The sequence below is a fragment of the Stenotrophomonas sp. MH181796 genome (assembly GCF_009659995.1).
In the GTDB taxonomy this organism is placed as follows: Bacteria; Pseudomonadota; Gammaproteobacteria; order Xanthomonadales; family Xanthomonadaceae; genus Stenotrophomonas; species Stenotrophomonas riyadhensis.
This window is the reverse complement of sequence record NZ_RAHU01000011.1, coordinates 1-57,671: the sequence shown is the minus strand read 5'-3', so window position 1 is coordinate 57,671 and position 57,671 is coordinate 1. Positions and strand designations below refer to the sequence as shown.

Genomic DNA, 57,671 nt, shown 5'->3' with positions numbered 1-57,671 from the left:
CCTGAATTTCTGCTTCCGGGCCCCTGCCATGACCATCCTGCTTACCGGCGCTGCCGGCTTCATCGGTGCCTACACCGCCCGCGCGCTGCTGGAGGCGGGCCAGCCGGTGGTCGGCCTGGACAACTTCAACGACTACTACGACCCGCAGATCAAGCGCGACCGCGTGGCCGCGCTGTGCCCGGCGCTGGACCTGCGCACGCTCGACCTGACCGATCGCGAAGGCCTGGCCGCACTATTCGATGAAGTGCAGCCGACTGCGGTGATCCACCTGGCCGCGCAGGCCGGCGTGCGCTATTCGCTGGAAAACCCGCACGCCTACGTCGACAGCAACCTGGTCGGCTTCGTCAACATGCTCGAACTGTGCCGCCACCGTGGCGTGCAGCACTTCGTGTATGCCTCCAGCAGCTCGGTCTACGGTGATTCGGCTACGCCGCCGTTCTCCGAGGACCAGCGCGTGGACCAGCCGCGCTCGCTGTACGCGGCGACCAAGGCCGCCAACGAGCTGATGGCCTACACCTACGCGCAGCTGTACGGCCTGCACGCCACCGGCCTGCGTTTCTTCACCGTGTATGGCCCGTGGGGCCGGCCGGACATGGCGCCGCTGCTGTTCTCGCGTGCGGTGCTGGCCGGGCGGCCGATCGACGTGTTCAACGAAGGCCGCATGCAACGCGACTTCACACATGTTTCCGACATCGTGTCGGGTATCCTCGGCGCCCTCGCGCATCCGGCCGACGGTCCGGTGCCGCACCGGGTGTTCAACCTCGGCAACCATACGCCGGTCGAGCTGGAGCGCTTCATCAGCGTGATCGAGCAGGCTGCCGGCCGCCCTGCGCAGAAGGTCTACAAGCCGATGCAGCCGGGCGACATGGTGCGCACGATGGCCGATACCCGGCGCGCCCATGACGCATTCGGCTTCGACGCGGTGACCCCGATCGAAGCAGGGTTGCCCCCCGTCGTGCAGTGGTGCCGCGAGTATTTTGGCGACCGCGCCTGAGGAGGGATCCTCACACAGCCGGATTCATCTTCGGATAACCTCGGCTTCGGAGAATGCGCGGTCTTTGTCCCCCTTTGGCCGAGTGCCTTATGAGCCAACCCGAGCTTTCCGTTGTCGTCCCGGTGTTCAACGAACGCGACAATGTCGCCCCGCTGGTTGCCGAAATCACCGCCGCACTGCGTGGACGGCTTCCGTTCGAGATCGTCTACATCGACGACCACTCGCGCGATGACACCCTGGCGGTGCTGCAGGGCCTGAAGGCGACCACCCCGGAACTGCGGGTGCTGCACCATGTGAACCAGAGCGGGCAGAGCACCGCCGTGCGCACCGGCGTCAAGCACGCACGTGCGCCGTGGATCGCGACCCTGGATGGTGACGGGCAGAACGATCCGGCCGACATTCCCAAGCTGCTGGCGGCGCGCGATGCGGCCGAGGCGCAGGTGAAGCTGTTTGCCGGGTGGCGCGTCAACCGCCAGGACAGCGGCAGCAAGCGCTGGGCCAGCAAGTGGGCCAACGCCATCCGTGCACGCATGCTGCGCGACGATACGCCCGATACCGGCTGCGGCATCAAGCTGTTCGAGCGCAGCGCGTTCCTCGACCTGCCGTATTTCGACCACATGCACCGCTACCTGCCGGCGCTGATGCAGCGCGCCGGCTGGAAGACCACCAGCGTGCCGGTCAACCACCGCCACCGTACCGCCGGTGTCTCCAAGTACAACAACCTCGGCCGCGCGCTGGTCGGTATCCGTGACCTGCGCGGCGTGGCCTGGCTGATCACCCGCAGCAAGCGCACCGCGGTGGAAGAGCGGTGATGGGCCTGGAGCTGCACTGGCTCGACCAGCCGCTGACCTGGCTGTACTGGACCGGCCTGCATGTGACCGGCTGGAAGCTGATCGGCTATACCGGCGCGCTGATGTTTGGTGGCCGCTGGCTGGTCCAGTTCATCGCCTCCAAGCGCGCCGGCAAGCCGGTGATCCCGCGCCTGTTCTGGTACATGAGCGTGGTCGGCAGCCTGATGACGCTGAGCTACTTCCTGTTCTCGGCCAAGCAGGACTCGGTGGGCGTGCTGCAGAACCTGTTCCCGGCGTTCACCGCGCTGTACAGCCTGCAGCTGGACATCAAGCACCGGGGCTGGAAGCGCGACAAGGCCAGCCACTGAGGCTGCGGGGTCGGATCCCTTTCCGCAGGAAAGGGCTCTGACCCCGTCCGGATCGCCGGCGCATCCACGCATGGCGTGGCTCTGTTGCATGTCCGGCGGCCGTGCCGGGTCCTGCCTGCTGTGGGTAGAGTCGACTTTCGCGCGAAGCGCGGGGTTTGCTACATCTGGCGGAAGAGCAGCCGACTGACAGTCGGCTCTACCACGCGTCTTCGGCGCTGGGGCCCCGGCCTGCGGCCGGTTCCCGGTCCTGCCTGCGTTGCAGGCAGGACCTTCGTCCCATGCCATGGGCCGTGGGCGGTGCCATGATCGGGGTCTGCCTTCCCGGGAACCTGTGCTCGTGAAAACCCGTCTTGCCGTTGCCCTGCTGATCGCCCTGTCCGCCCCCGCCGTGGCCCTGGCCGCGCCGCCCGCCACCGCCGCACCGGCCAGCGTGGCCACCGAATCGCCTGCCGACGCCGCCTTCCGTGCGGTGTACGAGAAGGAATGGAAGTGGCGCCAGGATGGCGGCGGCGAGGCCAGCGAGGACGAGGATGCCCCGGCCAATGCCACCCGCATGCCCGACGTCGGCCCGGCGGCGCAGCAGGCACGCCTGAAGGTGTGGGACGAGACCCTGGCCGCGCTGAAGAAGATCGACCCGAAGACCCTGTCGCCCGACAACCAGGTCAACTACGCGATTTACCGCGACCAGGTGTTCAACCTGGCCGAAGACGTGCGCCTGCGCGGCTACGAGATGCCGTTCAACGCCGACTCCTCGTTCTGGTCCAACCTGTCCTTCATGGCTCGGCGCGAGATGAAGACCGCGCAGGACTACCAGAACTACATCGCTCGCCTGAACGATGTGCCGCGCTACTTCGGCCAGCAGACCGAGAACATGCGCGCCGGCCTGAAGCGTGGCTTCAGCGTGCCGCGTGCCGTGCTCGATGGCCGCGAGGTGTCCATCGCCACCGTCGCCGAGCTGATGGATCCCACCGAGTCGCCGCTGTACGCACCGTTCAAGAAGCTGCCCAACAGCATCCCGGCCGCCGAGCAGGCCAGGCTGCAGGCGCAGGCGCGCGAAGCAATCAGTGGCAAGGTAGTGCCTGCGTTCCAGCAGCTGCGCACCTTCTTCGTCAGCGAGTACGTGCCGCAGGCGCGCACCACCCTGGCCGCCGAAGCGATGCCGGGCGGCAAGGCGTACTACAAGCAGCAGATCCACGAATACACCACGCTGGACCTGTCGCCGGACGAGATCCACCGCATCGGCCTGGGTGAAGTCGCGCGTATCCAGAAGGAAATGAACGACATCATCAAGCAGGTGAAGTTCAAGGGCAGCTTCGCCGAGTTCCTGACCTTCCTGCGCACCGATCCGCAGTTCTATGCCAAGACGCCGGAGGAACTGCTGTCGCGTGCCGCGTGGATCTCCAAGCGGGCCGATGGCCAGCTCGGCAAGTACATGACGCTGCCGCGCGCGCGCTTCACCATTGTGCCGGTGCCGCCGGACATCGCGCCGTTCTGGACCGCCGGCCGTGGTGGCATGGGCACCTACTGGCTCAACACCTACAACCTGCCGTCGCGCCCGCTGTACAACCTGCCGGCGCTGACCCTGCATGAATCCGATCCGGGCCACGCGCTGCAGGGTGCCATTGCCGCCGAGCAGAAGAACCTGCCCGAGTTCCGCCGCAACGCCTACATCTCCGCCTACGGCGAAGGCTGGGCGCTGTACTGCGAGAAGCTGGGCGTGGAGATGGGCATCTACGAAACCCCGTACGAGGATTTCGGCCGCCTGACCTACGAAATGTGGCGCGCTGCACGCCTGGTGATCGATACCGGCGTGCACAGCAAGGGCTGGAGCCGCGAGCAGGCGCTGGCCTACCTGCGTGACCACACCGCGCTGAGCGAGCATGAAGTGACCACCGAAGTGGACCGCTACATTTCCTGGCCGGGCCAGGCGCTGAGCTACAAGCTGGGCGAAATCGCCATCGTGCGCCTGCGCGCGCAGGCCGAGAAGGAGCTGGGCGACAAGTTCGACATCAAGGGCTTCCACGACACCCTGCTCAAGCAGGGCTCGGTGCCGCTGCCGGTGCTGGAACAGCAGATCCAGGCCTACATCGCCGAACGCAAGAAGGCCTGACCGTGCAAGGGTAGTGCCGGCCGCTGGCCGGCAATCCGGCCCGGTCATGGGGTCGGATCCCTTTCCCACGGAAAGGGCTCCGACCCCGGCATCACATCACCCCACCGCCCGCGGCTTGGCCACCCGTGCCGCGAAGGTCGGCAGCACCAGCAGGGTCAGCACGGTGGCGGTGATCAGGCCACCGATCACCACCGTCGCCAGCGGCTTCTGCACCTCGGCACCGGAACCGCTGGCGATCGCCATCGGAATGAAGCCGACGATCGCCACCAGCGCCGTGGTCAGCACCGCGCGGATGCGGCTCGACGCACCGTTGATCGCCGCCTGCAGCGGCAGGTCACCGGCATCCAGGCGCTCGCGGATCGCCTGCATCAGTACCAGACCGTTCAAGGTGGCCACGCCGGAGACGGCGATGAAGCCGACCGCCGCCGACACCGAGAACGGCATGCCACGCAGCAGCAGCGCGAGGATGCCGCCGACCAGCGCCAACGGCACGCAGCTGAACACCAGAATGGCTTCCTTGCCGCTGCGCAGGGCCATGAACAGCAGGCTGCCGATCAGCAGGAATACCACCGGTACCACCGTCGCCAGCCGCTTTTCCGCGCGCTGCAGGTTCTCGAACTGGCCACCCCAGGTCAGGTAGGCACCCGGCGGCAGTGCCACGTCGGCCACTGCGGCCTGCGCTTCGCCGACGAAACCGCCCAGGTCGCGGCCGCGCACGTTGGCCTGCACCACCACGCGGCGGCTGCCGTTGTTGCGGCTGATCTGGTTCGGCCCTTCGCTGACCGTGATGCGCGCGACCGACGACAGCGGAATCACCAGCCCCGATGGCGTAGCAATCGGCAACGACGCCAACTGGTCCGGATCGTTGCGCGAGGCATCGTCCAGGCGCACCACCACGTTGAAGCGGCGGTCGCCCTCGAAGATCTTGCCGGCCGCCGTGCCACCAATGCCGGTGGACAGTGCATCGCTCACGTCCGCCGCGGTCAGCCCATACTGCGCCGCCGCCACGTGGTCGATGGCCACGTTGAGCGTGGGCAGGCCGGAGATCTGTTCCACCCGCACGTCGGCCGCGCCGTTCACCGCACGCAGCTTCAGCGCTACCTGATCGGCCACCTTCTGCAGCTGGCTGAAGTCATCGCCGAAGATCATCACCGCAAGGTCGGTACGCACGCCGGAGATCAGTTCGTTGAAGCGCAGTTCGATCGGCTGGCTGAACTCGAAGCTGTTGCCCAGCTGCTGCCCGGCCAGCGTTTCGAAGCGTGCCACCAGCGCGTCCTTGCCCAGCTTCGGATCCGGCCAGTCCTTGCGTGGCTTGAGCACGATCACGCTGTCGGAGATGTTGGTCGGCATCGGGTCGATCGCCGCCTCGGCGGTACCGGTGCGCGAGAACACGGTTTCTACTTCCGGCTGCTTGGCAATTGCCTTTTCCAGTGCCAGCTGCATCGCCAGCGACTGCTCCAGCGAGGTCGACGGCACGCGCAGGGCCTGCATCGCCACGTTGCCTTCGTCCAGCGTCGGCATGAACTCGCGGCCCAGCAGCGAGAACGAACCGATGCCCACCACCACCATCATCACCGCACCGGCCAGCACCGTGCGCGGATGCGCCACGGCCTTGCGCACCACCGGCTCGATGCGCGCACGCAGCACGCGGATCAGCTTCGTCTCGTGCTCGCCATCGTCAGCATGTGTATCGCCGTCCTTCACCTTGGGCTCGCGCACCAGCAGTGCGGCCATCGCCGGCACGAAGGTGAAGGAGAAGATGAAGGCACCGACCAGGGCCAGCATGAAGGTGGCCGCCATCGGGTGGAACGTCTTGCCCTCCACGCCTTCCAGGGTAAGGATCGGCGCGAACACCAGCAGGATGATCAGCTGGCCGAAGGCCGCAGGGCGGGCCATCTTCATCGCCGAATCGGCGGCCACGCGCAGGCGTTCCATCGCGGTCAACGCACGGCCCAGTTCGGCACGGCGCTGGCCCAGCATCAGCAGCGTCGACTCGACCACGATCACCGCACCGTCCACCAGGATGCCGAAGTCCAGCGCACCCAGGCTCATCAGGTTGCCGCTGATGCCGAAGCGGTTCATGCCGATGACTGCGAACAGGAACGACAGCGGAATCACCAGCGCGGTGATCGTCGCCGCACGCAGGTTGCCCAGCAGCAGGAACAGCACCACCACCACCAGCAGCGCGCCCTCGGTGAGGTTCTTGGCCACGGTCTTGATGGTGGAATTGACCAGTACGCTGCGGTCCAGCACCGGTGCCGCCACGATGTCGGCCGGCAGCGACTTGTTCACCTGTTCCAGGCGCGCGGCGGCGGCCTGGGCCACGGTGCGGCTGTTGCCGCCGGCGATCATCAGCGCGGTGCCCAGCACGGCTTCATGGCCGTTGCGGCTGGCCGCACCCAGGCGTGGCGCGCGGCTCAGCTCGACCTCGGCCACATCGGCCACGCGCACCACTACGCCATTGCGGGTGGCCACCGGGGCCTGTGCCAGGTCGTCGGTGGTCAGCGCCAGGCCATCGGCACGCACCACCAGGCCTTCGCCGGCACGCTGCACGAAACCGGCACCGGCCTGCACGTTGGAACGCTGCAGGGCAGTGACCAGATCGGCCAGGCCGAGGCCGTGCGCGGCCAGTCGGGCGCTGTCCGGATGCACGCCGTATTCCTTGACGTAGCCGCCGACCGTATCGACGCCGGCCAGCCCCGGGCTGGAACGCATCTGCGGCGCAATGATCCAGTCCTGCACGGTGCGCAGGTAGGTGGCACGTTCTTCCGGCGTGCGCAGCAGGTTGCCTTCCGGCGTGCGGTAGACCTCGCCGGCCTGCCAGCCGGCTTCACCGGGCTTGGCCAGCCTGGCCGGATCGAACGCGGTGAAGTCCACGGTCCACATCAGCACTTCGCCGAGGCCGGTGGTGACCGGCGACAGCATCGGCGACGCGCCATCGGGCAGGTCTTCGGATGCCTCGCGCATGCGTTCGGCCACCTGCTGGCGGGCGAAGTAGATGTCGGTCGCATCGGTGAAGATCGCGGTGACCTGCGAGAAGCCATTGCGCGACAGCGAACGCGTGGTGGTCAGGCCGGGAATGCCGGCCAGCGCGGTTTCCAGCGGATAGGTCACCTGCCGCTCGATCTGCTCCGGGGTCAGTGCCGGTGCCACCGTGTTGATCTGCACCTGGCGGTTGGTGATGTCCGGCACCGCGTCGATCGGCAGCTTGCCCAGCTGGAACAGGCCCACGGCAGCGATCAGCGCCGCCATGAACACCACCAGCCAGCGGTGGCGCACCGCTGTTTCAATGATCAGCTTGAACATGGTCGCCTCCTCAGTGGCCGTGCTCGGCTTCGCCCTTGGCCAGTTCGGCCTTGAGCAGGAAGGCGTTGGCACCGACGATGCGCTCGTTGCCGGTCAGCCCACCGAGGATCTCGATGCGGTCGCCGGCACGGCGCCCGGCCAGCACCGGCTGAGCCTTGAAGCCGCCGTCGACGGCAACGAACACCGCGCTGCCGCCATCGACGTTCTGCACCGCATCGGCGGGCACGCTGAGCGAACCGTCCTGGCCTTCGGTGACCACCACCGCCGATACCGGCGAACCGGCCGGCGGCAGCGAAGCGTCCACCGGCGTGGCGCGGATCACCGCGACGCCGCCCTGCTGGCGCACATCAGCGGCCGAACCGGTGACGGTGGCGGTGAAGCTGCCACCCGGCACGCTCACTTCCAGCTTCATGCCGGGCGTGACCTGTGCGGCCAGCGCGGGCGGCGCGGTGAACACCAGTTCGTTCATCGCCGGATCGGCGACATCGGCCACCGCGCTGCCGGCAGCGACCACGCCGCCCGGGGTGACCTGCACGTTGCCGACGATGCCGGCCACCGGGCTGGTGATGCGCACGCGGCCACTGGCATCGGGCGCACCGTTGGCGGCGGCCTGGGCCTGCGCGGCAGCGGCCTGGGCCTGTGCCGCCAGCGAGCGGGCGCGCGAGGCCTCCAGTTCCTGGCGGGCGACCACACCCTGGTCGACCAGCGCCTTGTCGCGGCCATAGGCCAGGCGCGCGGCCTCGGCTTCGGCCGATGCAGCCAGCGCATTGGCGCGGAACACCGCAGCCTCACCGCTGACCACGATCGCCAGCGCCTGGTTCTGCTTCACCGCCGTGCCTGGCGCGACCAGCACGCGTTCGACGCGGCCGGTCACCGTGGAGGCAACCGAAGCGCGGGCGCCCACGGTGGGCTCGACCCTGCCGGACAGCCGGGTCGAGCCACCGCCACCGCGACCGATCGCGACCACTTCGATACCGGAGGCCTTGATCTGTTCCTGGGTCAGCTGCACCACGCCTTCATCGGCGTCGGCGGGGGCCTTGGCGGTTTCCGCCTTGGCCTCCTTGCTGTCGGCGGCATGGCCGTGGCCATCGTCGGTGCCGGCCTTGGCCGCAGCGGGGTCTTCATTGGCAGGCGTCTGCGCGTTGCCAGCGCAGCCGGCCAGCAGCATGGTCAGCAGCACGCCGCCGATCAGCGGGAAAGTACGGGAGAGAGTCATTTGGCCTCCACAAAAGGTGCGCGCCCCTCAAGGCGGGCAAGATCGATTTCCGCGCCGACGCGCGACAGGCGCGCATCCACGGCGGTGCCGCGGGCGGCGATGAGGGCGCTGCGCGTGCTGCGCAGTTCCAGCTGCGAGATGCGTCCGGCGTCGAAGCCGACGCGTGCGAGGCGATACGCCTCTTCGGCGGCGACCACGCTTTCATCGGCGGCGCGGGTACGGCTGCCGGCCGCCTTCAGCCCGGCCACGGCAGACAGGCGCTCGGCCTCGCTGTCGCGGCGCTGCTGGTCCAGGCGGGCCTCGGCCGCGCGCTGGTCGGCATTGGCGGCGCGGATGCCCCCGCGGTTGCGGTCGAACAGCGGGATGCTGAGGCTGACCCCGAGGTTGTAGGCACGCTCGCCGCCTTCGCGGAAGCGGGTCTGTGCGGCGGTGACACTGAGGTCGGGCAGGGCGCGCTTGCGCTCCACGTCGACCAGCTTGCCGGCCGCATCGGCTTCGGCTTCGGCGATGCGCACCGCCAGTGCCACGTCGGTGGCGCCACGCGGCAGCGGCGGGGCCCGGTCGAGCAGGCTGTCGTCGATCGACTGCACCGGCGCATCCAGCAGCGCGGCACCGGCCAGGCGGGCCAGCGCGGCATCGCGGAAGGCCTGCGCTTCATCCAGCGCAGCGCTGGCATTGGCCACTTCGCTCTGCGCCTGCACCGCGCGCAGCTGTGGCTCGCGGCCCTGCTTGACCATCGCGTTGACCGCGTTGGCGTCATCGCGGGTGAGGGTCAGCGCCTCTTCGGCCAGGGAGTAGCGGCGCAGTGCACTTTCCGCCTGTGCGTAGACCACCGCCAGCTGGCTGGCCACGTCGCTGCGGCTTTGGGCACCACGCAGGTTGGCAGCCTGTGCCTCGGCACGGGCGGCACGGACACGCGCGCCACGCTGGCCCCAGACCTCCAGCGGCTGGGACAGGGTGAGCACGGTATCGGCCTTGCCCATGCCGCCATAGGAGCCGGTGCCCCAGGCGTTCTCGGCGGAGTAGGAGAGGGAAGGGTTGGGCAACGCACGGGCCTGGTCGGCGCGCGCGTCGGCGGCCTCGGCCAGCGCCGTACCGACGCGGGTACCGGGCAGCTGGTCCAGGCGTTCAAGCAGGGTGTCGTAGGAAGGGGCGGCTTGCGCCATCACCGATGTCGCCGGGGCCAGGCCCAGCAACACGGCGACGACCAGCCCGGCCGCGCGCGGCGACCGAGGTGTCAGGATCGACATAGGGGGATTCCGGTTGTGAGTGAAACGGGAGCCCGCAATCGCGGGACGCGCTCAACTCACGCCCGGGGGGGACGCGTCAATTCATCCTGGGCGACCGCATAGGTCGCCGCGTCGCCGGCATTCATCCAGCGCGCCGGCAGTGGCGCACCGAAGGCGGCGAGGGTACTGGCCGGCAGGCTCAGGTTGGAGTGGTGGCAGTGGTTGTGGCCACAGGCACCGACGTGCTTGCCGTCGGCATCGCCATCGGCATCCGGAGCGGACTCCACATGCACCGTGCTGGCGTGCGGTTCCACCGTGCAGGCCAGCGCGTCGGCCACCGGCACGACCACGAATGCCGCCATCAGCAGCATCAGCAGGTACGAGCGAAGGTGGCGGGAGATCCGGCGCATGAAGGGAGGCTAGCAAGCGGTTTTCGCCGGATACAATATCAATGGACGCTTCGGGAATTCGTCGGAATCTCCCGTTCAGGTGGCGTCCTGCACTGCGGATTGCCCTTGCACGGGCGGTCCATTGCACCTTGCAACGCCTTCGGTGACGATCGGGATTCGTCACCAGGGAGGGAACGATGAACGCACGCGTCGCTGCTGTTGGGCTGCTGATGGTGTTGGTCAGCCCCGCTGTCCAGGCTTCGGATGACGTCTACGTCGAGTTACTGTGGTCGCCGACACCCGCGGACGCCATCGCGCGATCAGTGGCCTACCAGTTCGTTGCCGATGGACTGCACGACCACCGCATCTGCGTTGCCGCCGGTGGAGAAGACGCCGATGTGGGCGGATTGGAACTCACCATTCGCGACGCCAATGGCGTTCGCATCTCGCAGGTCCGGCATGACGGTTTCCGTGGCCGCAAGACCTGTTTCCCAGCGGACCTTGGCACTGCGGGGACGGCCGGCACGTGGACGGTGGATGCCGTTCTTGGCGACGGCCGGACCGGCAAAGCCGCCGTTCGTGTCGATCACCGCTTGGAGGAGTCTCCGCTGTATCTAGGGCACGACGGCCCCTACGTTGCTGGCCGCCCGAACTACGACCCGTCCGTCCCGGCGGCCGAATGGGTGGGCAAGCTGGTCTGGGTGCTGGACGTGGATGCCGAAGGCAAGGTAACCCGCGTTGAAGTGGAAGTCGCCGAAGGCGTTGGCGAACGCTTGCGTGCCCGTGCAATGGCCGCTGGCTGGTTGAGCCAGTTCGGCCCTGACCCGGCGCGTGCGACCAAGCCATTGCGTTGGCGTCGGACACTGGAATTTGCTGCGGAATGATGGCCGCGCGGGGGCAGTGCCCTTCGTCTGGGTAGTGCCGGCCGCTGGCCGGCAACCTCACGAGCGCAGGCAATCGCCTGCCATTGCCGGCCAGCGGCCGGCACTACCGGTCTGCAGGCAGCTTCGCGATCACCTTGATCTCGAACTGGAACCCATACAGCCAGGTCACGCCGATACCGGTCAGGGTCGGATGCGGCGCTTCGCCCCAGTACTCGGGCACGATCGCCCAGGCCTTCTCGAAGTTCTTCTCGGGGTCGACCAGGAACACGGTCACGTCGATCACGTCATCGAAGGTGCAGCCGGCGGCAGCCAGCACCGCGTTGAGATTCTCGAAGGCGCGGCGCACCTGGGTTTCGAAATCCGGCTCGGGCGAGCCGTCTTCGCGGCTGCCGACCTGGCCGGAGACGAACAGGAAGCCGTTGGATCGGATCGCCGGCGAGTAGCGGTTGCGCTCGTACAGGGCCTGGCGGCCGGCGGGGAAAACGACATCACGCTGTGACATGGGGGAGATCCCATAAGAGAGAACGCCATCCTCCGCGCAACCGCTGTCTGGATAAACCGCGATGATCGGCCTAGATTGATTGCCAATCCCAAACAATCATGGCCAGCCATGGACCGTTTCGAGGCGATGCGGGCGTTTGCCCGGGTAGTGGAAACCGGCAGCTTCACCCGCGCCGCGCAGACCCTGCAGATCAGCCGCACCACGGCCACCCAGCTGGTGCAGCAACTGGAGGCGCACCTGCGGCTGCGGTTGCTCAACCGCACCACGCGCCGGGTCAGCGTCACCGCCGATGGCGCGGCCTATTACCCGCGCATCGCCCGCCTGCTGGCCGAGCTGGAAGAGGTGGAGGGCGGGCTGGGCGACGCGGCCACCCAGCCGCGCGGGCGCCTGCGCGTGGATGTGCCCGGGCCGTACGCGCGCTTGCGGCTGGTGCCGGCGCTGCCGGATTTCCAGGCGCGCTACCCGGAGATCCAGCTAGACATTGGCGTGAGTGACCGCGAGGTCGACGTCATCGCCGACAACGTCGACTGCGTGATCCGCGGCGGCACCCCGGGCAATCCGGCGCTAGTGGCGCGGCCGTTGGCTGCACTGCCGATCGGTTTCCACGCCAGCCCGGGCTATGTGCAGCGTTTCGGGTTGCCGGCCGATCCGCGTGCGCTGGAAGGGCCGGACCACCACATGGTCGGTTTCCTCAGCCCGCGCAGTGGCCGGGCGCGGGTGTTCAGCGCCCAGCGCGGCGATGAGCGCATCGAGGTGCAGGGCCGCTACACGGTCGGCTTCGACGACGGCAACGCCTATCTGGCCGCGGCGTTGGCGGGTCTGGGCGTGGTCGCGTTGCCCAGCTACATGGCCGAACCGCACGTGGCGCGTGGTGAGCTGCTGCCGGTGCTGCAGGACTGGCAGCTGCCGCCCATGCCGATGCATGTGATGTTCCCGCCGAACCGGCACATGAGCCAGCGTCTGCGGGTATTCATTGATTGGGTGGTGGAAGCGTTGGGGTGAGTGCATCGGTCGCGTGCGAAAATCCGGCTGCACGTACTGGAGAACGCATACCCTGATGAGCCGCATCGTCGCACTGGATACCGAAACCACCGGCATTTCCCACCGCCTGGGGCACCGGGTGATCGAAATCGGTGCCGTCGAACTGATCGATGGCCAGCTGACCGGCCGCCAGTTCCACACCTACCTGCAGCCGCAGCGTAAGGTCGATTGGGGCGCACAGCGCGTGCATGGCATCAGCGATGCGATGCTGGTGGGCAAGCCACTGTTCTCCAGCAAGGCCGCCGAACTGCTGGACTTCCTGCGCGGCAGCGAAATGATCGCGCACAACGCCACCTTCGATGTGGGCTTCCTGGACAACGAGCTGCGCCTGGCGGGCATCCCCGGCACGCTGGCCCAGCATTGCCGCATCACCTGCAGCCTGAAGCTGGCGCGCGGGCGCTGGCCCGGCCAGGGCAACAAGCTGGATGATGTGCTGCAGCGCCTGCGCATTCCCGGCAACCGCGGCCTGCATGGCGCGTTGAAGGATGCCCATCTGCTGGCCCAGGTGATTCCGCACCTGCGTTGAGCCGGCCCGGCCGCTTGTGTAGAGCCGAGCCCACGCTCGGCTCGGTCTTGCGGGCCGAAGCAGCCGAGCATGGGCTATGCCGGTCGTCCTGACCGTCACCCTACGGGCCGTCGCAAGCGACGTTGGCAGCGGCTCCTGCCGCTACCTTCGGCTCTACAGGAAGGTGGCCGTCGCGTTCAGCCCCAGCCTGTGGGTAACTTGCGAAAGTGCTTAAACCCGTGCATAATGCGCGGCTCGCTGTGTCCGGTTTTCTACCGGGCGGCGCCCTCGGGAACACGTCCCCGGCCGCCCAACGCCAGCGTAACCCTTTGATTCTCTTGACGTGTGGTGGGCAACCATCGAGGCCGCCGTCTCCCGGGCTACGGGCTGACAACTACTACTATCGAGGTGCGCAATGTCCCGCGTATGCCAGGTTTCCGGCAAGCGAGTGCAGACGGGTAACAACGTCTCGCACGCCAACAACAAGACCCGTCGTCGTTTCCTGCCGAATCTGCACGAGCGCCGTTTCTGGGTGGCCAGCGAGAACCGCTGGGTCAAGCTTCGTGTTTCCGCGCATGCACTGCGCACCATCGACAAGAACGGCATTGATTCCGTTCTGGCTGAGCTGCGTGCGCGCGGCGAAAAGGTCTGAGGAGTAAAGCATCATGGCAGGCAAGCGCGATAAGGTCCGTATGATTTCCTCGGCCGGTACCGGCCACTTCTACACGACCGACAAGAACAAGAAGAACACCCCGGGGAAGATGGAATTCCTGAAGTACGATCCGGTCGTGCGCAAGCACGTCCTGTACAAGGAAGGCAAGATCAAGTAATCCGCAAGGATTGCTGGTCCCCGCGAAGAAACCCGCCCTTGTGGCGGGTTTTTTCATGCCTGGCATCCAGAGGGTGGGGGCCGACCGTTGGTCGGCCCACTCCCTCGACCCCCGGTAGGTGCCAACCTTGGTTGGCACACTTATCCCGCCCCCGGTAGGTGTCGACCTTGGTCGACACGCTGGTTCAAGGCCGTCGAGCGCGGCTCGACTCTACAAGGGCCGGTGGGCAGAATGGCCCATCACCTCCCGACGGGCGACGCGATGCTGTTCGAGTGGTTGCTGGGTTCCTACCTGCTGCTGATCGACTGGCTGATCCGGCTGGTCGCGCTGTGCTGGATTCCCACCCGCACCACGCCGGGGGCGGCGCGCAGCTGGCTGCTGCTGGTCGGCTTCGTGCCGCTGCTGGGCCTGCCGCTGTACCTGCTGTTCGGCCACCCGTGGCTGTCGCGTGAGCGCATCCGCCGCCAGGCCGAGGCCTCGCAGGTGATCCGCGAGGAACAGGCGCTGCAGCATCGCCTGCGCTGGGCCCCGCAGCCGGACACCGCCAGCGCCGAGATCGTGCCGCTGGTGCAGCGCCAGGGCGACTTCATGCCGGTGCACGGCAACGCGGTGGACCTGCTGACCGACTACGACGAATCGCTGCACACGCTGATCGCCGACATCGACCAGGCCGAAGACCGCGTGCACCTGCTGTACTACCTGATGTTCGATGACGCGGTGGGCGAGGCGGTGGTCGAGGCGCTGCAGCGTGCCGCCGCGCGTGGCGTGCAGTGCCGCGTGCTGCTCGACGCGGTGGGTGCCAAGCGCGGCCTGCGCGCCTATCGCAAGCGCCTGGAAGCGCGCGACATCGAAGTGCGCGCGATGCTGCCCGGTGGCCTGCGCTGGCGGCGCAGCGGGCGCATGGACCTGCGCAACCACCGCAAGATCGCGGTGATCGACAACGAAGTGGCGTATGTCGGTTCACAGAACCTGGCCGGCCCCGGGTTCGTGCCCGGCCACCCGAACCGCGAACTGGTGGCGCGCGTGCGTGGCCCGGCGGTGGCGCACCTGGAAGCGGTGTTCGCCAGCGACTGGTACATGGAAACCGGCCAGCGCCTGGACGTGATCGCCGATGTGCCCGAGTGCAGCGATGACATCGCCACCCAGCTGTTGCCCAGCGGCCCTGCCTATCCGTACAGCAACGCACGCGATGCGGTGGCGGCACTGATCCACCTGGCGCGGCGCCGGCTGGTGATGGTCACCCCGTACTTCGTGCCCGACGAAGCCACGCTGAGCGCGCTGCGCATCGCGGCGTTGTCCGGCGTGGACGTGCAGCTGATCCTGTCGGCCAGCAACAACCAGCGGCTGACCTCGTGGGCGCAGGAGGCGTACTACGACGAGCTGCTGCGCTGTGGCGTGCGCATCGCCCTGTACGAACCGCAGTTCCTGCACGCCAAGCACATGAGCGTGGACGAGGACATCGCCGTGCTGGGCTCGATCAACATGGATATCCGCTCGTTCGCGCTGAATGCCGAGATCGGCCTGATCTGCTACGACCGCGCGCTGGTGCAGCAGTTGTGCGCGATCGAGGACGGCTACCTGCGTGAGTCGCGGCAGCTGGACCTGCAGCAGTGGCGCAGCCGCCCCACGTGGCGGCGCAGCCGCGAAGGCATCGCACGCCTGGCCGATGCGTTGATGTGAGGCAAGGCCGGCCGCCCATTTCGGCAATCCGGCCTGTCATCGCCGATGGCCTACAATCGGCGCATGACTGATTCACCGCGTAATGGCGAACTGGACCTGGCAATCATCGGTGGTGGTGCGGCCGGCGTGCTGGTGGCGATCCAGGTACTGCGCCAGGCCCATGCGCCGCTGGCGCTGGCCATCTTCGAGCCGGCTTCGCAGCTGGCGCAGGGCATCGCCTATGCCACGCCGTGGCCGGAGCATCTGCTGAACGTGCCGGCGGCGAAGATGAGTGCGTTTGCCGACCAGCCCGGCGATTTCCTCGACTACCTGATGGCCGCCAACGCCTACCCGGGCGAGGCGCGCGAGGTGCTGGGCGAGCGTTACGTGTGCCGCCACTACTTCGCGGCCTACCTGCAACAGCGCCTGCAGGACGCCGCCACAGCCAGCCCGGCGCAGCTGCAGGTGATCGCGCAGCCGGTGCTGGGCCTGCAGCCGGATGACCACGGTTACCGGCTGCAGCTGGGCGATGGCCAGACGCTGCACGCCGCACAGGCGGTGCTGGCTACCGGCAACAGCATGCGCCCGCTGCCGGTGGCCGGTGCTGATGCGCTGCCTGCGGATGACGTGATCGAGGCCTGGGACTACGACGGCGTACGCACCCTGGCCGGTGAGCAGGCCGTGGCCATTGTCGGTTCCGGCCTGAGCATGGCCGACACCGTGCTGGCGCTGGTCGCTGCCGGCCACACCGGCCCGCTGCATGTGATCTCGCGCCATGGCCTGCTGCCGTTGCCGCACGCGCGTGGTGGCCTGCCCAGCTTCGACCCGGCCACGTTGCTGCCGATGAACCTGCGCCAGCGCCTGCACGCATTGCGCGGGTTCGCACGCCAGGCGCAGGCCGATGGCCTGCCGTGGCAGGGCGTGATGGACCGCATCCGCCCGCACGGGCAGGCGCTGTGGTGCAGCCTCGATGAGGCCGACCAGCGCCGCTTCCTGCGCCATGTGGTGCGCTATTGGGACGTGCATCGCCACCGCATCGCCGAAGAGGTGGATGCGCAGCTGCAGACGCTGCAGGACAGCGCCCAACTGTGTATCCATCGGTCCCGCCTGCAGCGCGTCTGGCGCGAAGGCGATGCCCTGCGGTTGTCCGGCCGCGATGCCACCGGCAATGAACAGCAGTGGACGATCAGCGGGGTGATCAACGCCACCGGCGTGGAAACCCGTGCCAGCGCGCTGCGCAATCCGTTGCTGCAGCAGCTGCAGGCTGATGGATTGGCGCGCCCCGGCCCGCACGGGCTGGGCCTGGACAGCACGGTGCCGGGCGATCGCCTGTGTGCCGCCGGTGGCCAGCCGCAGGCACGGCTGGGCGTGCTCGGCAGCCTGCGCATCGGCAGCCTGTGGGAAAGCCTGGCGGTGCCTGAACTGCGTCAGCAGGCGCACGCACTGGCAACCCAGGTGGTCGCAGGAGCCGCGACGGCGATGCCGTAAAATGGGGGCATGGATGTCTCCCACCTGCTTGATGGCCTGAACCCGGCCCAGCGCGAAGCCGTCTCCGCTCCCCCCGGCCACCACCTGGTGCTGGCCGGTGCCGGTTCCGGCAAGACCCGCGTACTCACCCACCGCATCGCCTGGCTGCATGAAGTCGATGGCGTGCCGACCCACGGCATTTTCGCGGTGACCTTCACCAACAAGGCGGCCGGCGAAATGCGCCACCGCATCGACGCACAGCTGCCCAATGGCAGCCGCGGCATGTGGATCGGCACCTTCCACGGCCTGGCCAACCGCCTGCTGCGCCTGCACTGGCAGGACGCGAAGCTGCCGGAAGGCTTCCAGGTGATGGATTCGGACGACCAGCTGCGGCTGGTCAAGCGCGTGGTGCAGGCGCTGGAACTGGACGACGGCAAGTACCCGGCCAAGCAGATCGCGTGGTGGATCAACGCGCAGAAGGACGAGGGCCGCCGCCCGCAGCACATCCAGCCCGAGCCGCACGACGCGTGGCTGGAAACCATGCGCCAGGCCTACATCGAGTACCAGGCACGCTGCGACCGCGCCGGCCTGGTCGACTTCGCCGAGCTGCTGCTGCGCGCGCACGAACTGCTGCGCGACAACCCGGCCCTGTTGGCGCACTACCGCGCCCGTTTCCGCGAAATCCTGGTGGACGAGTTCCAGGACACCAACGCCATCCAGTACGCCTTCGTGCGCGTGCTGGCCGGCGATTCCGGCCACGTGTTCGTGGTCGGCGACGATGACCAGGCCATCTACGGCTGGCGCGGTGCCAAGGTCGAGAACGTGCAGGGCTTCCTGCGCGACTTCCCGGGCGCGCAGACCATCCGCCTGGAACAGAACTACCGCTCCACCGCCAACATCCTCGGCGCCGCCAATGCGGTGATCGCGCACAACCCGGACCGCATCGGCAAGCAGCTGTGGACCGACAGCGGCGACGGCGAGCCGATCGACCTGTACGCCGCCTACAACGAGATGGACGAGGCACGCTACATCGTCGAGCGCGCGCGCCAGTGGGTGCGTGACGGTGGCAGCTATACCGAAGTGGCCGTGCTATACCGCAGCAACGCGCAGTCGCGCGCACTGGAAGAAGCGCTGCTGAGCGAACAGGTGCCGTACCGCGTGTATGGCGGCATGCGCTTCTTCGAGCGTGCCGAAATCAAGGACGCGCTGGCCTACCTGCGCCTGCTGTCCAACCGCAACGACGACGCGGCGTTCGAGCGCGCGGTCAACACGCCGACGCGTGGCATCGGCGACCGCACGCTGGACGAAGTGCGCCGCGAGGCGCGCGCGCAGGGCATTTCGCTGTGGGAAGCGACCATGCTGGTCACCCAGGGCAGCGCGCTGGCCGCGCGCGCGCGGAATGCGCTGGCCGGTTTCCTGGTGCTGGTCAACGAGCTGCAGGCGCAGACCCTGCACATGACCCTGGCCGAGCGCGTGGACCACGTGCTGGCCCGCTCGCAGCTGCGCGAGCACTGGAGCAAGGAAAGCCGCAACGCGCTGGACTCGGAATCGCGTACCGACAACCTCGACGAACTGGTCTCGGTGGCCTCGCGCTTCGTGCGCCGCGCCGACGACATCGAGGAAGTGGGCGAGGACATGGACGAGCTGGTCGCATTCCTGGCCTATGCCGCGCTGGAGGCCGGTGAGGGCCAGGCGCAGGCGGGCGAGGACGGCGTGCAGCTGATGACCCTGCACTCGGCCAAGGGCCTGGAGTTCCCGCTGGTGTTCCTGGCCGGTCTGGAAGAAGGCCTGTTCCCCAGCGCACGTTCGCTGGAGGAAAGCGGGCGGCTGGAAGAAGAGCGCCGCCTGGCCTACGTGGGCATCACCCGCGCGCGCCAGAAACTGGTGCTGAGCTACGCCGAATCGCGCCGCATCCACGGCCAGGACAACTACAGCCTGCCGTCGCGCTTCCTGCGCGAGATCCCCCGTGAGCTGCTGCACGAAGTCCGGCCGAAGGTGCAGGTCTCGCGGCCGGCCTCGATGGGCGCGAGCCGGGTGATGGGCCATGCCTCGATCGAGGCACCGCCGATCAAGCTCGGCGCACTGGTCACCCATCCCAAGTTCGGCGAAGGCATGGTGACCGACTACGAAGGCAACGGCGCACACGCCCGCGTGCAGGTCGAGTTCGCCGACGCCGGCAGCAAGTGGCTGGTGATGGCCTACGCCAACCTGACGGTGATCTGATCACCGTCGAGGGGTCGGATCCCTCCCGCAGGGAGGGCTCTGACCCCATTGCGGAATGCACGTGGTTGGGGTCAGAGCCCTTTCCCGTTGGAAAAGGGATCCGACCCCGATTAGGCTGCGGGCATGACCCGCAACGTGCTCTTCCTCTGCAGCCAGAACCGCCTGCGTAGCCCGACGGCCGAGCAGGTATTCGCCGATTGGCCGGGCATCGAGACCGCCTCAGCCGGGTTGTTGGCCGATGCCGAGGAAGTGCTCAGCCCCGAGCTGCTGCAGTGGGCCGACCTGGTGTTTGTGATGGAGAAGGCGCATCGCAACCGGTTGTCCAGCCGCTACAAGGCATGGCTGAAGGGCAAGCGGGTGATCTGCCTGGATATCCCGGACGACTACGACTACATGGACCCGGTGCTGGTGGAGCTGCTGAAGCGCAAGGTGGCGCCGTTCCTGCGTTGACGGGCTGTTGTAGAGCCGAGCCCATGCTCGGCTGCTTCTGTCGGGAAAGAGCAGCCGAGCATGGCTATGCCGGTCGTCCTGACCGGCACCCTTCGGGCCGTCGCAAGCGACGTTGGCAGCGGCTCCTGCCGCTACCATCGGCTCTACAATGAGCGGCACATCTTCCAGGAACGCCCCCATGACCGAACCCACGCTGCACGTCACCGTGAAGTTGAACGCCCGGCTGCAGCCGGAGCATCGCCACGAACTGTTCGAGGATCCGCTCGATGCGCTGCTGCAGGCGGCGCAGGTGGGCGAGCTGACCGGCGGCGGCACCGCGATCTCCGACCTGGGCGAGGTCGAGTACGGCGATATCGAAGTGGCGCTGGTCGATGCCGATGGCGTGCCGAAGCTGATCGATCTGCTGGAGCAGCTGGGTGCACCAAAGGGTTCGCAGCTGCAGGGTGCGGGTGAAGCCGACCGCAGCTTCGGCGTGACCGAAGGCCTGGGCATCTACCTGGATGGCCTGAACCTGCCGGACGACGTCTACGAACAGTGCGATTCCAACCACGTGTTCGAACAGCTGTCGGAGAGCATCGACGGCCTGGGCGAAATCTGCAGCTGGTGGCAGGGCCCGACCGAGACCGCGCTGTACATGTACGGCGAATCGTTCGAGGCGATGCGTGATGCGATCGCTGAATTCGTGGCCAGCTACCCGCTGTGCCAGAACGCGCGCGTGGTGCAGATCGCCTGAGCGACGTTGTTGTAGAGCCGAGCCCATGCTCGGCTCATGCACCCGCAGCCGAGCATGGCTCGGCTCTACAGAAGAGGGCGGGCCGGGCCCGTCCCCCGGACCACGTGACGATGCGCACACGCCGCTGCACGGCGCCGGATTGATCCTGCTCAAGGCACGGCCTGCACATCCGGTGTGCAATGGTGTCGTTCCCATCTGGCAGATCGCTACGGAGCCCCACCATGTACAAGCGCATCCTGATTGCCACCGACGGATCCGAGCTGGCCGACAAGGGCCTGGCCAAGGGCCTGGAGCTGGCCAAGGACCTCAATGCCGAGGTCGATATCGTGACTGTTTCCGAGCCATGGGCCGTCGGCATGTACGACGCCATGGGCTGGAGCGTGGGCTACATGAACAGCCCTGAGTACAAGGCCGACCGAGAGGAAGGCGCGCAGAAAGTGCTGCAGCCGGCGCTGGCCAAGGCCGCCGAGCAGGGCATCACCGCCAATCCGGTGCATGTGCTGGACCGCTATGCGGCCGACGGCATCATCGAGACGGCGGGCGAGCGCAACAGTGACCTGATCGTGATGACGTCGCACGGCCGCCGTGGCGTGACCCGTGTGCTGCTGGGCAGCCAGACCGCGGAAGTGCTGGCGCGCAGCACCCTGCCGGTGCTGGTCATCCGCTGATCCATACCCGCTGATTCAAGCGTTCCCGGGGAGGGGACCCGACGCCGGCCGCAGGATGCGCGCCGGCGTCATCTTTTTGGGGCTGCACAAGCGGCCATCCATGCAGGGCGTGGATGCGGCCAGCGTTCTCATGAAAGCCGCGTTGGCTGGCCGCGGCAGGCGCGGCGCCACTGCGCCGGCGACATCCCATAGCGGGCCTGGAAGGCCCGCTGGAACTGGCGTTCCGAGGCGAAGCCCACCTCATACAGCAGCCAGGTGACGCTGCAGCAGGGATCACGGTCGAGGTGGCGGTGGGCCAGCCACAGGCGCCGTTCGCGGATGTAGCGGGCGACCCCGCCCAAGGCCTGGAACAACCGGTACAGCGTGGGCCGCGAGAGCGCGAAGGCATCGCGGATCATGCGCTCGTCCAGTTCACACTCACCCAGGTGCGCATCGATGAAATCGAGGATCCGCCGCAGTCGCGGGTCGGACGGCGGGGCCGTCGACGCCGACGGCAGTGAAGCAAGGGCAGCGGTACCAAGGTCGGCGGCAAGTGCGCCGACCAGCGAGGGGCAGTGCTGGAGTGTCATGGCAGCGTCTTCACGGCCCATCCCCTGGGCCTGTCCTGTCGATACCGACAGTTGCGCTGAAAACCCATCATCGGCCTGCCGCGAACCCCGACGACCACGCTGAGACGAATTGTCGGGAGGCCTGCGCGGCGGTCTCCCAGACTTGCCCGGCATCGAGGCCGACGCCCGCGGGCGCCCGGCACGACCCGTTTCCATCGGAGGCCAGGCCATGGCGAACAGCCAGAAGTTCATTGCCCGCAATCGGGCACCGCGGGTGCAGATCGAGTACGACGTTGAGGTCTACGGGGCGCAGAAGAAAGTACAGCTGCCCTTCGTGATGGGCGTGATGTCCGACCTGTCCGGCGCCAATGCCGGCGAACTGCCGTCACTGGAAGAGCGCAAGGCGCTGGAGATCGATGTCGACAACTTCGACAGCCGGCTGCAGTCGATGAAGCCGCGGGTGGCGTTCAGCGTGCCGAACACGCTGACCGGCGAAGGCAGCCTGAGCGTGGACATCACCTTCGAGAGCATGGACGACTTCTCGCCGGCCGCCGTGGCGCGCCGTGTCGAGCCGTTGGCCAAGCTGCTGCAGGCGCGTGCACAGCTGGCGAACCTGGATACCTACATGGACGGCAAGGCCGGTGCGGAGGCATTGATCGCGCAGGCGATCCGTGACCCGGCGCTGCTGCAGGCACTGGTCGCCGCGCCGAACAGCGATGGCAAGGACGGGGAGTAACGCCATGTCGACCGAACAGCTGATCGAAGCCGGCAGCGATACCGGCACCGCACTGGAATCGGGCGGCTTCGCCGAACTGCTGAACAAGCAGTTCCGGCCGAAGAGCGACCGCGCACAGCAGGAAGTGGAATCGGCGGTGCGCACGCTGGCCGAACAGGTGCTCAGCCGCGCGGACATCGTCAGCGACGATGTCTCGCAGACGATCAAGGCCTACATCGCCGAGATCGACCGCACGCTGACTGCACAGCTCAACCAGATCCTGCACCATCCGGACTTCCAGCAGCTGGAAGGCGCCTGGCGCGGCCTGCACTACCTGGTCAACAACACCGAGACCGATACCCAGCTGAAGATCCGGGTCTTCAATGTATCGAAGAAGGAACTGGGCAAGACCCTGAAGCGCTACAAGGGCACCGCCTGGGACCAGAGCCCGATCTTCAAGAAGGTCTATGAACACGAGTACGGCCAGCTGGGCGGCGAGCCCTATGGCTGCCTGGTGGGCGATTACTACTTCGACCAGAGCCCGCAGGATGTCGAGCTGCTGGCCGGCATGGCCCAGGTGGCGTCGGCCGCGCATGCACCTTTCCTGTCGGCGGCGGCACCGCGGCTGCTGGGCATGGATGGCTGGGATGAACTGGCCAACCCGCGCGATCTGGCCAAGATCTTCACCACCCCCGACTACGCGGCCTGGCGTTCGCTGCGCGACTCGGAAGATTCCAAGTACATCGGGCTGGCGATGCCGCGCACGCTGGCGCGCCTGCCCTACGGCGCCGCCACCGATCCGGTGGACGAGTTCGATTTCGAGGAAGACACCTCCGGCGCCGATTCGAGCCGTTACACCTGGCAGAACGCGGCCTATGCCATGGCGGTCAACATCAACCGCTCGTTCAAGCAGTACGGCTGGTGCTCCAGGATCCGCGGCATCGAGTCCGGTGGCGCGGTGGAAGGCCTGCCCACCCATACCTTCCCGACCGACGATGGCGGCGTGGACATGAAGTGCCCGACCGAGGTGGCCATCACCGACCGCCGCTCCGCCGAGCTGGACAAGCTGGGGCTGATGCCCCTGGTGCATCGCAAGAATTCCGACATGGCAGCCTTCATCAGCGCGCAGTCGTTGAACAAGCCTGCCGAGTACGACAACCCCGACGCCACCGCCAACGCGGCGCTGGCGGCCCGGCTGCCGTACATGTTCGCCTGCAACCGCTTCGCGCATTACCTCAAGTGCATCGTGCGCGACAAGATCGGTTCGTTCTCCAGCCGCGAGCAGATGCAGAAGTGGCTGGGCAACTGGATTCTCAACTACGTCGACGGTGATCCGGCCAACTCCAGCGAGGAGTACAAGGCCAGCCATCCGCTCGCCGCCGCCGAGGTGGTGGTGGAGGAGGTGGAAGGTGCGCCCGGCTATTACACCTCCAAGTTCTTCCTGAAACCGCACTACCAGCTGGAAGGACTGACCGTTTCGCTGCGGCTGGTTTCGCGCCTGCCGTCACAGGCCAAGGCCTGATCTTCCCGTTCCCCTTCCCGCGCCGGCCAGGCCCTGGCCGGCGAACCGATTCGACAGCCGATTGAAGGAGCAGTTCCATGGCATTCGACATGCATCTGAAGTTCCAGGGTGGCAGCGTCACCATCGAAGGTGGCTCGACCCACGCCAAGCACAAGAACGAGATTCCGGTACTGGCCTGGTCGTGGGGCGTCAGCAACAGCGGCGACCTGCACAGCGGCGGGGTCAGCTCCGGTGGCAAGGCACACGTCCAGGACATCTCCATCACCAAGTACGTGGACAAAAGCTCCAACGCGCTGCTGCAGGCTGCCAGCACCGGTGCACGCCTCGAGGAGGCGTGGTTGTACGTGACCAACGCCACCGGCGAGCAGACCGACTATGTGACCCTGCACCTGTCCAACGGCGTGCTGATCACTTCGGTATCCACCGGCGGCTCCGGCGGCGAGGACCGCCTGACCGAGAACGTCACCCTGCACTTCGGCAAGTTCCAGTACGGGTTCCAGCCGCAGAAGCCCGACGGCACCGCCGACGGCGCGGCCAAGACCTTCACCTACGACATGCAGGCCGTGGCCAAGGGCTGATGCATGAACGTGCCGCCCACCACCGATACCGCACCGGCCGTGGACCTGCTGCGGGCCGGTGACCTGGGCGGCGCGCTGCAGGCGCAGCGCGAACGTGTGCGTGCCGCACCGACCGCCGCCGCTGAACGTGTCTTCCTGTTCCAGCTGCTGGCCGTGCTCGGCCAGTGGCAACGGGCCGAGGCCCAGCTGCAGGCGGCCGTGCAGCTCGATGCCAGCCTGTCGCTGCTGGGCAGTGCCGGCCACGCCCTGCTGTGTGCCGAGCAGGTGCGTGCCGAGGTATTCGCCGGCACGCGCCTGCCGCCCGTACTGGGCACGCCGCAGCCCTGGCTGGCGCCGCTGCTGCAGGCCGTGCAGCTGCAGCAGCAGGGCCACATCGACGCAGCCATTGATCTGCGCGAACAGGCGTTCTCGCAGGCACCGGCGGTCGCGGGTGACTGTGATGGCGAGCCGTTCGAGTGGATCGCTGATGCCGACCCGCGTTTCGGTCCCTGCCTGGAAGTGATCACCCCCAGCGGCTATGCGTGGCTGCCGCTGGATGGCCTGGCTGAACTGCGCATTGATCCTCCCGAAGACCTGCGTGACCTGGTCTGGGCACCGGCCGAACTGCACCTGCGCCAGGGCACTGCGCTGCGTGCGTTCGTGCCGGTACGTTATCCGGGCAGCGAAGCCGGCGATGACAGCGGCCTGCAGCTGGCCCGGCGCAGTGAATGGGACGAGCACGGCATCGGCAGTGGCCAACGCATGCTGGCCACCGACAGCGGTGACCATCCCCTGCTGCAGATACGGCAGCTGCGGCTGCAGCGTGCGGACTGAGATGCGCCGATGGCCGAGCTGACCACCACCGAGCGCCTGCAGCCGTCCCTGCTGGACCGGTTGACCGACGATGCACCGCTGCAGCGCGACGAAAGCCGCGAACAGCGGGTGATCTCTGCCAGCCGACTGCGCGAGTGCGTGATGCGCGACCTGTCGTGGCTGCTCAACAGCGTGCACCTGGCGGCCAGCACGCGCCTGGAGGACATGACCGACGTCGCCGGTTCGGTGCTCAACTACGGCATTCCGGACCTGACCGGGCTGGAGCTGGCCGGACTGGATGTCGCGACGCTGCAGCGGCGGCTGCGCGAGGCCATCCTCGCCTTCGAGCCGCGCCTGATCGCACACACGCTGCAGGTGACCGTCCAGGCCAACGCGCAACGGATGGACCGGCGCTCGCTGGTGTTCGACATCCGCTCGGAAATGTGGGCGCAGCCGATCCCGCTGAATCTCTACCTGAAGACCGAAGTGGACCTGGAGACCGGCCGCATGGACCTGGTCGAGGGCAATGCCTGATGGATCCGCGCCTGCTCCGCCACTACAACCGCGAGCTGCAGCACATCCGTGGCATGGGCGCGGAGTTCGCCCGCGAGTTTCCGAAGATCGCCGGGCGCCTGGGCATGGATGGCATGGAGTGTGCCGATCCCTATGTCGAGCGCCTGCTGGAAGGCTTCGCCTTCCTTGCCGCTCGCGTGCAGGTGAAGCTGGACGCGCAGTTCCCGGTGTTCACCCAGCACCTGCTGGAGATGGTGTATCCGCACTTCCTGGCGCCGGTCCCTTCCATGGCGGTCGTGCAGCTGCAGCCGGACCTGAAGGACGCCAAGCTGGCTGCGGGCCACCGTGTGCCCCGCCACAGCCGCCTCGTTGCCACGCCAGTGGCCGGCGAGCGCACGGCCTGTGAATACCGTACCGCGCATGAGGTGACGCTGTGGCCATTGCAGCTGGTGGAAGCGCGCTATTTCGAGAATCCGGCGGCATTGGCGGCGGCGGAGGTCGCAATTCCTACCGACAGCGCGGCGCGTGCGGGGCTGCGCCTGCGCCTGCAGGCACAGGCGGGCGTACCGCTGGCGACGTTGTCGCTGGATCGCCTGCCGTTGTTCCTGGCCGGCACCGATGGCCTGCCACGGCGGCTGTATGAGCAGCTGATGGGCAACGCGTGTGGCTGCTGGCTGCGTGCGGGAGGTCCGGCCCACTGGCAGCCCGCTGAAGCCCTGCAGCCGGTCGGTTTCGACGACACGCAGGCATTGCTGCCGTATGACAGGCGTTCGTTCAGTGGCTACCGGCTGCTGCAGGAGTATTTCGCCTGCCCGGAGCGGTTCCTGTTCGTCGAACTGACCGGGCTGAAGCCGGTGTTGCAGCGCGCCACCGGCAACCAGCTGGAGGTCGTGATCCTGTTCGATCGCAGTGAGCCCGGCCTGCACAATGCGCTGGGCGTGGACAACGTCCGCCTGTACTGCACGCCGGCCATCAACCTGTTTCCGCAGGCGGCCGACCGCGTGCATCTGTCGCCCGGACGCCACGAATACCATGTGCTGCCCGACCGTACCCGGCCGCTGGACCTGGAAGTGCATAGCGTCACCGCCGTGGACGGCTACGGTGACGGCCAGTCGCCCGAGCAGCGCTTTGCACCGTTCTATGGCAGCCAGGCACGTACCTGGCACGATCCGCAAGGCGCGTACTACACGCTGCGTCGCGAGCCGCGCCAGCTGTCGGCTCGCCAGCGGCGGCAGGGCGCACGCTCCAGCTACGTGGGCAGCGAGGTATTCATCAGCCTGGTCGACGCTGCTGATCGACCCTTCCCCAGCCGGCTGCGCCAGCTGGGGCTGCAGCTGCTGTGCAGCAACCGTGACCTGCCGTTGCAGATGCCGGTGGGCAAGGGACGCACCGACTTCAGCCTGGACGATGGTGCACCGGTCACCGCGATCCGCTGCGTGGCCGGACCGACCCGTCCACGGCCGGCCGGCGACGGCGGCGAAAGTGCCTGGAAACTGCTCAGCCACCTGCAGCTGAACTACCTGTCGCTGTTCGAGGACGGCGACGCACGCGGTACCGATGCGTTGCGCGAAATGCTGGCGCTGTACTGCGATCCACACGACGCCGGCGCGCAGCGCCAGCTGGAGGGACTGCGGGGCGTCTCAGCGCGTTCAATCGTGCGCCGCATCCCGGTGCCCGGCCCGATCACCTTCGGCCGTGGGCTGGAGATCACCCTGACCTGCGAGGATGCTGCTTTCGAAGGAACCGGAGCCTATCTGCTGGCGGCAGTGATGCGCCAGTTTTTCGCACGCTACGTTTCGATCAATGCCTTCACCGAAACCGTGCTGCGCACCGTTGAACGCAATGAGGTGGCCCGATGGACGGCCAGACCGGGCGCGCTGCTGGCGCTGTAGACGCGCGCGCTGCGCTGCTGCAGGCGCTGGCCGCGGCACCGCACGCGTTCGAGGCGTTCACCGCGCTGCGCCTGCTGGAACGGACGCACCCGCACCTGCCGCGCTGGGGGTGCTCGACACGCCCGGAGGAGGATCCGCTGCGGCTGCGGCAGGCACCGAGCCTGGCCTTCGCTCCCCGGGATGTCGATGCGGTGGTTCCGGCAACCCGCACGTGCCCACCGCAGTTGCGCATGTTCGGCTTCGGCCTGTTCGGACCGAATGGTCCCCTGCCACTGCACCTGACCGAGTACGCACTGCAGCGGCAGCGCAGCGCACGCGATGACAGCCTGGTGGCGTTCGCCGACCTGTTCCATCACCGGCTCATGAGCGTGTTCTACCGCGCCTGGGCCGATGCACAACCCGTGGTACAGGCCGACCGGCCAGAGGACGACCGCTTCCGCCTGTACCTGGGGGCGTTGGTCGGCATCGCATCCCCCGCACTGCAGCGCCGTGATGCGCTGGACGATGACTTCCGCCGCCATCACGCCGGGCACCTGCTGCCGATGGCGCGCAATGCCGGGGGCCTGCGTGCGTTGACAGAAGCGGCGCTGCAGGTGCCCGCGCAGGTGATCGGCTTCATCGCCGAATGGATGCGCCTGCCCGAGGACGCGCAGCTGCACCTGGGGGTGCGCAGCAACCGGCTGGGCCACAGTGCGGTGCTGGGCGCGCAGGTGCGCGGGTGCCAGCATCGTTTCCGCCTGCGCATCGGCCCGCTTGACCTGGCCAGCTTCCGCCACTGGTTGCCGGGTGGCACGCAGCTGCCACGCCTGGCGGCCCTGATACGCAGCCACAGCGGCGACACCCAGGCCTGGGACGTGCAGCTGCTGCTGCGCGCCGACCAGGTGCCGACGCTGCGCCTGGCCCGCAGTGGGCGCCTTGGCCTGGACACCTGGCTGGGTCGACGCGCCTGGAGCGTGGCCGACGCCGATGACGTGGTCGTGCATCCGCGCGCCGCGATGGCCTTCACCGACCGACCTGGACCCCTGCCATGACCGAGATCCGCCGCAGTGCGCTGTTCGGCAAGCTCAACCCGCTTGCCTACCGTGCCATCGAAAGTGCCACCGTGTTCTGCAAGCTGCGCGGCAACCCCAACGTGGAGCTGGTGCATTGGCTGCACCAGCTGTTGCAGCTGCAGGATTCGGACCTGCACCGCATCGTGCGCCATGCGCAGCTGGACCCGGCGCGGCTGGCGCGTGACGTCACCGATGCGCTGGAGCGCCTGCCGCGCGGAGCGGGGGGTGTCACCGATCTGTCCAGTGCGGTGGAGGAGGCGGTCGAACGCGCCTGGATCCAGGCGTCGCTGGGTTTCGGCGAAGCGCAGGTGCGCAGTGCCTACCTGTTGCTGGGCATGCTCTCCAGCCGCAGCCTGCGTAGCGGGCTGTCGGCGATCTCGCGCGAGTTCGACAAGCTCAGGCCGGAAGCGCTGAGCGAGGGCCTGGCCGGCATCATCGCGGGCTCGCCGGAAGAGGGGCAGCGACCGACCGATGGCTTCGCGCTGGGCAATGCCGCCGCACCGGGTGACGCCAGCGGTGCCATCGCACCCGCTGCGATGGGCAAGCAGGAAGCGCTGGCGCGGTTCACCAGCGACCTGACCGCGCAGGCCCGCGATGGCAAGCTCGATCCGATCATCGGCCGCGATGATGAGATCCGCCAGGTGGTCGACATCCTGATGCGGCGGCGGCAGAACAACCCGATCCTGGTCGGGGAAGCCGGGGTCGGCAAGACCGCCGTGGTCGAGGGCCTCGCCCAGCGTATCGCGCGCGGCGACGTGCCCCCTGCACTGAAGGATGTGCAGCTGCGCGCGCTGGACGTTGGCCTGCTGCAGGCTGGCGCTAGCATGAAGGGTGAATTCGAGCAGCGCCTGCGTGCGGTGATCGACGAAGTGCAGGCCAGCCCGGCGCCGATCATCCTGTTCGTGGACGAGACCCACACGCTGGTGGGTGCCGGGGGCGCGGCCGGCACCGGCGATGCGGCCAACCTGCTGAAGCCGGCATTGGCGCGCGGCACGCTGCGCACGGTCGGCGCCACCACCTGGGCCGAGTACAAGAAGTACATCGAGAAAGACCCTGCGCTGACCCGGCGATTCCAGGCAGTGCAGGTGGAGGAACCGGACGAGGCGCGTGCGGTGCGGATGATGCGCGGCGTGGCCAGCATGATGGAGAAGCACCACCAGGTGCAGATCCTGGATGAAGCGCTGGAAGCTGCGGTCAGGCTGAGCCATCGCTACATCCCGGCGCGGCAGCTGCCGGACAAGTCGGTCAGCCTGCTCGATACCGCGTGCGCACGCGTGGCGGTCAGCCTGCACGCAGTACCAGCGGAGGTGGACGACAGCCGCAGGCGGATTGAATCGCTGCAGACCGAGCAGGCGATCATCGACCGCGAATCCGCGATCGGCATCGTGGTGGCCGAGCGCGGCGCGACCTGCGCGCAGGCACTGGCCGACGAGGAGCAGCGCCTGTCCGGGCTGGAGCAGCGCTGGCAGGCCGAGAAAGCGCTGGTCGATGAACTGCTGGACCTGCGTGCACAGCTGCGCAGCGGCAACGTGCCCGTGGAAGGTACCGGCAGCGCATTGGAAGCGGCGGCGGCACAGGCCGATGGCGATGCCGTGGTGGCCTCGGTACCGGTGCAGGCATGCGACCGAGATGTGCTGCTGGCACGACTGCAGCTGGTACAGGCCGAACTGGCGGCACTGCAGGGCGAGGCACCGCTGATCCTGCCGACGGTCGATCACCAGGCGGTGGCGGCGGTGGTGGCCGACTGGACCGGCATTCCGGTCGGGCGCATGGCACGCAACGAGATCGACACCGTTCTGCGACTGCCGGAGTTGCTTGGCCAACGCGTGATCGGCCAGGACCATGCGATGGAGATGATCGCCAAGCGCATCCAGACCAGCCGCGCAGGCCTGGACAACCCGGACAAGCCGATCGGCGTGTTCCTGCTGGCGGGCACCTCTGGCGTGGGCAAGACCGAAACCGCGCTGGCGCTGGCCGAGGCGCTGTACGGCGGCGAGCAGAACCTGATCACCATCAACATGAGCGAGTACCAGGAAGCACATACGGTGTCGTCACTGAAGGGGGCGCCGCCGGGCTATGTGGGTTATGGCGAGGGTGGTGTGCTGACCGAAGCAGTGCGCCGCAAGCCGTACTCGGTGGTGCTGCTGGACGAGGTGGAGAAGGCGCACCCGGACGTGCACGAACTGTTCTTCCAGGTGTTCGACAAGGGCTGGATGGAAGACGGCGAAGGCCGCCGCATCGACTTCCGCAACACGCTGATCCTGCTGACCAGCAACGCCGGCACCGAACTGATCGCCAGCCTGTGCGCCGATCCGGAACTGGTTCCCGACCCGGAAAGCATGGCCAAGGCATTGCGCGCGCCACTGCTGAAGGTGTTTCCGCCGGCGCTGCTGGGGCGGCTGGTGGCGATTCCGTACTACCCGCTGAGCGCGGACATGCTGGGTCGCATCGTGCGGCTGCAGCTGAACCGCATCAAGAAGCGGGTGGAGGCACGTTATCGCATTCCGTTCGAGTACGACGACTCGGTGGTGGAACTGGTGGTGAGCCGTTGCACCGAAGGCGAATCGGGTGGGCGGATGATCGACGCGATATTGACCAATTCGATGTTGCCGGAGATCAGTCGAAACATGCTGGGCAGTGCGGTCGACGGAAGTGTTATGGCGGGGATCAGGATAGGTACGGGACGTTCGGACTTTGAATACACGTTCGTCTGATTTCCGGGACGCACGCGGAATGCGTATCCATTGAAAATTGGCCACTTGAAGGCATCAAGAGGAAGGAGGAATCCATGTGCGATATCTGTGACATCGCTGCGAGAACGGCTGCAGAAAAGCATGCAGCGTTCCGGTCGGCTGAACTTAAGGGACATGGCAGGGCGGCGCATGGTCGCGATGCTGGTCGGAGAAAGAAGAACTCTGAAGACAATGCAGAGCGCGATGAGGAGGCCGCCTGGAATCATATCTATGAGGAAACCTATAACCGGGTGTTCAAGCAGAACCACCCGAAAAAAGGTTCATGAGGCCCGCACCGAGCGCCGGATATATGTGCAGTTCACTCAATCAATCGACGATGGCAAATAGACATGCCGATACTCTTTCATGATGGAAAGAATGAAATCTACAAGGCCTATTCCGGCGGCGCGGCGTGGAATTCAGATGGGATCATCGCGCCGGGGACGCCGTATACCAAATGGATAAAGAGCCATTGCAACACTGAGGCCTTCATCACGGGATTGTTCGAAGCGGCCATGGCGATCAAGCCATACGCAGAGGCGCAAATGACGCTCGCTGACTACAAAAGTAGCGATGAGATCAGCCTCATCGTTCTCAAAGGGCTGCACCAATGGCGAAAACATCCCAAAGGGCCCGGTTCGATATTTGGGATGCATGTGACCTTCGGGCTGGATGGCTACATATGGCATGTCAATGCGCTTCTCGATCGGAACCGCCAAGTCGGTAAGTTCATGGGGCCTTGTACGCGCGGCGAGTCGGTCACAGCCAAGGACCACGACGGATGGACGATCGTCAAATAGCATGCATGATTCATCGCTCATGGCGAACGCGGATCCAGACAGAAGGCGAAGATTCTTGTTGGAGTTCGAGCCAACCAACCTGGGCCAAGAATCCAGTCGCGAGAGACTGGCGGGCCAGATAAGGAAGTTCACATGCAACCCGCCGCCCGCCTCACCGATCTCCACACCTGCCCGATGGTCACCGGCGTGGTTCCGCATGTCGGTGGCCCGATCACGGCACCCGGTGCGCCAACCGTGCTGATCGGTGGCCTGCCTGCCGCACGGGTGGGCGATCTGTGCACCTGCGTTGGCCCGCCGGACAGCATCGTCAAAGGCTCGGTGAAGGTCTTCATCAAGGGCCAACCGGCGGCGCGCCTGGGTGACAGCACCGCGCATGGCGGTGTGATCGTAATCGGGTGCTTCACGGTACTGGTGGGCTGAGCACGCCAGTACCTGGTGCACGAAGGCCACCACCAGGACATCTGCGGACATTTCCCAAAGGCTTCGGGTCAATCCCGGTCAGACGATGCAACGATCGCCGGGACATATGGAGATCGCCCGTACAGCTGGCTTCTGTGATGCGTGACCACTTTAGGTCGATCCAAATCTCCGTCATCGCGTTCAAGTGAGACGAATCGCCGCCTGATACTCCTTCACACGGTCGGAGAATTCAGCCTATATGCGTCACGTCCTGACTATTTCTACACGCTTTGCTCGCGTAGGATCGACCGCGCCGCGCCTGGGGATCCGCGGCTACGTCCCGGATGACCGCCCTCCCGATACTGTCGCCCCAGCGGCCAGCGCGACGTCTCTTCGTTGCGGGCGGGCAGCGTTTCGCCATGCATCCCTGCATGGCGGCGCGTCCGGCGTCGAGCGAGGGATTGCCATGAATGACACGCTGCCGCCCGCCGAGGGCATCACCCACCTGCTTGCGCGCTGGCAGGACGGCGAAGCACCGGCCAGCGATACGCTGGCGCGACTGGTCTACGACGAACTGCACCAGATCGCGGTGCGCAGCCTGGCACGTGGCGTGGCCGATGGTTTCCAGCCCACCGAGCTGGTCAACGAGGCCTGGATGCGGCTGTCGGCACGCGAGCATGGCTTCGCATCGCGCGGGCATTTCTATGCAGTGGCGTCGTTGCAGATGCGTCACCTTCTGGTGGACCTTGCGCGCATGCGCGATCGTGGCAAGCGACGCGGGCAGCAGGTCACGCTGACGGTGAAGCTGGTCGATCCCGGCGTGCAGCCGGTGGACCTGCTCAGCATCGCCGAGGCGTTCGATGAGCTGGCCAGGCTGGATGCCCGCAAGGCGCGTGCGTTCGCGATGACCGAACTGGTCGGGCTGACCGTGGCTGAAACCGCGAATCTGCTGGACATTTCCATTCCCACCGCCGAGCGCGATCTGCGTTTCGTGCGCGTCTGGTTGGCCGCACGGTTGTCGTCATGCTGAGCCTGGAGCGCTGGCGCCAGCTGGAAAGTCTCTTCCACCGGGCCAGCGCACTGAGTGGCGCGGCGCGTGCGGCGTTCGTACAGGCGGAGGTCGGACATGACCCGCCATTGCGTCGCGAACTGGAGGCGATGCTGGCGGTGGAGGCCGAAGCTACGGTGCGCCTGCGGGTCCCGCTGCGCCAGGCGGTCTCCGAGATCGGCCGCGAACCGCCCCCGATCCTGCCACCGGGTACCCGCTGCGGCCCGTGGGCGGTAGACGCGATGATCGGCACGGGTGGCATGGGCCGGGTCTACCTTGGCCATCGTGCCGACGGCGCCTATCGGCAGCAGGTGGCCATCAAGATGATGGCCAACCCGGGGCTGGATGAGAAAAGCCGAGCGTTCTTCGAGTTCGAATGCCAGATGCAGGCACAGATGCATCACCCCGCCATCGCGCAGATCTATGACGCGGGGATGCATGAGGACGAACGTCCCTACCTGGTGATGGAGTACATCGACGGCGAGGGCATCGACCGCTGGTGCGCCCAGCGTCGCGCACCGCTGGACCTGCGGGTGCGGCTGATGATGCAGGTCTGCCAGGGCGTGCAGCATGCACACCAGAAGGGTGTGATCCATCGCGACCTGAAGCCGAGCAATGTGCTGGTGGGTGCCGTGGATGGCGCACCGCAGCCGAAGATCATCGACTTCGGCATCGCCATTGCCGGCAGCCATGACGATACCGATCGCTGGTCCGGCGGCACGCCGGGCTACATGAGCCCGGAGCAGACAGGCCTGGAGATCGATATCGACGCGCGCAGTGACGTGTACTCGCTGGGCGCGATGCTGCATGAGCTGCTGTGCGGGCAACGGCCACCGGCACGGATGCCGGAGCCGCTGTCGCCGTTGGCAGTGTTCCTCGCTCTGACGGTCGAGGCGCAGGCCGGGATGGCTGCGTCCTGCCAGTGCAGCCGGCGTGAACTGCGGCGGGCTCTGGAGGAAGGCCTGGATGCCATCGTGCGTCGTGCCACCGACCCGCAGCGCTCGGGGCGCTATGACGGTGTATCGGCGCTGCTGGCCGACCTCGACCGCTGGTGTCGCAACATTCCGCCGTTGGTGTCACGCCAGCAGCGGTTGCTGGTGGCCCGCAAGTTCCTGCAGCGGCATCGGTTGCCGGTGGTCCTGGCGGCCTTGACCCTGGGCTGCGTGGTGGTTGGCCTGGCGGCATCGCTGTGGGCGCTGCAGCAGGCGCGTAGCCAACAGGCCGTGGCCAGTCACCGCCAGCAGCAACTGGAGCGCATGGTCGAATTCCAGCAGGAGATGCTGCAGAGCGTGGACGTCGATGCGATGGGGCATGCGATGGCCGCGGCCAACGGCGAGGCGATGCAGCGGGCGTTGCAGGATTCAGCTGACGCGCCGCTGGATCTGGAAGCACTGCGGGCCAAGGTTCCGGCCTCGGACATCGCCCGTGACCTGCTGGAGCGCTACGTGGTGGCCCATGCACTGGATCGCCTGCAGCAGGACTTTGCCGATGATCCATCCCTGTCTGCGGACCTGCGCCAGTCGCTGGCCCGTGTGCTGATTTCGATCGGCCGTTACCCGGCAGCGGTGCGCGAGCTGCAGTCGGTGCTGTCGGTGCAGCGCGAGCAGCATGCAGGCGGCCTGCGCCTGGTATCGGCGCTGGCTGATCTGGCCGATGCGCTGTATCGCCGCGGCAACCTGGTCGAGGCGCGCGGCCTGCTGGACGAAGCCCTGTCACTCCAGCGGCCGGAGCTGGCGCCGGACAATCCGCTGTGGCTGCGGGTGGGCGCGCAGCAGGCGCAGGTGATGGCGGGGCAGGGAGAACTGGGGAAGGCGCTGCAGCGGCAGCAGGCCCTGGTCACGGCGTGGACGCCGCGGCTGGAGAAGGACGCCCCCGCGCTGCTGGAACTGGAGCTGGGCATGGTGACCACGCTCAGCGAGCTGACCCGCCGCGAAGAGGCCCTGGCGCGGCTGGAGCCCCTGCTGCCCCGGTTCCGCGCGCGTTTTGGTGACAACGCACCGCGCACGCTGGCGGCGATGCTGATGCTGGCGCGCCTGCAGAACACGTTCAACGAATACGAAAACTCGTTGGCGCTGGCCAGCGAAGTGCGCCAGCGGCGCGAGCGCAGCCTCGGCTCCGAGCATCCTGACACGCTTGCGGCGGCGGCCCTGCAGGGCTTCAACATGGTGCGCCTGGCACAGGCCGAGCCGGCGTTCACCCAGACCCAGGCCTTCATGGAGCACCTGCTGGGCGAGCAGCAGCGCGTGCTGGGGCCCGACCACCCGGATGCCCTGCAGACCAAGGCGGAGCTGATCCGGGTGCTGGCCAAGCAGGATGATCCGCAGCGCTTCGAGCGTGCCGTGCAGCTGCAGCGTGAACTGCTGCAGCAGCGCACGCGCACGCTTGGGCGGATGCATCCGGACACGCTGTTCACCCTGGGCGGGCTGGCCAGCATGCTGGCCAGGACCGATCACTATGATGAGGCGCGCGAGGCGGCGTATGCCGCGCTGGAAGGCAACCAACGGCTGATGCCGGACGACTATCGCCTGATCTCGGCGACCTGGGACGTGGTGGGGCGGGTCGAGAACCGTGCCGGCCGCTTGCCGGCCGCGCGCGATGCCCATGCCAAGGCATTGGAACTGCGCGCGTCCAGCCGCGGCGTGCTCGACGCGCATACGACGGAGAGCGCGTCGCGGCTCTACGCCGTGCTCAAGCGCATGCATGCCACCGAGGCGATGGCCGACATCGAACGGCACTATCTCGATCCGGTGATCGCACGGGACCCGGCAACGCTCAATACATCGCAGCGCAGCGTGCGCGACGAAGCACTGAGGGCGCTGAAGGAACCGGGGGAGCCGGGCAGCCTCGGCCGGTGAGACGAAATGCCGGTTGCGCGCCGGCAACGCGTGGGAGCATCCGGTCGCGGATCCGGCCAGCACCCGCGCGGGCCGGACGAATCTTCTCCACCGTGGACGGGCATGGCGCGCACGATCTCCCTGCAGTCGGACCTGGGCGGACGACTGCGCTTCCAGCAGCTTCAGGGCCGTGAGTCGCTCGGCCAACCCTACCGCTATGTGCTGTCGGCACTGTGCAGTGGAGATCCGCCGGATCCCTCCCGCCTGCTTGGCACCCCGTTCGGCATCAGCCTGGTGCATGACAATGGCAGCCGCCATCTGCATGGCATCGTCGCGGCCGTCGCCCTGCTGGGGCAGCGCGAGGTGGGCGATGAACGCTTCACCGCGATCGAAGTCACCCTGGTGCCGCGTCTGTGGCTGCTTGGCCAGCAGCACGACAGCCGCATATTCTCCGGGCAATCGGTGGCGGACATCGTGCGCACGCTGCTGTCGGAGATCGGTTGCACCGATGTGCGGCTGCAGTTGGGGGGCCATCCTGTCGTGCGCGATTATTGTGTCCAGTACGATGAGCCGAGCCTGGACTTCATCCATCGGCTGTTGCAGCAGGAAGGCCTCTACTACTACTTCGAGCACGCTGCAGATCGCCACACGCTGGTGCTTGCCGATGGCCTGGGCGCCCATGCCACGGTGGCACCGTTCGAGCGCCTGCCCTGGCAGGCCGAGCGTGAGCCGCCGGCGCTGGGAGCACCGGGCATGGCCGACTGGCAGCAGCAGCACCAGCTGCGCCCGACGCACTGGCAGCTGGATGAGTTCGATCCGGCGAAGCCGCGCGCGGTGCTGCTGGGAGAGGCGCAGGCCGATCGCGATGACGGTGCCGGTACGCGTTCCATCTACCGCGGCCATGGCCGGCAGCAGAGCGCGGAACAGGGCCGGCAGCGGGCACAGGTGCGCGTTGAAGCCGAGCAGGCCGCACGTGCGCAGTGGCATGGCCGCACCCGCGCCTGGAACCTGGGTGCCGGCCATCTGTTCGAACTCGAAGGGTGTCCGCAGGCCGGCTGCAACCGGCAGTACCTGGTGGTGGCCAGCGAGCTTGACGTCGTCGAGGCGGCTCCCGGTTCGGTAACGGCCAGTGCGGGTCCATCACTGCAGTGCCGGTTGCAGGTACTCGACAGTCGCGTGCCGTACCGTTCGCTGGCCGACACGCGGTGGCCGCGCATTGCCGGCCTGCAGAGCGCCATCGTGGCCGGCGACAACGACGAGGACATTGCCGTGGATGCGCAGGGACGGGTGAACGTGCATTTCCACTGGAGCCGCGCGGCCCGCAGCCATGGTCGCGTTTCGTGCCCGGTACGCGTGGCGACGTCCTGGGCGGGCAAGGGGTGGGGGGCGCAGAGCCTGCCGCGGGTCGGCCAGGAAGTACTGGTCGCGTTCCTCGAGGGCGACCCGGACCGGCCGCTCATTGTCGGCAGCGTCTTCAATGCGGACCACGTGCCACCCTATGCGTTGCCGGAACAGCGGACGCGCTCGGGCATCCGCAGCCGCAGCCATCCCGATGGGGGCGCGGATGACTACAACGAGATCTGCTTCGAGGACCGCAAGGGCGCCGAGGAGTTGCGCCTGCACGCGCAACGCGACCTGCATGTGGAGGCCGAGCATGACCGCACCCTGAAGGTCGGCCATGACCAGCAGGCCACCATCGGCAACGACCAGACCCTCACCGTCGAGCATGACCAGCGTGCCACGATCCGCCACGACCGCAGCATCAAGGTCGACAATGAAGACTCGCTGGACGTGGGCACCCATGCGCGGATCCACGTCGGCCAACGCTTCCGGCTGGAGGCTGGGCAGGAGATCGAGCTGGTCACTGGCGCCTCGCGCATCGTGATGAACAGCGCCGGTGACATCGCGGTCGAGGGCGTTAACGTGCGCATCGGTGGCAACAGCACGGTAGAGATCGAAGGAGGCGTGGAAGTCCGCATCAAGGCGGGCGCCAGCATGGATATCGGTGCGGGGGCGAGCCTGAAGATGCACTCCGACGCCACCCTGCAGGTGCAGGGTGGGGCGATGGCCGAGGTCAAGGCGCCGATGCTGACCCTGTCCGGCGACGCATTGGCCAAGCTGGCCGCCGCGCTGGTGACGATCGGATGAGCATGCACATGGATACGGTCGCGCAGGCCTGTGCGGACATGCAGATCGACGCGCAGGCCTGTGCGGTGCTGGCGCCCGGGCTGCCGCCGGCCCAGGCAGTACAGGTGCTGCTGCACGCCGGCTACGTGCAGGCCGCGTTGCAGCTGGCCGCGCGCCTGTTGCCCAAGCGCTACGTGGTGGCCTGGCTGTGCCAGTGCGCACGTGGTGAAACGCTGGCGCCGGAAGCACGTGCGGGGGCCATGCTGGCCGAGCGCTGGTTGCGCGAGCCCAGTGAAGGTAACCGCCGTGCTGCCTTCGAGTTCGCCAATGCGGGTGGCTACCGCAGCGTAGGTGCCTGGCTGGCAGCCAGTGCCGGCTGGGCCGAGGGCAGTCTGGCACCGGCGGGGCAACCGGTGGTGGTGGTGCCGCCGGACCATCTGGTGGCGTGCGCCGCCGTCGCAGCGCTGGGCCTGCTTGCCGCCGAGCAGCCGCAGGCCTTCCAGCAACGCAGGCGTGGCTATGCCGAGCAGGCTCTGGCGCTGCTGGACGCGGCGCGATGAACCGCTGTTCCACCCATGACGCCTACGTTGACGTTGCTGACGGAGCACAGCCGCTGTGAATGCCATCCACAATCTGATCCTGACCGTCAGTGGCCGCCAGGCCGCGCAGTTCGGGCCCGCGGCACAGAAGGTCTTCATGCAGGGTGGGGGCAGCCTGGGCCGTTCCGACGAGTGTGACTGGGTGCTGCCTGCCTCGGGTGTGTCGCGCACCCACGCGGTGGTGCGCTTCCTCAACGGCATGTACTTCATCGAAGACTGCAGCACCAACGGGCTGCTGCTCAACGGCCAGGCGCTGGTGCGTGGCGAGCCGGCCGCACTTGGCGATGGTGACCGCTTACAGCTGGACAGTTTCGAGATCGATGTCCGCCTGCAGAGCGTGGGGCCATCGTCGATGCCGCTACCGGGCGCAGACGCCGGCAATCCCGACCTGACCCAGGTGGTGGTGGCCGCGCTGCCACGGCACGAGGGTGCAGCCGTGCCTATGTTGGAAGATCCGTTTGACGTGCTGTGGGGACGCGCGACGGGAGGGGCCTCCGCAGCGCCGGATGCCATGGTGGCGGACCTGGCACTGGCGCCGCAGGACGAACTGGATCCGTTGCGTCTGCTGCCCGCCAGTGCAGCAGCGCCCGCACCGCCGCGCAGTGACGCCGATGGCTGGCACCACGCCGCCGCCAGCCACGATCATTTCCGTCCGCCCGCACCGGTACAGGCGACGCAGCGGTTGCCCGACGACTGGGATCTGACCCAGGGAGACTTCAGTGCGGCAACGCCATCGTCGCCCGCCGCTGCCCCCGCCCGCACGCCGGGGGCAGCGATGCCGGAAGATCTGGACCGGGTGTTTGCGATCGTGGTGGAAGGGGTGATGGACGTGCTGCGCGCCCGTGCGGAAATCAAGAACACCTTCCGCCTTCCGGTCACCGTGATCCAGCGTTCGGAGAACAACCCGCTGAAGTTCGCGGCCACCACGCAGGAGGCGATGCAGAAGCTGTCGGCGCCCGCCGGTGGTGCGTTCCTCAGCGGCGCTGCGGCGTTCGATGATGCCTTCGATGACATCCGCTGCCACCAGATGGCCATGCTGGCTGGCATGCGCGCCGCTTACGAGGCAATGCTGTTCCACTTCAGTCCCGACCGGATCGAGCAGGAGGCCGATGGCAACGGTCGCCGTCTGGCGTTCGCTGGCAAGGGACGCTACTGGGACCGCTATCGCGAGAACTTCCAGCGCATGGTCAAGGATCCGGACGACTGCTTCCGCCGCTTGTTCGGCGATGAGTTCGCGCGGGCCTATGAAACGCAGCTGGCTCGCTATCGCAGCAGTCGCAGCAGCGGTGGTCCACGCCCGGGCTGAGACGAATTGTCGGGCCGACACCGGTGTTACTGCCGACAATCGCGGGCAGCTGGCGCATGGGGTCGTGGCGTGTTCGCGCATCGCCTACGCATGCGCCGTGTCCCGCCGCCACCTGTGAGCCGCACGGATGACCCAGAACAACAAGGTCGTATGGAGCGAGGGGCTGTTCCTGCGGCCACAGCACCTGCAGCAACAGGAGCGCTACCTGGAGCGCTACGTCGACCTGCGCGTCGCGCAGCCGCCGTCACGCGCCTGGGGTTTCACCGAACTGGAACTGGAGAGTGACCTGCTGGCGGTCGGCAAGCTCGGCCTGCGTCGTGCGCGCGGGGTGTTCCCCGATGGCACGCCGTTCGCGATGCCAGCCGATGACCCACTGCCGGCCGCACTCGACCTCGATCCCAACGGTCGCGACCAGACGATCTACCTGACCCTGCCGTTGCGCCTGGCATCGCAGGTGGATGTGGGACGTCCTGAATCACCCGGTGATCAGCTGTACCGCTACCGGGTGCGCGAAAGTGAAGCGCTGGATGCATCCGGAAGCGTGGAGGAGCGCGTGCTGATGGAGGTGGGCAGCCTCAACGCGCGCCTGCTGCCCGAATCGCAACCGCAGGAAGGATTGGCCCGGATCGCGGTGGCGCACGTGGTGGAAACCCGGGCGGATCGCCGCGTGGTGCTCGACGAGGCCTTCATTCCCAGCGTGGCGTCCAGTGCGTCGTCGCCGCGACTGGCAACCTTCCTGGTCGAACTGCTGGGTCTGTTGCATCAGCGCGGTGAGGCGCTGGCGGCGCGGGTAGCGGTCACTGATCGCGGTGGCGCTGCGGAGATCGCCGACTTCCTGCTGCTGCAGGTGGTCAATCGCTGGCAACCGGTGCTGTCGCACTGGGCGGCACAGCCACAGCTGCATCCGGAAGCACTGTATCGCGCGCTGCTGGCGCTGGCCGGCGAGCTGAGCACGTTCACCGCAGCCGGGAAACGCCCGCCGGTGTTCGCCCCTTACCGTCACGAAGCGCTGCGCGAGAGCTTCGAACCGATCATTGCGGCCCTGCGTGGCAGCCTCAGCGCGGTGCTGGAACAGACTGCACTGGCGATCCCGGTACAGGAACGCAAGTTCGGGGTATGGGTGGCGGTGATCCCTGATCCCGGCCTGCTGGACAATGCCCAGTTCGTGCTCGCGGTGCGCGCGGACCTGCCCAGCGAGGAACTGCGGCGGCGCCTGCCGTCGACCGCCAAGATTGGTCCCGTCGAGCAGATCCGTGATCTGGTCAATCTGCAGTTGCCGGGCATCGGGCTGGCACCGATGGCGGTGGCACCGCGGCAGATTCCCTACCACGCCGGCCACGTCTACTTCGAGTTCGAAACGCAGTCGCCCTTGTGGCGAGCGCTGCGTGGCGCCGGTGGCCTGGCCCTGCATCTGGGCAACGAGTTTCCCGGTCTGGGTGTGCAGCTGTGGGCGATCCGGGGGTAGCCGATGAACGCACGGGACATGCGCAATCCGCTGATGCAGGATCGGCCCGGCAACCCGCCTGCCGATTCACCGGATTCGCGCGCGGAGATCAGCGAGTTCCTGGGGGACAGCCTCAACCCGCTGGTGCAGGCGGCAACGCCGCTGCTGCTGCTGGCGGTACAGCTGCGCCACAGTGCGCAGGTTCCTGACCTTGCGCGCCTGCGGGAACAGGCCGAGCTGCAGGTCCGGCGTCTGGAGACACGGCTGCGCGAAGCGCGCTATCCGGCCGATGTGGTGATGACCGCACGCTACGTGCTGTGTGCGGTGGTCGACGAAGCCGTGCTCAACGCGCCGTGGGGCGAACGCAGCGGATGGGCCCAGCGCACCCTGCTGACCGCCTTCCACGGTGAATCCTATGGTGGCGCCAAGTTCTTCGTGATCCTTGAACGGCTGCTGCAGGATCCGGGCCGGCATCTGGAACTGCTGGAGCTGCTGTACCTGTGCCTGGCAATGGGATTCGCTGGCCGCTACCAGATCGAGGCCGATGGCAGCCTGCGCCTGTCGGCGATCCAGGACGATCTGTATCGCCGCATCCGCAGTCAGCGTGGCGCACCGCCGGAAGAGCTTTCGCCGCGCTGGCAGGGCGTGGCGGAGCGGACCTGGCGTGGCCGTTGGCATCTGCCGCTGTGGGTCAGCGTGGCGGTTGCAGCCAGCGTGCTGCTGGTGGCGTTCCTGTGGGCGAACGCGCGCTTGAGTGCATTGGCGGCACCCATCAATGCCGAAGCGGCGCGGATGGGCCTGCAGGTCAGCCATGTACCGAACGCAGCCGTGCAGGTACCGGCGCTGGGCCTGAAGCAGCGATTGGCTGCGGAGGAGCGTGCCGGCCTTCTCAGCGTGGACGAAGCCGCTGACGGCAGTGCCCGCATACGACTGAACGCTGCGGCCATGTTCAGTTCGGGAGGTATCGAGCTGGAGGCCGCGCAGCGGCCGCTGTTGGCCGCCATCGCGCGTGCGATCGATCCACTGCGGGGTCGGGTGGTGGTAGTGGGCCATACCGATGACCAACCCGTGCGGTCGGCGCTGTGGAAGGACAACTACGTCCTGTCGGCTGCACGCGCGCGGGCGGTGGCCGATGTGCTGGGCGCCGGCTTGCGCGACCACGCCCGGATCGAGACCGTCGGCGCGGGCGATTCGCAACCACTGGCGACGCCGCCGCAGTTGCCGGCCAACCGTGCACGCAATCGCCGTGTCGACATCCTGTTCCAGCCGGGGGACTGAACCATGCAGGCAATCATGGGCGCGCTGCGCCGGGTGAACTGGGTGGTTGCCGCCGGCGTGTTGCTGCTGGCACTGCTGGTGTGGTTCGGCGGCCCCTGGGTCGCGATTGCCGGACGCGTACCGCTGGCGGGCGTGATGGCGCGGCTGCTGGTGCTGCTGGTACTGGTGCTGACGGTGTTGGGGATCGTGCTGGTGCGCCGCTGGCGCCGGCGCCGCCGCGAGCAGCGCATGGGCGAAGCGCTGCGCCAGGGGGATGACCCGGCGCAACGCCTCGCCAGCGAGCGCAGCCAGCTTGAACGCCGCTTCGAGGAGGCGTTGGCCCTGCTGCGCCGGCGCCGTGGGGGGGGCATCGGCCAGCTGCCGTGGTACCTGCTGATCGGCCCGCCTGGATCGGGCAAGACCACACTGCTGCAGAATTCCGGCCTGCAGTTCCCGCTGGCCGCACGACTTGGCAACGATGCGGTGCGCGGGGTGGGCGGCACCCGCCAGTGCGACTGGTGGTTCACCGATCAGGCCGTGTTCCTCGATACCGCTGGCCGATATACCACCCAGGATTCGGATCGTACGGTGGACGCGGCGGGGTGGCGGGACTTCCTGCAGCTGCTGCGTCGCCACCGCCGCGCGCGCCCATTGAATGGCGTCGTGGTCAGCATGAGCCTGTCCGATCTGCTGCAGCTTGATGCAGGCGAGCGGGAGCAGCATGCACGTGCGATCCGGCAGCGCCTGGATGAGTTGGCCGAGCAGCTGCAGCTGCAGGTGCCGGTCTACCTGGTGCTGACCAAGTGCGATCTGCTGGCGGGGTTCGGCGAGTTCTTCGACGACCTGGGTGCAGACCTGCGCAGCCAGGTCTGGGGCACCACCTTCCCGTTGCAGAAGACGCTCGATGGCAGCGCGGCGCGCAGTTTCGCCGATGCCTATGCGCGACTGCTGGACCGGCTCAATGCGCGGGTACTGCAACGCCTGCACGATGAGCGCGAACGTGGCCGCCGCGCGGCGCTGCTCGCGTTCCCGCCGCAGTTCGCCGCTCTGGGCGAGAGCGCGCGGCAGTTCATCGAGTCCGCCTTCGCAGGGCATGCCTACGCACCCGCACCCTTGCTGCGGGGGGTGTACTTCACTTCAGGTACGCAGGAAGGCACGCCGATCGACCGCATGCTCGGTGCGGTGGCACGCAGCTTCGGCCTGGATGCAGCACGCGCGCCTGCGCCTTCGGCTGCACCACGGACCTTCTTCGTCGAGCGGCTGCTGCGCGAAGTGGTGCTGCCCGAGCACGGACTGGCCGGCTTCCAGCCGCAGGCCCAGCGCCGTCGTCGGCGCTGGCACTGGGCCGCCCAGGCTGCCGTGCTGGTGGTGTCTGCAGGAGGGCTGGCGGCGATGGCAGCCAGTTACCAGGGCAACCGTGACTACCTGCTGCAGGCGCGGCAGGCGATGCAGCAGCGCCCGCAGACGCCGGATCCGGGCGCAGCGACCGACCTGCGCGGCTATCTGGAGCGGGCGGTGCAGCGAGGCCAGGCAAGTGCCGCTGCGGTGACGGCTGCTGCCCCCACGCAGCCGGTGCCGTGGCGCATGCGCTGGGGCCTGTACCAGGGGGATGCCGTGCAGCGGACGTTGCGTGAGGCCTACCTGCGCGAACTCAACGCGACGCTGTTGCCTGGTGTGGCCGCGCAGCTGCGCGAGGGTCTTGGCGACAGCGCGTCCGATCCGCAGCGTCTTTACTACTACCTGAAGGGCTACCTGATGCTGGGCGAGCCTGCGCGCCTGCAGCCGACGCAGCTCGGCCTGCTGGCCGGGCTCGACGCACGGCACCGTTTCGGCGGCGACACGGTGCTGGCCGACGCCTATGACACGCAGCTGTCGGCATTGCTGGCTGCGAAGGGGCAGCTGCGCGCGATCCGTCCTGATCCGCTGCGCGTGGAACAGGCGCGCGCCAGCCTGCGTGCAGCGGAACTGGCGACGCTGGTCTACAGCGACCTGAGCCTGCAGGCCCGTGCGCAGCCTGCCACGCTGCGCCTGGACAAGGCGCTGGGCCTGCAGGCCGACGCGTTCGAGCGGCGTAGTGGCGTACCGTTGTCGTCGCCGTGGCCGGCGCTTTACACGCAACCCGTGTTTGCCCAGCTTGCCCGCGAAGGCGTGGACGACGCCGTTGCGCGCTTCGTTGCCGATGACTGGGTGCTTGGCCCACAACGGATCGACGCATTGGCGCGGGCGCGGCTGGTACAGCAGGTCCTGCGTCACTATGAGCGTGACTACATCCGGGCCTGGGATGAACTGCTGGCCGACCTGCAGTTGCGACCCGGTGCCGATGATACGGAGGCTTCCGCCCAGCTGGCACGCATTGCAGGCCCGACCTCGCCGCTGCGCCTGCTGCTGGTGCTGCTGCGCGATCAGACCCAGGATCTGCTGCGTGTGCCCGCCGGCAATGCGGCCCGTGCAACGGCAGATGCCGCGAAGGCCAAGGTAGGTGCGGCGGCGCTGGCCAGGGCAGGGGCCGGCGGCGCTGCGCTGCAGGCTGCACTGGCACCGGCCGTGGGGGAGGCGGCCGCACGCCCTGCCGGAGCAGCGATCAGCGATCACTTCGCCGCACTGGCCCAACTGTGTGCGGGCGCTCCCGGCGCGACGCCGCTTGACCAGGCCCTGGCCAGCTTCGCGCAACTGGGCGAGCGGTTGCTGGCGCCCCCTGCGGCGGGCTCGGTTGATACCCGACTGCAGCAGGCCAGGCAGCAGGCCGCGCAGCTGCCTCCACCTGTTTCGACCTGGTTGCTGGCGCTGACCGGCCAGAGCGCCGCAGCCATCGGCGCGCAGGACCAGGCCGTGCTCGACGAGCGTGTCGCCACCAGCGTGGGCCAGGTCTGTGGTGAATTCACCGGTCACCGTTATCCATTCGATCGCAGTGCCAGCGAGGACACGCCGCTGCAGAATTTCGCCGAACTGTTCGGCAACGGCGGGCGTTTTGATGGCCTGTTCCGGCAGACCCTGGCGCCGCTGCTCGATACGCGTACGCCCACCTGGCGGTGGAAAGAGGTTGCCCCCCCCGGCAGTGACCCGGCGCTGCCGGCGCGCATGCAGCTGGCCGATGCGATCCGCCAGAAATACTTCCGTGGCGGCGAACAGCCGCTGGTCGAGTTCACCCTGCTGGCACCGCAGCTGGATGAAGGCGTGGCACGGCTGCAGATCGATATCGAGGGACAGACGCTGGACTACACCGCCGGCGCCGTAGCCAGCCTGCCGGTGCGATGGCCGGGCCCGACTCCCGGCCATGTTTCGGTAGCGGCGTTCGACGCAGCCGGCACGCCACTGGGCGCGCTGCAGTTCCAGGGCGACTGGGCACTGTTCCGCGCGTTGCAGGCGGGCATGCTGGAGGCGCGCTCGGATCTGCGCTACGTGCTGCATCTGGACATCGGTGGCCACCCCACGGCGCTGCCGCTGCAGGCCCGCAACCTGCGCCATCCCTTCAATGACGCCGACCTGGCACGGTTCCGCTGTGGCAGCTGATGCATCGTCGCTGGCGCCGGTGGTTGGCTTCCACGGCAAGTTGCCTGGTATCGGCGATTTCGCGCGGCGCCGCCTGTCCGATGCGCTCGTGCAGGCCTGGGATGCGCATGCCAGCCTGCAGTTGTCCCGTCATCCCCAGCTGGCAGGGACGGCTGGCAACGGCTGGTCGTTCGCTCTGGCCGCCGGGCTCTGCGACGTGCAGGGCTGGGCGGGCGTGGTGGCGCCATCGCGTGATCGGGTGGGCCGGGCCTTCCCCTTGCTGCTGGCGTTGCCGCTGACCACTGAGGACCCGATGCAGGCTCCGCTACTTCCCTGTGCGTGCTGGTTCGACGCGCTGCACGCGCTGCAGGCACAGGTGAGGCAGGGCGCGCTGCAGCTGCCGGATGCGCTGGACAGCGCCTGTCACGAACTGCCACGGGCATGGCCGGGACAGGCCGGCCCTGTCGCGTGGCAGACGTGCTGGGCGCAGCGTGGCAGCCTGTGGTGGCGCGACGCGCATGCCCCCAGCGCGCTGCCGGGCCTGCCTGTTGGCGGTGTACTGCCGCACGCGGTCGATGCCCCGTGCATCCTCGAAGAGCGTGCGCCATGAATGCCATGGGTACCCGCTATGCATCGGCCGGCCACACCGACACCGGAAAGGTACGCCGGCTCAACGAGGACGCGATCCTGCTGCGTGACGACGTTGGTCTTTGGGTGGTTGCCGATGGCCTGGGTGGCCACGCCGCTGGTGATTTCGCCAGTGGCCTGATCGTCGAGCGGTTGTCGCGCCTGCCACGGCAGGAGGACGTGGTCGATTTCATCGAGGCCATCGAGGACACGCTGCAGCAGGTCAACCAGGAGCTGCTGCGACGCGCGCATGACCTGCGTGTGGACCTGATCGGCTCGACCGTGGTGGTGCTGGTGCAGGACCGCGATTTCATGCTGTGCGGCTGGGTGGGGGACAGCCGCGCCTATGGCATGGAAGACGGCTGCCTGCGCCAGCTTACCCGTGACCATGTGCACGGCATCAAGGACGACGCCACCCAGTTCGCCGGCTCTGCCGCCGTGGCCGCGCCTGGCACGCTGACCCGGGCTGTCGGCGCGCAGGAGGGCCTGCTGATCGATTGGATCGTTGCCAGCCATGCCGCGGGCACACCGTTCCTGCTGTGCAGCGACGGGGTCAACAAGGAAATCCCCGATGCCGAGCTTGATATGGAGTGCCGTCGCCAGCGCGAGCCACGCGTGCTGCTGGCGCGGCTGTTCGAACTGGCCCTGGGACGCGCCGCCCGCGACAACGTGTCGGCGGTCATCGTGTGCAGGCAGGAGTGAACGACGTGCAAGAGGACACGACCTCCGTGATTGAACTGGTAACCGCCTTCAGCAGGGGAGCGCTGGACCTGCCCGCACTGCTGCGGGCGCTGGCCCGGCATGACCACGTGGCCGATGCCGACTATCGCAACGGCGTGGACACGCTGTGGCGCATGCGCCAGCAGCAGGCGATCGACGAGGTGTCGATGAACACCCTGCTGCAGCGTCTGCAGGATCTGCGCGATGCCAGTGGCAGCACGCTGTCGCGCGATGACGATGCCACCGTGGTCAAGCCCGCACGCAGCGCCGTGCCGGACGAGATGACACGTGTGCAGCCCGGTGAGGATGTCGCGCGCACGGATGCGGCTGCCGAGGGTCGCACCAGCGGTACCGCGTCGCAGAGTTCGAGCCTCTCGGCATGGCAGCAGGTTGCGGCAGCCGCGGGCCAGACAGTGACGGTTGGCAGCCTGTTGAAGGGACGCTTCCAGCTGGAACGCGAACTGGGCCGCGGCGGCATGGGGGTGGTGTACCTGGCCCGCGATGCGCGCAAAGTGGAGGCGCGTGATCGCGACCCCTGGCTGGCGGTGAAGGTGCTCAGCGATGAGTTCCGTCGCCACCCCGATGCGCTGGTGGCACTGCAGCGCGAAGCGCGACGCTCGCAGCAGCTGGGGCACGACAACATCGTGCGCGTGTATGACTTCGACAAGGATGGCGCCATCGTGTTCATGACGATGGAGTACGTCGATGGCCAGGACCTGCGTACGCTGATCCGCGAGCAGGCCTTTGATGGCATGCCGATGGCCCGTGCCTGGCCGCTGATCGAGGGCATGGCCGGCGCACTGCGCCGCGCGCACGCCTCGGGCATCGTCCATTCCGACTTCAAGCCCGGCAACGTGATGGTCACCGCGCAAGGTGTACCGAAGGTGTTCGACTTCGGCATTGCCCGCGCCGGCAAGCATGCGGTGGATGTGGCGGGCGAACAGACCGTGTTCGACGCCGCCTCGCTGGGGGCGCTGACACCGGCGTACGCCAGCCTGGAGATGCTGCGTGGCCAGCCGCCGACACCGGCCGACGATGTCTATGCGCTCGGTTGCGTCTGCTTCGAACTGCTCGGTGGCCGCCATCCCTACGACAAGGCCAGCGCCGAAGTAGCACTGCGCGAGGGTCGGCGCCCGCCTGCGCTGCGCGGCCTTGGGCGACGCCCGTACCGTGCCCTCTGTGCGGCGGTGGCCCTGCCTGCGGACAAACGGCTGGCCAACGTCGATGCACTGCTTGAAGGCCTGCGTCCGCGCAGCTGGCGTGAACGCGTACTGCCGCGGGTGGGCTATGCCTCTGCGGCGGTGGTGGTGCTGGCCGGCGCCGGTGTACTGGTCAACCGCCATGTGCACGAGCAGCGCCTGGCCGAAGTGAGTGCGCGGTTGGGAGCCGATGATCCGCAGCGCTATGAAGACGCCGCGCAGGCCTGGGAAGGTCTTTCCAGTCTCGATCACGAACAGCGTGCCAAACTTCTGCTGGACCACCCGGGACTGATCGAAGGCTTCCTGCTGCGGCGCCTGGATGCGCTGTGGGCGCCCTCCGCCGGCCGCTACGACTACCCGGGGACGCAGGAAGTGTTCGCGCTGCGCGATCGCCTGCGACTGTACTCACCCACGCTCGATGCGCGGCGCGAGCGCCTGCAGGCCGAGCGAGACCAGGCGCTCAACACGCTCGACACCCAGCGCCAGCGGCACATTGCCGAGGGGGATCTGTTCGGCCATGGCAGCGGCAGCCTGTCGGGAGCATTGGCAGCCATCGCCGCGATCGATCCGCGCAATCCGCTGCTGCGTGATCCTGCGCTGGAACAGGCCTATGAACAGGCCATCGCCAGTGCGTTGGGACAGGGTGACACCGCGCAGGCGGAATCACGGTTGCAGCAGGCGCAGCGCAGCTTCCCTGATGCGCTGGGGTTGCGTCTGCAGGCGGCGCAACTGCGGGTGGCATCGCAGCCGGATCTACAGGTGACCGCGCTGCCCGCCACAGTCGCGCAGGCGCGGGAGCGCCTGCAGCAACGCCTGGCCAACCCCAGCGCCGATGCCGCTTGGCAGACCGATGTTGCGGCGGCACTGCAGGTGATCCGGCGCGATGCCGGCGCCGAACTGCCTGCGGCGCAGAACGCGCTGGCCACTGCCGTGGCTGCCATTCTGGGAGGACACCGGGAACCGACGCAGCTACCGGATGACCTTGTGCTGCTCGACTTCGCACGTCGCCAGGCACCGGACACGGCCGCGTTGGCGGCGGCTGCCAGTCAGCTGCAGCAGCGCCAGCAGGCACTGCTGCAGTCGCTGGCCGACAGCCGCAGTGATGCTGCATTGGCTGCGCAGAGTGAATCGCTGCGGCGCGCGATCGCCGCTGGAGACCTGGACAAGGCACAACGCACCTGGCAGCAGCTGCATGTGGTGCAGCCCGATGCCCCGTTCGTGCGTGAGCAGGCGCCCGCACTGCTGGACCAGGCTACCCAGGACCAGGCGGTGCTGCGGCTCGCCCAGGGTGATCCGGCAGCCGCTGACGCACTGCTGGCGCGCGCGCTGCAGGTGATGGGCGCGCGTCCCGTACTGCAGGCGGCACGTGCACGCCTGGACGTGGTGGCGGCGGTACTGGCCGCCAGCACGCAGGCATCGACGAAGGACAGCGAGCGCGAGCGGCTGCGCCAGCAACTCGATGCACAGTACCGCCGTGATCCGCAGGCGATGGAGCGGTTGGAAAAAGCGCTGCGAACGCACGGGCGTCTCAAGGGCGATTCGCTGCAATCGCTGCTGCAGGGAGAGAAGGGCGCGATCGTGGCCGCACAACCGCCACCGGCCTCAGCGGCAACTGCCACTGGCGGCACGCATGCAGCGCGCAATGCACCGCGTCCGCCTGCGGCAACGCCGGTCAGCGCTGCCGTCGCCGCGGCGGCCGATGCGGATGATGCGCCGTTGCCGCCGGTGCCCGACGGCCCCGATCCCTGTGCAGGTCTGGCCGGGCGTGCACAGCCCTGCTACGACGCGCTGACCGATGCCCGTGGGCCGATGCTGGTGGTGGTGCCCGGGGTGTCGGGCGGGCCTGCGTATGCGCTTTCGCGCGGGGAGATCGCGGTGGATGACTTCAACCGGTACTGCCGGGCCAGTGGTCGTTGCAGTGTGCAGCCGGCATCCGGCGAGCAGGGGCGATGGCCCGCACGCAATCTCAGCCTCGCCCAGGCGCAGGGCTACACGCGTTGGCTGACCCGCGCCAGCGGCGGCTGGCGCTACCGCCTGCCGAGCGATGCCGAGTGGCTGCACGCCGCGCAAACGCAGCAACAATGGCGGCAGGCGCCGGACAGCAACTGCATTCCGCCCAGTGCCAGCGCTGGCAGCGGTGTGCCGGTGGGCGTACGTGGCCGCGAGCCGAATCCGTGGGGCCTGGTCAACCTGACCGGCAACGTCTGGGAATGGACCAGCAATGGCAGCGTACGTGGTGGCAGCTACGCCAGCTTCTGGTCGGACTGCACGGTGCAGGCACACCGCGCGCTGGCTGGTGCGGCGCAGCCGGATGTCGGCTTCCGGGTATTGAGGGAGCTGAAGTGAGCGGCTGGGAAGAGCACGCCAACCGCAGCCTGCAGTCGTTGGCCGATGCCCACCAGCGCGGCCAGATCGACCTGCAGGAATACCGCGCTCGGCGCCGTCGGGTGCTGCAGGGCGTGCGTGAACGCTGCCTGCAGACCCAGAGGCACCGGCCTGCGGACCCTGTTGCCGGGGTCTCGCCGGGTCCGACGAACGGTCGCTCACGAAGTGCGCTGGTTCTCATTTTGTATGTCATGCTGACGATGGGGTTGTTGCTGTGCATCTATGTCTTGGCAGTTGGCTGATGGCCACCTGGACGCCAGGGGCGCGTCGCCGTGCCCGGATCTTTCTTTGTCTGTGCCGCCCGGGGAGGGGCCGTACGGAGGACGCGACGCCCCGGCATCCATTGTCATCGGAGGACAGAGCCATGCCATTGAAGCGTTCGTCGTTTGCGTTGCTGCTGTCGGCAGCCCTGCCAGTCGCGGCGATGGCCCAGCAGGTCGAAGGGGGGCCGGCCACCGCGCTGCCCGACATGGCCGCGCGCACCGGCAACCAGACCCTGCAGGTGCGCGGCTTCCGTGCCAGCGACGTTGGTGAGCATCCGCAGCGTGGCATCACGCCTGCGCAGGTGCAGGCCGTGCTGGATGCCTACTTTGCCCGCCTGGCGCATGGCGCAGATGCGGTCGCGATGGACTTTGCGCAGCTCCAGGGGGCGGCCGATGCGGTCACTGCGGCCTATCGCAAGGCGGGCTTCCTGGTCAGCGTCGCCTACCTGCCACCGCAGAAACCCGACGCTGAAGGCCGCATCGAAGTACGCGTGCTGGAAGGGCGCATCGGCAAGGTAGTGGTGCAGGGCAACCAGCGTTACCGCACCCATACGCTCAGCAACGTGGCCGAGCGCCTGCGCGGGCAGCCGCTGCGCCAGGCCGACATCGACAGCGCTCTGCTGTATGCACGTGACCTGCCCGGGGTATCGGTATCTTCGGTACTGCAGCCCGGTGAGAACGTTGGTGAAACCGATCTGGTACTGGTCGCGCGTGAAAGTGGCCGGCCGTACGAGGTCAGTACCAGCGTGGACAATCACGGTACCGAGTTGACCGGGCGCGGGCGCGCCCAGCTGGGCGTTACCTGGAACAGCCCGCTGGGCCTGGGCGATGTATTCGCGGCCAGTGGAACCTATGCGTTCGATCCGCAGGCCAGCCGCGCCGGCGCGCTGTCCTACAGCGTGCCATTGCAGGCGGTGCAGGGACTGTCGGTGCTGGCCGGCGCCAACCGCAGCGAGCTGGAAGTGGACGACGGCATCCTGCGCGGTTTCAAGCTCAAGGGCCCGGCCTCGCAGGCGTATGCCGGCGCCGACTGGAAGTTCATCAACCGCCCCGACCTGCAGGTGACCAGCTCGGCGCGCTATATCCGCGAGAGCTCGCGCTTTGAAGCGCTGGGCCTGGTGCTGTCCAAGCAGAAGTACGACGTGGCCGAGGTGGGCGCCAGCCTGCGCCATAACGATGCGCGCTGGCATGGCATCAACCTGGCACAGTTGAGCGTGCGCCAGTCGCTGCGCGATCGCTCGGCCGACTTCGATGCGATCAACCCGACCCGCGACAGCCGGTTCAACGTGGTGCGCCTGGGCCTGCTGCGGCTGCAGTACCTCAGCCGCAGCCAACGCCTGTTGTTCAAGTTCAATGGCCAGTACAGCAACAACTCGCTGCCGGCGCTGGAGCAGTTCCAGGTGGGTGGCAACGACAGCGTGCGGGGGTATGCGCAGGGCGAGACGCTGGGCGATCGTGGCTGGTACGGAGCGCTGGAGTACCACGTCGATGCGCCGGGTTTCGGCGACGTCGCCTCGCCGTTCCGCGGGGTGCCGTGGCGCGAAGTACTGGAGCTGGACGTGTTCGCCGACCAGGCGCGCGTGTTCGATGTCGATGGGCTGGAGGCACCGGCCGATCTGGCATCGGTGGGAATGGGCGCGACCTTCCGCCTGCGCCAGTGGAAGAACCTCGAACTGCGCGTGGCGGCGGCCAAGCCGACCAGCGCCCTGCGACCGGGTGACGGCCGCGATGTCCGCGTGTATGCGCGGCTTGGCCTGACCTTCTGAGGAGCGACCATGAACCGTATCTACCGACTCGTCTTCAATCCTTCGCTGGGCCAGGTGCAGGTTGCTGCGGAGTTCGCGCGCGGGCCGCGTCGCTGTGTCCCGGGGCGATCACGCGCCGCCTTGTGGCTGGCACCCCTGACCGCGGCGCTGCTGCTGACCGGCAGCCTGCAGGCCACGGCGCAGACCCTGCCACAGAACGGCACCATTACGTCGGGCTCGGGAATCATCAACGTCAATGGCAACACCATGACGGTCACCCAGCAGAGCCAGGCTGCGGTGTTCCAGTGGAGCAGCTTCAGCATCGGCTCCGGCAACACGGTCAGATTCGATCAGGCGGGCTCGAGGTCGACGGCGATCAATCTGGTTACCGGCCCGTCCGCCAGCATCATCAGCGGCCAGCTGCTGTCCAACGGGCAGGTATTCCTGCTCAATCCGGCGGGCATTACGTTCACCGGCACTGCCAGCGTCAACGTGGGTGGGTTGCTGGCCAGCACCTTGATGCCCGGCGCACAGGGGATTCCGCTGGATGGTGGTGTGTTGCCACCCAGTTTCGAATTGGGCGGCACAGGGACCAATGCCGCGGTCAGCAACCTGGGAGGCACGCTGACGGCGACGGCCGGAGGCATCAGCTTGGTCGGCGGTTCGGTGTTCAACAACGGCTACATCGCGGCACCGCTCGGCAATATCGATCTGGCGGCGGCCAGTGCGGTCACCGCGGTGACCGGCGTGTCATCGGCCGGCATGCCAAGCCTGGCGTTCGTCACCACCGCAGCGAGTGGCATGGCAGGAACCGGTATCAGCAACGTCGGTACCCTCAGTGCACGCAACATCAGCATGACGGCGCTGATGGGACCTGGTCTTTCCTCCACCGGCATCAACGCGGGTGGCACGATCATCGCCAATGCGATTGATGGCGCCGACGGCAGCCTCACCATCCGCAGTTCCGCACCGGTGGCGATCAACGATGCCATCATCACGGCCAACGCGATGTCCACGGTGGGATCGGCTGTCATGGGGGGGCCGGTCGCCATCCAGATGACCGGCGGCAGCATCGACGCCACGACCGTGAACTTGAATGGCGGCATCAACGGCGACGTGGTGCTGTCAGGCTCGATCAAGGCAGACTCGATCGGAATCGACGCGAACAACATCACCCAGACCGCGGGTTCGCTGGAGGGCGCGCTGCAACTGGACACGCAGGGCCGAGTGACCCTGGGACAGGCGAGCAATGCCATCAGCCGCGTTGGCGGCCATGTCGGTACCGACCTGACCCTGGCCACCTCGACCAGCCTGGCGAACAGCGGGGCGCTGTCGGTAGGTGGCAATACCACGCTCGACGCAGCTGCGGGCAACATTACCCTGACCCATGCCGGCAACAGTTTCGGCAACCGGGTCAGCGCGAAAGGGGCCGACGTCAGTCTGGTCGGCATCGGTGCACTGAACCTGGGCGATATCGATGCGCGCAGCCTGGATGCGCAGGGCGGCAGCCTTGGCCTGAGCGGTACGATCACCACGTCCGGTGACCAGGCCTATCGGTCCGCAGTGACACTCCAGGGCAACTCGACGCTGCAGGGCGGAACGATCCGGTTCGACGGCACGGTTGATGGCAGCTACTACCTGGGTGTCGCCGCCAGCGGAGTGACCACCTTCCTGGGCGCCATTGGTGGCAGCACTGCATTGCAGGGATTGAATGTCGCCACCGGCAGCGGTGCGCGCTTGTCCGGCGACGTCACCACCCTTGGCATGCTCGCGTTCACCGGTCCGTTGCAGGTATACGGATCGCGCCGCCTGACTTCGCTGGGTGGAAACATGACGCTGGGCGGGGCGGTCGACGGTGACGGTGGCGATTTGAGCCTGAGCGCGCGCCAGCTCACGCTCGCCGGCGCAGTGGGCGCCACCGGACCGGTGGATCGCCTGTACGCCAGTGCCGATACCATCACCCTGGGCAGTCGCATTGCCAGCAGACGCGAGATGCTGCTGCAGGGCGACATCCGGCTGGACGGCAACACGCAGCTGGTCAGCACCAATGATGGCGTCATCACCACCGATGGCATTTCCAGCAACATCGGCAGTGGCTACAACCTGACGATCAGCACCGGCAACCGGATCCAGGTCAACGGCAACATCAGTGCCGCCGATGTCGACATCAGCGGACTGATCTTCAGCGGCCGCGGCATCGTCAGCAAGGGCAACCTCGGCATCGACTCCCGGCTCAATCTGCTCCAGACCGGCAGTTACCAGGTCGATGGCCTGTCCCGGTTCAGCAGCCAGGGAGACATCACACTGACTGATGCAGGCAACCGCTTCAGCGGTGAAGTCGCGCTGCAGGGCGGGAACGCCGAACTTCGCGCAGGCGACCTGCTGCTGGGTAGTACTTCGCTGCAGGGCAGCCTCGGGCTGCATCTCACTGGCGGACTGCAGCAGGCCAGCGGCAGCGCGCTGAACATCGGGGGTACCACCCGCATCGACGCCGGCGGTCCCATCAACCTCGACAGGGCGAACGGCTTGGGCCAGCCGGTCAACCGGTTTGGCGGTGAGGTGTCACTGAAGGGTCGCGGCAGCTACATCTCCGCTGCGGGCACGCTGGCCTTCTCCGATTTCGATGTGGACAGCCTGTTGGCGACGGCGGATGTCGTGCAGCTTCCCGCCAGCGGCAGGAGCATCGGCCTGCAGTACTTCCTGGGCAATGTGGTACTGACCCGCGACAGCGTGCTGGACAGCCAGCTTGGCCAGATCAACTTCCGGGGGCGCATCGATGGTGGGTACGCACTGACGCTCGCGCGCGGGCTCAACGTGGTGTTTGCCGATGACGTGGGCGGCAATCAGGCGCTCGCCAGTCTCGACATCAGTGGTGCGGGTCCGCTCCAGCTCGGCGGCAACATCACGGCCGACGGCGCGATCCGGCTGGGCAACGTCAACCTGGTTTCGAACACCCCCCGGTTGTTCAGCGTTCGCAGCAACAACGGCAACCTGCTGGCGGGTCGTATCGACGGCAGCAGCGATGGCCGCAGCAGCCTGGCGCTCAACGCGCACGGCGCGCTTGAACTGCAGTCCGGTGCGGGTACCACGCCCGGCGCGGGGCTGGCCAATCTCGAACTCAAGGGGGCAAGCGTGATCGCGCAGGCGATCCGCACCAGTGGCCGGCTTGACGTCAGCAGCACCACCGGGTTCACCCAGGGCGGTACGCTCACTGTCGGCGGCGATGCCAGCTTCAGTGCCGGCAGCAGTGGCAACCTGATGCTGGATACAACGGCCAACACCTTTGCCGGCAAGGTCGCGTTGAGCGGCAACCAGGTGCGGATCCGCGCGCAGCCGGGCCTGGCACTGGATGGGGTGACGGCTGCGGCACTGGATGCGGGCAGTGCGGGGGCGCTGTCGTTGGCCAATGCCAATGTTGCCGGCGCTGCGGTCCTTGACGGTACGTCCCTGCTGTTCGACCAGGTGAGCATTGGCGGAGCCCTGCTGGCTACCGCGAGCGCGGGCGACATCCGCCAGGGAAGTGGGAGCCTGGCGATCGGCAACAACAGCCAGCTGACGGCCAGCACCGATATCGTGCTGGGCGGAACCGGCAATCAACTGGGCAGCGCACTGCAGGTACAGGGCCGTGACATCACCCTGTCCAGCAGCACGGCACTGGACGTCCAGCAGCTGCAGGCTGCGCGTGATGCCGTGCTGGCGGGTAACGGCGTGCGGCTCGGG

The 57,671-nt window shown here is 67.6% G+C and carries 45 protein-coding genes and 1 pseudogene; 40 read left to right on the top strand and 6 right to left on the bottom strand.

Annotation, left to right across the window (positions count from 1 at the left end):
• Nucleotides 1-28 precede the first annotated feature (28 nt).
• The 4 genes from D5301_RS22850 to D5301_RS22835 all read left to right on the top strand — a co-directional run bounded on the left by D5301_RS22850 (nucleotide 29) and on the right by D5301_RS22835 (nucleotide 4,263).
• Nucleotides 29-994, top strand: coding sequence for an NAD-dependent epimerase/dehydratase family protein (locus D5301_RS22850; protein ID WP_153856981.1), 966 nt, complete (start codon nucleotides 29-31; stop codon nucleotides 992-994).
• A gap of 89 nt (nucleotides 995-1,083) precedes the next feature.
• Entirely contained in the window at nucleotides 1,084-1,806 is a 723-nt protein-coding gene (locus D5301_RS22845; protein ID WP_005420380.1) for a glycosyltransferase family 2 protein, read from the top strand.
• Complete coding sequence (locus D5301_RS22840) at nucleotides 1,806-2,153, top strand: lipid-A-disaccharide synthase N-terminal domain-containing protein (protein WP_043399630.1); 348 nt, start codon at nucleotides 1,806-1,808, stop codon at nucleotides 2,151-2,153. The genes D5301_RS22845 and D5301_RS22840 overlap by 1 nt, the downstream gene beginning before the upstream one ends.
• 337 nt (nucleotides 2,154-2,490) lie before the next feature.
• Nucleotides 2,491-4,263, top strand: a complete 1,773-nt coding sequence (locus D5301_RS22835; RefSeq protein WP_164161673.1) for a DUF885 family protein — start codon at nucleotides 2,491-2,493, stop codon at nucleotides 4,261-4,263.
• 96 nt (nucleotides 4,264-4,359) lie between these two features.
• Here the strand turns inward: D5301_RS22835 and D5301_RS22830 are convergent, their stop codons facing one another.
• The 4 genes from D5301_RS22830 to D5301_RS22815 are packed head-to-tail and all read right to left on the bottom strand — an operon-like array spanning nucleotide 4,360 to nucleotide 10,424.
• Entirely contained in the window at nucleotides 4,360-7,569 is a 3,210-nt protein-coding gene (locus tag D5301_RS22830) for a CusA/CzcA family heavy metal efflux RND transporter (protein WP_153856980.1), read from the bottom strand.
• 10 nt (nucleotides 7,570-7,579) lie between these two features.
• A complete protein-coding gene (locus D5301_RS22825; protein WP_153856979.1) occupies nucleotides 7,580-8,785 on the bottom strand; it encodes an efflux RND transporter periplasmic adaptor subunit in 1,206 nt (401 codons plus the stop codon).
• The gene (locus tag D5301_RS22820; protein ID WP_153856978.1) at nucleotides 8,782-10,035 is read right to left on the bottom strand and encodes a TolC family protein; all 1,254 of its coding nucleotides are present in this window, start codon (nucleotides 10,033-10,035) and stop codon (nucleotides 8,782-8,784) included. Before D5301_RS22820 ends, D5301_RS22825 begins: the two co-directional genes overlap by 4 nt.
• 56 nt (nucleotides 10,036-10,091) lie before the next feature.
• A complete protein-coding gene (locus tag D5301_RS22815; protein WP_153856977.1) occupies nucleotides 10,092-10,424 on the bottom strand; it encodes a hypothetical protein in 333 nt (110 codons plus the stop codon).
• A gap of 176 nt (nucleotides 10,425-10,600) precedes the next feature.
• Here D5301_RS22815 and D5301_RS24325 point away from each other — a divergent pair, with 176 nt between their 5' ends.
• Entirely contained in the window at nucleotides 10,601-11,287 is a 687-nt protein-coding gene (locus D5301_RS24325) for a hypothetical protein (RefSeq protein ID WP_228756494.1), read from the top strand.
• A 103-nt stretch (nucleotides 11,288-11,390) separates the two neighbouring features.
• Here D5301_RS24325 and D5301_RS22805 read toward each other — a convergent pair whose 3' ends face one another.
• The gene (locus D5301_RS22805; protein WP_014038962.1) at nucleotides 11,391-11,789 is read right to left on the bottom strand and encodes a RidA family protein; all 399 of its coding nucleotides are present in this window, start codon (nucleotides 11,787-11,789) and stop codon (nucleotides 11,391-11,393) included.
• A gap of 108 nt (nucleotides 11,790-11,897) precedes the next feature.
• Here D5301_RS22805 and D5301_RS22800 point away from each other — a divergent pair, with 108 nt between their 5' ends.
• The 10 genes from D5301_RS22800 (at nucleotide 11,898) to D5301_RS22755 (ending at nucleotide 21,365) form a co-directional block, all read left to right on the top strand.
• Complete coding sequence (locus tag D5301_RS22800; RefSeq protein WP_153856976.1) at nucleotides 11,898-12,791, top strand: LysR family transcriptional regulator; 894 nt, start codon at nucleotides 11,898-11,900, stop codon at nucleotides 12,789-12,791.
• Between the two features lie 55 nt (nucleotides 12,792-12,846).
• On the top strand, nucleotides 12,847-13,356 hold the full coding sequence (gene dnaQ, locus D5301_RS22795; RefSeq protein ID WP_153856975.1) for a DNA polymerase III subunit epsilon: 510 nt from the start codon (nucleotides 12,847-12,849) through the stop codon (nucleotides 13,354-13,356).
• Between the two features lie 394 nt (nucleotides 13,357-13,750).
• Entirely contained in the window at nucleotides 13,751-13,987 is a 237-nt protein-coding gene (gene rpmB, locus D5301_RS22790; protein WP_005411638.1) for a 50S ribosomal protein L28, read from the top strand.
• Nucleotides 13,988-13,997: 10 nt separating this feature from the next.
• Complete coding sequence (gene rpmG / locus D5301_RS22785; protein WP_169411268.1) at nucleotides 13,998-14,165, top strand: 50S ribosomal protein L33; 168 nt, start codon at nucleotides 13,998-14,000, stop codon at nucleotides 14,163-14,165.
• 261 nt (nucleotides 14,166-14,426) lie between these two features.
• A complete protein-coding gene (gene cls, locus D5301_RS22780) occupies nucleotides 14,427-15,845 on the top strand; it encodes a cardiolipin synthase (RefSeq protein WP_153856988.1) in 1,419 nt (472 codons plus the stop codon).
• Nucleotides 15,846-15,890: 45 nt separating this feature from the next.
• Entirely contained in the window at nucleotides 15,891-17,312 is a 1,422-nt protein-coding gene (locus D5301_RS22775; RefSeq protein ID WP_153856974.1) for an FAD/NAD(P)-binding protein, read from the top strand.
• 9 nt (nucleotides 17,313-17,321) lie between these two features.
• The gene (uvrD, locus tag D5301_RS22770; RefSeq protein ID WP_049398649.1) at nucleotides 17,322-19,514 is read left to right on the top strand and encodes a DNA helicase II; all 2,193 of its coding nucleotides are present in this window, start codon (nucleotides 17,322-17,324) and stop codon (nucleotides 19,512-19,514) included.
• Nucleotides 19,515-19,637: 123 nt separating this feature from the next.
• Entirely contained in the window at nucleotides 19,638-19,964 is a 327-nt protein-coding gene (locus D5301_RS22765) for a low molecular weight protein tyrosine phosphatase family protein (protein WP_110714166.1), read from the top strand.
• Between the two features lie 178 nt (nucleotides 19,965-20,142).
• On the top strand, nucleotides 20,143-20,697 hold the full coding sequence (locus D5301_RS22760) for a hypothetical protein (RefSeq protein WP_153856973.1): 555 nt from the start codon (nucleotides 20,143-20,145) through the stop codon (nucleotides 20,695-20,697).
• Nucleotides 20,698-20,918: 221 nt separating this feature from the next.
• Nucleotides 20,919-21,365 (top strand): universal stress protein, encoded by a 447-nt coding sequence (locus D5301_RS22755; RefSeq protein WP_005411629.1) that lies wholly within the window; start codon nucleotides 20,919-20,921, stop codon nucleotides 21,363-21,365.
• Between the two features lie 152 nt (nucleotides 21,366-21,517).
• Here D5301_RS22755 and D5301_RS24320 read toward each other — a convergent pair.
• A pseudogene (locus D5301_RS24320) lies at nucleotides 21,518-21,814 on the bottom strand (helix-turn-helix domain-containing protein); the annotation flags it as partial.
• Nucleotides 21,815-22,142: 328 nt separating this feature from the next.
• Between D5301_RS24320 and tssB the strand changes: the two are divergent.
• The 25 genes from tssB to D5301_RS22625 form a co-directional block, all read left to right on the top strand.
• Nucleotides 22,143-22,649 carry a type VI secretion system contractile sheath small subunit gene (gene tssB, locus D5301_RS22745; protein WP_110714163.1) on the top strand — a complete coding sequence of 169 codons (507 nt, stop codon included), beginning with the start codon at nucleotides 22,143-22,145 and terminating at the stop codon, nucleotides 22,647-22,649.
• 4 nt (nucleotides 22,650-22,653) lie between these two features.
• Nucleotides 22,654-24,150: a type VI secretion system contractile sheath large subunit gene (gene tssC / locus D5301_RS22740; RefSeq protein WP_110714162.1), complete on the top strand. Its 1,497-nt coding sequence runs from the start codon at nucleotides 22,654-22,656 to the stop codon at nucleotides 24,148-24,150.
• 77 nt (nucleotides 24,151-24,227) lie between these two features.
• Nucleotides 24,228-24,728 carry a type VI secretion system tube protein Hcp gene (locus D5301_RS22735; RefSeq protein WP_110714161.1) on the top strand — a complete coding sequence of 167 codons (501 nt, stop codon included), beginning with the start codon at nucleotides 24,228-24,230 and terminating at the stop codon, nucleotides 24,726-24,728.
• A gap of 3 nt (nucleotides 24,729-24,731) precedes the next feature.
• Entirely contained in the window at nucleotides 24,732-25,541 is an 810-nt protein-coding gene (locus tag D5301_RS22730) for a type VI secretion system accessory protein TagJ (RefSeq protein ID WP_110714160.1), read from the top strand.
• 9 nt (nucleotides 25,542-25,550) lie between these two features.
• Nucleotides 25,551-26,054, top strand: a complete 504-nt coding sequence (gene tssE / locus D5301_RS22725; RefSeq protein WP_153856971.1) for a type VI secretion system baseplate subunit TssE — start codon at nucleotides 25,551-25,553, stop codon at nucleotides 26,052-26,054.
• Nucleotides 26,054-27,925: a type VI secretion system baseplate subunit TssF gene (gene tssF, locus D5301_RS22720; RefSeq protein WP_153856970.1), complete on the top strand. Its 1,872-nt coding sequence runs from the start codon at nucleotides 26,054-26,056 to the stop codon at nucleotides 27,923-27,925. Before tssE ends, tssF begins: the two co-directional genes overlap by 1 nt.
• Nucleotides 27,889-28,956: a type VI secretion system baseplate subunit TssG gene (gene tssG, locus D5301_RS22715; RefSeq protein WP_110714157.1), complete on the top strand. Its 1,068-nt coding sequence runs from the start codon at nucleotides 27,889-27,891 to the stop codon at nucleotides 28,954-28,956. Before tssF ends, tssG begins: the two co-directional genes overlap by 37 nt.
• Nucleotides 28,953-31,691, top strand: coding sequence for a type VI secretion system ATPase TssH (gene tssH, locus D5301_RS22710; RefSeq protein ID WP_153856969.1), 2,739 nt, complete (start codon nucleotides 28,953-28,955; stop codon nucleotides 31,689-31,691). Before tssG ends, tssH begins: the two co-directional genes overlap by 4 nt.
• A 74-nt stretch (nucleotides 31,692-31,765) precedes the next feature.
• Nucleotides 31,766-31,996 carry a hypothetical protein gene (locus D5301_RS22705; RefSeq protein WP_153856968.1) on the top strand — a complete coding sequence of 77 codons (231 nt, stop codon included), beginning with the start codon at nucleotides 31,766-31,768 and terminating at the stop codon, nucleotides 31,994-31,996.
• 63 nt (nucleotides 31,997-32,059) lie between these two features.
• Nucleotides 32,060-32,509 (top strand): hypothetical protein, encoded by a 450-nt coding sequence (locus tag D5301_RS22700; RefSeq protein ID WP_153856967.1) that lies wholly within the window; start codon nucleotides 32,060-32,062, stop codon nucleotides 32,507-32,509.
• A 132-nt stretch (nucleotides 32,510-32,641) separates the two neighbouring features.
• A complete protein-coding gene (locus D5301_RS22695) occupies nucleotides 32,642-32,929 on the top strand; it encodes a PAAR domain-containing protein (protein WP_110714152.1) in 288 nt (95 codons plus the stop codon).
• A gap of 445 nt (nucleotides 32,930-33,374) precedes the next feature.
• Nucleotides 33,375-33,938 (top strand): ECF-type sigma factor, encoded by a 564-nt coding sequence (locus D5301_RS22690; RefSeq protein WP_110714151.1) that lies wholly within the window; start codon nucleotides 33,375-33,377, stop codon nucleotides 33,936-33,938.
• A complete protein-coding gene (locus D5301_RS22685) occupies nucleotides 33,932-36,811 on the top strand; it encodes a protein kinase (RefSeq protein WP_153856966.1) in 2,880 nt (959 codons plus the stop codon). The genes D5301_RS22690 and D5301_RS22685 overlap by 7 nt, the downstream gene beginning before the upstream one ends.
• Nucleotides 36,812-36,913: 102 nt before the next feature.
• Nucleotides 36,914-38,938: a type VI secretion system tip protein TssI/VgrG gene (gene tssI, locus D5301_RS22680; RefSeq protein ID WP_194936666.1), complete on the top strand. Its 2,025-nt coding sequence runs from the start codon at nucleotides 36,914-36,916 to the stop codon at nucleotides 38,936-38,938.
• Nucleotides 38,935-39,477, top strand: a complete 543-nt coding sequence (locus D5301_RS22675; RefSeq protein ID WP_153856964.1) for a hypothetical protein — start codon at nucleotides 38,935-38,937, stop codon at nucleotides 39,475-39,477. The genes tssI and D5301_RS22675 overlap by 4 nt, the downstream gene beginning before the upstream one ends.
• A 64-nt stretch (nucleotides 39,478-39,541) precedes the next feature.
• Nucleotides 39,542-40,822: a type VI secretion system-associated FHA domain protein TagH gene (gene tagH, locus D5301_RS22670; RefSeq protein ID WP_324187382.1), complete on the top strand. Its 1,281-nt coding sequence runs from the start codon at nucleotides 39,542-39,544 to the stop codon at nucleotides 40,820-40,822.
• A 127-nt stretch (nucleotides 40,823-40,949) separates the two neighbouring features.
• Entirely contained in the window at nucleotides 40,950-42,287 is a 1,338-nt protein-coding gene (gene tssK / locus D5301_RS22665) for a type VI secretion system baseplate subunit TssK (RefSeq protein WP_153856963.1), read from the top strand.
• A gap of 33 nt (nucleotides 42,288-42,320) precedes the next feature.
• The gene (gene icmH / locus D5301_RS22660) at nucleotides 42,321-43,544 is read left to right on the top strand and encodes a type IVB secretion system protein IcmH/DotU (protein WP_228756496.1); all 1,224 of its coding nucleotides are present in this window, start codon (nucleotides 42,321-42,323) and stop codon (nucleotides 43,542-43,544) included.
• Nucleotides 43,545-43,547: 3 nt separating this feature from the next.
• Nucleotides 43,548-47,033: a type VI secretion system membrane subunit TssM gene (gene tssM, locus D5301_RS22655; protein WP_110714145.1), complete on the top strand. Its 3,486-nt coding sequence runs from the start codon at nucleotides 43,548-43,550 to the stop codon at nucleotides 47,031-47,033.
• Nucleotides 47,023-47,622 (top strand): type VI secretion system-associated protein TagF, encoded by a 600-nt coding sequence (gene tagF / locus D5301_RS22650; protein WP_162622106.1) that lies wholly within the window; start codon nucleotides 47,023-47,025, stop codon nucleotides 47,620-47,622. The genes tssM and tagF overlap by 11 nt, the downstream gene beginning before the upstream one ends.
• Nucleotides 47,623-47,627: 5 nt before the next feature.
• The gene (locus D5301_RS22645) at nucleotides 47,628-48,341 is read left to right on the top strand and encodes a PP2C family serine/threonine-protein phosphatase (protein ID WP_110714143.1); all 714 of its coding nucleotides are present in this window, start codon (nucleotides 47,628-47,630) and stop codon (nucleotides 48,339-48,341) included.
• Between the two features lie 5 nt (nucleotides 48,342-48,346).
• Nucleotides 48,347-51,904: a bifunctional serine/threonine-protein kinase/formylglycine-generating enzyme family protein gene (locus D5301_RS22640; protein ID WP_324187380.1), complete on the top strand. Its 3,558-nt coding sequence runs from the start codon at nucleotides 48,347-48,349 to the stop codon at nucleotides 51,902-51,904.
• The gene (locus D5301_RS22635) at nucleotides 51,901-52,185 is read left to right on the top strand and encodes a hypothetical protein (RefSeq protein WP_153856961.1); all 285 of its coding nucleotides are present in this window, start codon (nucleotides 51,901-51,903) and stop codon (nucleotides 52,183-52,185) included. Before D5301_RS22640 ends, D5301_RS22635 begins: the two co-directional genes overlap by 4 nt.
• A gap of 182 nt (nucleotides 52,186-52,367) precedes the next feature.
• Nucleotides 52,368-53,972 carry a ShlB/FhaC/HecB family hemolysin secretion/activation protein gene (locus tag D5301_RS22630; protein WP_228756495.1) on the top strand — a complete coding sequence of 535 codons (1,605 nt, stop codon included), beginning with the start codon at nucleotides 52,368-52,370 and terminating at the stop codon, nucleotides 53,970-53,972.
• Nucleotides 53,973-53,981: 9 nt separating this feature from the next.
• Nucleotides 53,982-57,671, top strand: a 3,690-nt coding sequence (locus tag D5301_RS22625; protein WP_153856960.1) for a filamentous hemagglutinin N-terminal domain-containing protein, incomplete at its 3' end; no start/stop codon positions are given.

Bases quoted from the DNA above. Each gene is read 5' to 3' on its own strand.
- D5301_RS22830 (WP_153856980.1), bottom strand. From the start codon at position 7,569: ATGTTCAAGCTGATCATTGAAACAGCGGTGCGCCACCGCTGGCTGGTG.
- D5301_RS24325 (WP_228756494.1), top strand. From the start codon at position 10,601: ATGAACGCACGCGTCGCTGCTGTTGGGCTGCTGATGGTGTTGGTCAGC.
- tssH (WP_153856969.1), top strand. From the start codon at position 28,953: ATGACCGAGATCCGCCGCAGTGCGCTGTTCGGCAAGCTCAACCCGCTT.
- D5301_RS22675 (WP_153856964.1), top strand. From the start codon at position 38,935: ATGAGCATGCACATGGATACGGTCGCGCAGGCCTGTGCGGACATGCAG.
- D5301_RS22765 (WP_110714166.1), top strand. From the start codon at position 19,638: ATGACCCGCAACGTGCTCTTCCTCTGCAGCCAGAACCGCCTGCGTAGC.
- D5301_RS22645 (WP_110714143.1), top strand. From the start codon at position 47,628: ATGGGTACCCGCTATGCATCGGCCGGCCACACCGACACCGGAAAGGTA.
- tssB (WP_110714163.1), top strand. From the start codon at position 22,143: ATGGCGAACAGCCAGAAGTTCATTGCCCGCAATCGGGCACCGCGGGTG.
- tssF (WP_153856970.1), top strand. From the start codon at position 26,054: ATGGATCCGCGCCTGCTCCGCCACTACAACCGCGAGCTGCAGCACATC.
- tssK (WP_153856963.1), top strand. From the start codon at position 40,950: ATGACCCAGAACAACAAGGTCGTATGGAGCGAGGGGCTGTTCCTGCGG.
- D5301_RS22820 (WP_153856978.1), bottom strand. From the start codon at position 10,035: ATGTCGATCCTGACACCTCGGTCGCCGCGCGCGGCCGGGCTGGTCGTC.
- tssM (WP_110714145.1), top strand. From the start codon at position 43,548: ATGCAGGCAATCATGGGCGCGCTGCGCCGGGTGAACTGGGTGGTTGCC.
- D5301_RS22695 (WP_110714152.1), top strand. From the start codon at position 32,642: ATGCAACCCGCCGCCCGCCTCACCGATCTCCACACCTGCCCGATGGTC.
- uvrD (WP_049398649.1), top strand. From the start codon at position 17,322: ATGGATGTCTCCCACCTGCTTGATGGCCTGAACCCGGCCCAGCGCGAA.
- tssI (WP_194936666.1), top strand. From the start codon at position 36,914: ATGGCGCGCACGATCTCCCTGCAGTCGGACCTGGGCGGACGACTGCGC.
- D5301_RS22685 (WP_153856966.1), top strand. From the start codon at position 33,932: ATGCTGAGCCTGGAGCGCTGGCGCCAGCTGGAAAGTCTCTTCCACCGG.
- D5301_RS22700 (WP_153856967.1), top strand. From the start codon at position 32,060: ATGCCGATACTCTTTCATGATGGAAAGAATGAAATCTACAAGGCCTAT.
- D5301_RS22845 (WP_005420380.1), top strand. From the start codon at position 1,084: ATGAGCCAACCCGAGCTTTCCGTTGTCGTCCCGGTGTTCAACGAACGC.
- D5301_RS22735 (WP_110714161.1), top strand. From the start codon at position 24,228: ATGGCATTCGACATGCATCTGAAGTTCCAGGGTGGCAGCGTCACCATC.
- D5301_RS22690 (WP_110714151.1), top strand. From the start codon at position 33,375: ATGAATGACACGCTGCCGCCCGCCGAGGGCATCACCCACCTGCTTGCG.
- D5301_RS22825 (WP_153856979.1), bottom strand. From the start codon at position 8,785: ATGACTCTCTCCCGTACTTTCCCGCTGATCGGCGGCGTGCTGCTGACC.
- D5301_RS22775 (WP_153856974.1), top strand. From the start codon at position 15,891: ATGGCCTACAATCGGCGCATGACTGATTCACCGCGTAATGGCGAACTG.
- cls (WP_153856988.1), top strand. From the start codon at position 14,427: ATGCTGTTCGAGTGGTTGCTGGGTTCCTACCTGCTGCTGATCGACTGG.
- D5301_RS22800 (WP_153856976.1), top strand. From the start codon at position 11,898: ATGGACCGTTTCGAGGCGATGCGGGCGTTTGCCCGGGTAGTGGAAACC.
- D5301_RS22705 (WP_153856968.1), top strand. From the start codon at position 31,766: ATGTGCGATATCTGTGACATCGCTGCGAGAACGGCTGCAGAAAAGCAT.
- D5301_RS22760 (WP_153856973.1), top strand. From the start codon at position 20,143: ATGACCGAACCCACGCTGCACGTCACCGTGAAGTTGAACGCCCGGCTG.
- D5301_RS22840 (WP_043399630.1), top strand. From the start codon at position 1,806: ATGGGCCTGGAGCTGCACTGGCTCGACCAGCCGCTGACCTGGCTGTAC.
- D5301_RS22755 (WP_005411629.1), top strand. From the start codon at position 20,919: ATGTACAAGCGCATCCTGATTGCCACCGACGGATCCGAGCTGGCCGAC.
- D5301_RS22850 (WP_153856981.1), top strand. From the start codon at position 29: ATGACCATCCTGCTTACCGGCGCTGCCGGCTTCATCGGTGCCTACACC.
- D5301_RS22730 (WP_110714160.1), top strand. From the start codon at position 24,732: ATGAACGTGCCGCCCACCACCGATACCGCACCGGCCGTGGACCTGCTG.
- rpmB (WP_005411638.1), top strand. From the start codon at position 13,751: ATGTCCCGCGTATGCCAGGTTTCCGGCAAGCGAGTGCAGACGGGTAAC.
- D5301_RS22805 (WP_014038962.1), bottom strand. From the start codon at position 11,789: ATGTCACAGCGTGATGTCGTTTTCCCCGCCGGCCGCCAGGCCCTGTAC.
- D5301_RS22630 (WP_228756495.1), top strand. From the start codon at position 52,368: ATGGCCCAGCAGGTCGAAGGGGGGCCGGCCACCGCGCTGCCCGACATG.
- tssE (WP_153856971.1), top strand. From the start codon at position 25,551: ATGGCCGAGCTGACCACCACCGAGCGCCTGCAGCCGTCCCTGCTGGAC.
- icmH (WP_228756496.1), top strand. From the start codon at position 42,321: ATGCAGGATCGGCCCGGCAACCCGCCTGCCGATTCACCGGATTCGCGC.
- D5301_RS22815 (WP_153856977.1), bottom strand. From the start codon at position 10,424: ATGCGCCGGATCTCCCGCCACCTTCGCTCGTACCTGCTGATGCTGCTG.
- dnaQ (WP_153856975.1), top strand. From the start codon at position 12,847: ATGAGCCGCATCGTCGCACTGGATACCGAAACCACCGGCATTTCCCAC.
- tssC (WP_110714162.1), top strand. From the start codon at position 22,654: ATGTCGACCGAACAGCTGATCGAAGCCGGCAGCGATACCGGCACCGCA.
- tssG (WP_110714157.1), top strand. From the start codon at position 27,889: ATGGACGGCCAGACCGGGCGCGCTGCTGGCGCTGTAGACGCGCGCGCT.